Origin of the sequence: Neorhizobium sp. AL 9.2.2 (assembly GCF_013317225.1) — a bacterium.
Taxonomy (GTDB): domain Bacteria; phylum Pseudomonadota; class Alphaproteobacteria; order Rhizobiales; family Rhizobiaceae; genus Neorhizobium; species Neorhizobium soli.
Genome location: NZ_JAALXU010000001.1, coordinates 167,997 through 222,772 on the forward strand (window position 1 = coordinate 167,997; position 54,776 = coordinate 222,772).

The 54,776-nt window shown below is 60.5% G+C and carries 60 protein-coding genes and 1 tRNA gene (2 of these 61 cut by a window edge); 25 read left to right on the forward strand and 36 right to left on the reverse strand.

Features of this window, described 5'->3' with window-relative positions:
* On the forward strand, positions 1-955 hold the 3' portion of the coding sequence (locus G6K99_RS00855) for a type II secretion system F family protein (protein WP_113166919.1). 59 nt of this gene lie to the left of the window's left edge; 955 of the gene's 1,014 nt are visible here — the last part of the coding sequence; its start codon lies off the left edge, out of view; the stop codon is at positions 953-955.
* Positions 956-1,003: 48 nt separating this feature from the next.
* Positions 1,004-1,942 carry a type II secretion system F family protein gene (locus G6K99_RS00860; protein ID WP_062580105.1) on the forward strand — a complete coding sequence of 313 codons (939 nt, stop codon included), beginning with the start codon at positions 1,004-1,006 and terminating at the stop codon, positions 1,940-1,942.
* A gap of 100 nt (positions 1,943-2,042) precedes the next feature.
* On the opposite strand, the gene G6K99_RS00865 is transcribed toward G6K99_RS00860, so the two are convergent.
* Positions 2,043-2,894: a tetratricopeptide repeat protein gene (locus G6K99_RS00865; protein ID WP_162759428.1), complete on the reverse strand. Its 852-nt coding sequence runs from the start codon at positions 2,892-2,894 to the stop codon at positions 2,043-2,045.
* A 155-nt stretch (positions 2,895-3,049) separates the two neighbouring features.
* Here G6K99_RS00865 and G6K99_RS00870 point away from each other — a divergent pair, with 155 nt between their 5' ends.
* From G6K99_RS00870 to G6K99_RS00885, 4 genes are all read left to right on the forward strand, one after another.
* Positions 3,050-4,444, forward strand: coding sequence for a M17 family metallopeptidase (locus G6K99_RS00870; protein ID WP_174195445.1), 1,395 nt, complete (start codon positions 3,050-3,052; stop codon positions 4,442-4,444).
* 86 nt (positions 4,445-4,530) lie between these two features.
* On the forward strand, positions 4,531-4,884 hold the full coding sequence (locus G6K99_RS00875; protein ID WP_062454113.1) for a MarR family transcriptional regulator: 354 nt from the start codon (positions 4,531-4,533) through the stop codon (positions 4,882-4,884).
* Between the two features lie 48 nt (positions 4,885-4,932).
* Positions 4,933-5,781 (forward strand): NlpC/P60 family protein, encoded by an 849-nt coding sequence (locus G6K99_RS00880; RefSeq protein ID WP_174195446.1) that lies wholly within the window; start codon positions 4,933-4,935, stop codon positions 5,779-5,781.
* 103 nt (positions 5,782-5,884) lie between these two features.
* Positions 5,885-6,253 (forward strand): hypothetical protein, encoded by a 369-nt coding sequence (locus G6K99_RS00885; RefSeq protein WP_062454111.1) that lies wholly within the window; start codon positions 5,885-5,887, stop codon positions 6,251-6,253.
* 65 nt (positions 6,254-6,318) lie between these two features.
* Here the strand turns inward: G6K99_RS00885 and G6K99_RS00890 are convergent, their stop codons facing one another.
* The 5 genes from G6K99_RS00890 to G6K99_RS00910 form a co-directional block, all read right to left on the reverse strand.
* Entirely contained in the window at positions 6,319-7,167 is an 849-nt protein-coding gene (locus G6K99_RS00890) for a hypothetical protein (protein WP_162728228.1), read from the reverse strand.
* Positions 7,168-7,219: 52 nt separating this feature from the next.
* Positions 7,220-8,080 carry a hypothetical protein gene (locus G6K99_RS00895; protein ID WP_174195447.1) on the reverse strand — a complete coding sequence of 287 codons (861 nt, stop codon included), beginning with the start codon at positions 8,078-8,080 and terminating at the stop codon, positions 7,220-7,222.
* 405 nt (positions 8,081-8,485) lie between these two features.
* Positions 8,486-8,572, reverse strand: a tRNA-Leu gene (locus tag G6K99_RS00900).
* 91 nt (positions 8,573-8,663) lie between these two features.
* Positions 8,664-8,975, reverse strand: a complete 312-nt coding sequence (locus G6K99_RS00905; RefSeq protein WP_062454110.1) for a SelT/SelW/SelH family protein — start codon at positions 8,973-8,975, stop codon at positions 8,664-8,666.
* A gap of 16 nt (positions 8,976-8,991) precedes the next feature.
* Complete coding sequence (locus tag G6K99_RS00910) at positions 8,992-9,900, reverse strand: NAD(P)-dependent oxidoreductase (protein WP_174195448.1); 909 nt, start codon at positions 9,898-9,900, stop codon at positions 8,992-8,994.
* A gap of 50 nt (positions 9,901-9,950) precedes the next feature.
* Between G6K99_RS00910 and G6K99_RS00915 the strand changes: the two genes are divergently transcribed.
* The 3 genes from G6K99_RS00915 to G6K99_RS00925 all read left to right on the forward strand — a co-directional run bounded on the left by G6K99_RS00915 (position 9,951) and on the right by G6K99_RS00925 (position 10,967).
* Positions 9,951-10,139 (forward strand): YegP family protein, encoded by a 189-nt coding sequence (locus tag G6K99_RS00915; RefSeq protein ID WP_062454108.1) that lies wholly within the window; start codon positions 9,951-9,953, stop codon positions 10,137-10,139.
* 126 nt (positions 10,140-10,265) lie between these two features.
* Positions 10,266-10,559: a hypothetical protein gene (locus tag G6K99_RS00920; RefSeq protein WP_062454107.1), complete on the forward strand. Its 294-nt coding sequence runs from the start codon at positions 10,266-10,268 to the stop codon at positions 10,557-10,559.
* Positions 10,560-10,715: 156 nt separating this feature from the next.
* Positions 10,716-10,967 (forward strand): hypothetical protein, encoded by a 252-nt coding sequence (locus tag G6K99_RS00925; protein ID WP_174195449.1) that lies wholly within the window; start codon positions 10,716-10,718, stop codon positions 10,965-10,967.
* A gap of 52 nt (positions 10,968-11,019) precedes the next feature.
* Here the strand turns inward: G6K99_RS00925 and G6K99_RS00930 are convergent, their stop codons facing one another.
* From G6K99_RS00930 to G6K99_RS00940, 3 genes are all read right to left on the reverse strand, one after another.
* Positions 11,020-13,965, reverse strand: coding sequence for a PAS domain-containing protein (locus tag G6K99_RS00930; RefSeq protein WP_174195450.1), 2,946 nt, complete (start codon positions 13,963-13,965; stop codon positions 11,020-11,022).
* Positions 13,966-14,185: 220 nt separating this feature from the next.
* A complete protein-coding gene (gene lepA / locus G6K99_RS00935; protein ID WP_062454104.1) occupies positions 14,186-16,009 on the reverse strand; it encodes a translation elongation factor 4 in 1,824 nt (607 codons plus the stop codon).
* A 72-nt stretch (positions 16,010-16,081) separates the two neighbouring features.
* Positions 16,082-17,329 carry an MFS transporter gene (locus G6K99_RS00940; RefSeq protein WP_062578711.1) on the reverse strand — a complete coding sequence of 416 codons (1,248 nt, stop codon included), beginning with the start codon at positions 17,327-17,329 and terminating at the stop codon, positions 16,082-16,084.
* Between the two features lie 175 nt (positions 17,330-17,504).
* Between G6K99_RS00940 and G6K99_RS00945 the strand changes: the two genes are divergently transcribed.
* Positions 17,505-18,080 (forward strand): helix-turn-helix transcriptional regulator, encoded by a 576-nt coding sequence (locus G6K99_RS00945; protein ID WP_174195451.1) that lies wholly within the window; start codon positions 17,505-17,507, stop codon positions 18,078-18,080.
* Positions 18,081-18,098: 18 nt separating this feature from the next.
* The gene (locus G6K99_RS00950) at positions 18,099-18,620 is read left to right on the forward strand and encodes a GNAT family N-acetyltransferase (RefSeq protein WP_174195452.1); all 522 of its coding nucleotides are present in this window, start codon (positions 18,099-18,101) and stop codon (positions 18,618-18,620) included.
* A 40-nt stretch (positions 18,621-18,660) separates the two neighbouring features.
* On the opposite strand, the gene G6K99_RS00955 is transcribed toward G6K99_RS00950, so the two are convergent.
* Both G6K99_RS00955 and G6K99_RS00960 read right to left on the reverse strand, forming a co-directional pair.
* On the reverse strand, positions 18,661-19,902 hold the full coding sequence (locus G6K99_RS00955) for an MFS transporter (protein ID WP_174195453.1): 1,242 nt from the start codon (positions 19,900-19,902) through the stop codon (positions 18,661-18,663).
* Positions 19,903-19,949: 47 nt separating this feature from the next.
* Positions 19,950-20,567: a TetR/AcrR family transcriptional regulator gene (locus tag G6K99_RS00960; protein ID WP_174195454.1), complete on the reverse strand. Its 618-nt coding sequence runs from the start codon at positions 20,565-20,567 to the stop codon at positions 19,950-19,952.
* A gap of 143 nt (positions 20,568-20,710) precedes the next feature.
* On the opposite strand from G6K99_RS00960, the gene G6K99_RS00965 reads away from it, so the two are divergent.
* The gene (locus tag G6K99_RS00965) at positions 20,711-20,878 is read left to right on the forward strand and encodes a hypothetical protein (protein ID WP_174195455.1); all 168 of its coding nucleotides are present in this window, start codon (positions 20,711-20,713) and stop codon (positions 20,876-20,878) included.
* A gap of 93 nt (positions 20,879-20,971) precedes the next feature.
* On the opposite strand, the gene G6K99_RS00970 is transcribed toward G6K99_RS00965, so the two are convergent.
* Both G6K99_RS00970 and G6K99_RS00975 read right to left on the reverse strand, forming a co-directional pair.
* Positions 20,972-22,072: a TRAP transporter substrate-binding protein gene (locus tag G6K99_RS00970; RefSeq protein WP_062454098.1), complete on the reverse strand. Its 1,101-nt coding sequence runs from the start codon at positions 22,070-22,072 to the stop codon at positions 20,972-20,974.
* Between the two features lie 161 nt (positions 22,073-22,233).
* Positions 22,234-23,340, reverse strand: a complete 1,107-nt coding sequence (locus G6K99_RS00975) for a TRAP transporter substrate-binding protein (RefSeq protein ID WP_113167007.1) — start codon at positions 23,338-23,340, stop codon at positions 22,234-22,236.
* Positions 23,341-23,594: 254 nt separating this feature from the next.
* On the opposite strand from G6K99_RS00975, the gene mbfA reads away from it, so the two are divergent.
* Complete coding sequence (gene mbfA, locus G6K99_RS00980) at positions 23,595-24,578, forward strand: iron exporter MbfA (RefSeq protein WP_174195456.1); 984 nt, start codon at positions 23,595-23,597, stop codon at positions 24,576-24,578.
* A 125-nt stretch (positions 24,579-24,703) separates the two neighbouring features.
* On the opposite strand, the gene G6K99_RS00985 is transcribed toward mbfA, so the two are convergent.
* Positions 24,704-25,318: a transglutaminase-like cysteine peptidase gene (locus tag G6K99_RS00985; RefSeq protein WP_062454096.1), complete on the reverse strand. Its 615-nt coding sequence runs from the start codon at positions 25,316-25,318 to the stop codon at positions 24,704-24,706.
* 135 nt (positions 25,319-25,453) lie between these two features.
* Positions 25,454-26,254, reverse strand: coding sequence for a carboxylesterase (locus G6K99_RS00990; protein WP_174195457.1), 801 nt, complete (start codon positions 26,252-26,254; stop codon positions 25,454-25,456).
* Positions 26,255-26,473: 219 nt separating this feature from the next.
* Here G6K99_RS00990 and infC point away from each other — a divergent pair, with 219 nt between their 5' ends.
* From infC to pheT, 6 genes are all read left to right on the forward strand, one after another.
* A complete protein-coding gene (gene infC / locus G6K99_RS00995) occupies positions 26,474-27,010 on the forward strand; it encodes a translation initiation factor IF-3 (RefSeq protein WP_062454094.1) in 537 nt (178 codons plus the stop codon).
* A gap of 197 nt (positions 27,011-27,207) precedes the next feature.
* A complete protein-coding gene (gene rpmI, locus G6K99_RS01000; protein WP_046793986.1) occupies positions 27,208-27,411 on the forward strand; it encodes a 50S ribosomal protein L35 in 204 nt (67 codons plus the stop codon).
* A 42-nt stretch (positions 27,412-27,453) separates the two neighbouring features.
* The gene (gene rplT / locus G6K99_RS01005; protein ID WP_062454093.1) at positions 27,454-27,858 is read left to right on the forward strand and encodes a 50S ribosomal protein L20; all 405 of its coding nucleotides are present in this window, start codon (positions 27,454-27,456) and stop codon (positions 27,856-27,858) included.
* 152 nt (positions 27,859-28,010) lie between these two features.
* On the forward strand, positions 28,011-29,093 hold the full coding sequence (gene pheS, locus G6K99_RS01010; protein WP_062454092.1) for a phenylalanine--tRNA ligase subunit alpha: 1,083 nt from the start codon (positions 28,011-28,013) through the stop codon (positions 29,091-29,093).
* Between the two features lie 26 nt (positions 29,094-29,119).
* Entirely contained in the window at positions 29,120-29,563 is a 444-nt protein-coding gene (locus G6K99_RS01015) for a GFA family protein (RefSeq protein ID WP_244631336.1), read from the forward strand.
* Entirely contained in the window at positions 29,560-31,995 is a 2,436-nt protein-coding gene (gene pheT / locus G6K99_RS01020) for a phenylalanine--tRNA ligase subunit beta (RefSeq protein ID WP_174195458.1), read from the forward strand. Before G6K99_RS01015 ends, pheT begins: the two co-directional genes overlap by 4 nt.
* Here pheT and G6K99_RS01025 read toward each other — a convergent pair.
* Positions 31,992-32,195: a hypothetical protein gene (locus G6K99_RS01025; RefSeq protein ID WP_202048824.1), complete on the reverse strand. Its 204-nt coding sequence runs from the start codon at positions 32,193-32,195 to the stop codon at positions 31,992-31,994. The genes pheT and G6K99_RS01025 overlap by 4 nt on opposite strands.
* Before the next feature lie 23 nt (positions 32,196-32,218).
* On the opposite strand from G6K99_RS01025, the gene G6K99_RS01030 reads away from it, so the two are divergent.
* The gene (locus G6K99_RS01030; protein ID WP_174195459.1) at positions 32,219-32,872 is read left to right on the forward strand and encodes a hypothetical protein; all 654 of its coding nucleotides are present in this window, start codon (positions 32,219-32,221) and stop codon (positions 32,870-32,872) included.
* Here G6K99_RS01030 and G6K99_RS01035 read toward each other — a convergent pair.
* From G6K99_RS01035 to G6K99_RS01050, 4 genes are read right to left on the reverse strand one after another with little or no spacing between them, the layout of a single operon-like run.
* Positions 32,844-33,203, reverse strand: a complete 360-nt coding sequence (locus tag G6K99_RS01035) for a nuclear transport factor 2 family protein (RefSeq protein WP_174195460.1) — start codon at positions 33,201-33,203, stop codon at positions 32,844-32,846. The genes G6K99_RS01030 and G6K99_RS01035 overlap by 29 nt on opposite strands.
* Before the next feature lie 53 nt (positions 33,204-33,256).
* On the reverse strand, positions 33,257-33,481 hold the full coding sequence (locus G6K99_RS01040; protein ID WP_174195461.1) for a DUF3072 domain-containing protein: 225 nt from the start codon (positions 33,479-33,481) through the stop codon (positions 33,257-33,259).
* Positions 33,482-33,535: 54 nt separating this feature from the next.
* A complete protein-coding gene (locus G6K99_RS01045; protein ID WP_174195462.1) occupies positions 33,536-34,531 on the reverse strand; it encodes an aldo/keto reductase in 996 nt (331 codons plus the stop codon).
* Between the two features lie 37 nt (positions 34,532-34,568).
* Entirely contained in the window at positions 34,569-35,519 is a 951-nt protein-coding gene (locus G6K99_RS01050) for an aldo/keto reductase (protein ID WP_174195463.1), read from the reverse strand.
* Between the two features lie 191 nt (positions 35,520-35,710).
* Here G6K99_RS01050 and G6K99_RS01055 point away from each other — a divergent pair, with 191 nt between their 5' ends.
* Complete coding sequence (locus G6K99_RS01055) at positions 35,711-36,697, forward strand: Gfo/Idh/MocA family protein (RefSeq protein ID WP_174195464.1); 987 nt, start codon at positions 35,711-35,713, stop codon at positions 36,695-36,697.
* Here the strand turns inward: G6K99_RS01055 and G6K99_RS01060 are convergent.
* The 4 genes from G6K99_RS01060 to G6K99_RS01075 are packed head-to-tail and all read right to left on the reverse strand — an operon-like array spanning position 36,694 to position 39,133.
* Positions 36,694-37,065: a hypothetical protein gene (locus G6K99_RS01060; protein ID WP_174195465.1), complete on the reverse strand. Its 372-nt coding sequence runs from the start codon at positions 37,063-37,065 to the stop codon at positions 36,694-36,696. The two genes, G6K99_RS01055 and G6K99_RS01060, sit on opposite strands and share 4 nt — an antisense overlap.
* An 8-nt stretch (positions 37,066-37,073) precedes the next feature.
* The gene (locus G6K99_RS01065; protein ID WP_174195466.1) at positions 37,074-37,436 is read right to left on the reverse strand and encodes a transporter; all 363 of its coding nucleotides are present in this window, start codon (positions 37,434-37,436) and stop codon (positions 37,074-37,076) included.
* A gap of 12 nt (positions 37,437-37,448) precedes the next feature.
* Positions 37,449-38,147, reverse strand: coding sequence for a class I SAM-dependent methyltransferase (locus tag G6K99_RS01070; protein WP_174195467.1), 699 nt, complete (start codon positions 38,145-38,147; stop codon positions 37,449-37,451).
* Positions 38,144-39,133 carry a glycosyltransferase gene (locus G6K99_RS01075; RefSeq protein ID WP_174195468.1) on the reverse strand — a complete coding sequence of 330 codons (990 nt, stop codon included), beginning with the start codon at positions 39,131-39,133 and terminating at the stop codon, positions 38,144-38,146. The genes G6K99_RS01070 and G6K99_RS01075 overlap by 4 nt, the downstream gene beginning before the upstream one ends.
* Positions 39,134-39,285: 152 nt before the next feature.
* Between G6K99_RS01075 and G6K99_RS01080 the strand changes: the two genes are divergently transcribed.
* The 3 genes from G6K99_RS01080 to G6K99_RS01090 all read left to right on the forward strand — a co-directional run bounded on the left by G6K99_RS01080 (position 39,286) and on the right by G6K99_RS01090 (position 43,235).
* The gene (locus G6K99_RS01080; RefSeq protein WP_174195469.1) at positions 39,286-41,091 is read left to right on the forward strand and encodes a hypothetical protein; all 1,806 of its coding nucleotides are present in this window, start codon (positions 39,286-39,288) and stop codon (positions 41,089-41,091) included.
* 71 nt (positions 41,092-41,162) lie between these two features.
* A complete protein-coding gene (gene xseA / locus G6K99_RS01085; RefSeq protein ID WP_174195470.1) occupies positions 41,163-42,776 on the forward strand; it encodes an exodeoxyribonuclease VII large subunit in 1,614 nt (537 codons plus the stop codon).
* 123 nt (positions 42,777-42,899) lie between these two features.
* On the forward strand, positions 42,900-43,235 hold the full coding sequence (locus G6K99_RS01090) for a hypothetical protein (RefSeq protein WP_174195471.1): 336 nt from the start codon (positions 42,900-42,902) through the stop codon (positions 43,233-43,235).
* 43 nt (positions 43,236-43,278) lie between these two features.
* Here G6K99_RS01090 and G6K99_RS01095 read toward each other — a convergent pair whose 3' ends face one another.
* The 3 genes from G6K99_RS01095 to G6K99_RS01105 form a co-directional block, all read right to left on the reverse strand.
* A complete protein-coding gene (locus G6K99_RS01095) occupies positions 43,279-44,532 on the reverse strand; it encodes an aminopeptidase (RefSeq protein ID WP_174195472.1) in 1,254 nt (417 codons plus the stop codon).
* 92 nt (positions 44,533-44,624) lie between these two features.
* Positions 44,625-45,098, reverse strand: coding sequence for a Cys-tRNA(Pro) deacylase (gene ybaK / locus G6K99_RS01100; RefSeq protein ID WP_174195473.1), 474 nt, complete (start codon positions 45,096-45,098; stop codon positions 44,625-44,627).
* 5 nt (positions 45,099-45,103) lie between these two features.
* Positions 45,104-45,457, reverse strand: a complete 354-nt coding sequence (locus G6K99_RS01105) for an ArsC family reductase (protein WP_174195474.1) — start codon at positions 45,455-45,457, stop codon at positions 45,104-45,106.
* A 170-nt stretch (positions 45,458-45,627) separates the two neighbouring features.
* Here G6K99_RS01105 and G6K99_RS01110 point away from each other — a divergent pair, with 170 nt between their 5' ends.
* A complete protein-coding gene (locus G6K99_RS01110; RefSeq protein ID WP_092663836.1) occupies positions 45,628-45,792 on the forward strand; it encodes a hypothetical protein in 165 nt (54 codons plus the stop codon).
* Positions 45,793-46,035: 243 nt separating this feature from the next.
* Here the strand turns inward: G6K99_RS01110 and G6K99_RS01115 are convergent, their stop codons facing one another.
* From G6K99_RS01115 to G6K99_RS01155, 9 genes are all read right to left on the reverse strand, one after another.
* A complete protein-coding gene (locus G6K99_RS01115) occupies positions 46,036-46,626 on the reverse strand; it encodes a YqaA family protein (protein ID WP_174195475.1) in 591 nt (196 codons plus the stop codon).
* A gap of 65 nt (positions 46,627-46,691) precedes the next feature.
* Complete coding sequence (gene guaA, locus G6K99_RS01120) at positions 46,692-48,281, reverse strand: glutamine-hydrolyzing GMP synthase (protein ID WP_174195476.1); 1,590 nt, start codon at positions 48,279-48,281, stop codon at positions 46,692-46,694.
* 40 nt (positions 48,282-48,321) lie between these two features.
* On the reverse strand, positions 48,322-48,960 hold the full coding sequence (locus G6K99_RS01125) for a 5'-methylthioadenosine/S-adenosylhomocysteine nucleosidase (protein ID WP_174195477.1): 639 nt from the start codon (positions 48,958-48,960) through the stop codon (positions 48,322-48,324).
* Positions 48,957-49,406 carry a PaaI family thioesterase gene (locus tag G6K99_RS01130; protein ID WP_174195478.1) on the reverse strand — a complete coding sequence of 150 codons (450 nt, stop codon included), beginning with the start codon at positions 49,404-49,406 and terminating at the stop codon, positions 48,957-48,959. The genes G6K99_RS01125 and G6K99_RS01130 overlap by 4 nt, the downstream gene beginning before the upstream one ends.
* Positions 49,407-49,476: 70 nt before the next feature.
* Entirely contained in the window at positions 49,477-49,929 is a 453-nt protein-coding gene (locus G6K99_RS01135) for a TspO/MBR family protein (RefSeq protein WP_174195479.1), read from the reverse strand.
* A 37-nt stretch (positions 49,930-49,966) separates the two neighbouring features.
* Positions 49,967-51,052: a DUF1513 domain-containing protein gene (locus G6K99_RS01140; protein WP_174195480.1), complete on the reverse strand. Its 1,086-nt coding sequence runs from the start codon at positions 51,050-51,052 to the stop codon at positions 49,967-49,969.
* A 3-nt stretch (positions 51,053-51,055) separates the two neighbouring features.
* Positions 51,056-52,162: an imelysin family protein gene (locus tag G6K99_RS01145; RefSeq protein ID WP_174195481.1), complete on the reverse strand. Its 1,107-nt coding sequence runs from the start codon at positions 52,160-52,162 to the stop codon at positions 51,056-51,058.
* Positions 52,162-53,649 carry a di-heme oxidoredictase family protein gene (locus G6K99_RS01150; protein WP_244631368.1) on the reverse strand — a complete coding sequence of 496 codons (1,488 nt, stop codon included), beginning with the start codon at positions 53,647-53,649 and terminating at the stop codon, positions 52,162-52,164. Before G6K99_RS01150 ends, G6K99_RS01145 begins: the two co-directional genes overlap by 1 nt.
* A gap of 199 nt (positions 53,650-53,848) precedes the next feature.
* Positions 53,849-54,776, reverse strand: partial view of an imelysin family protein gene (locus G6K99_RS01155; protein WP_174195483.1) — the 3' portion only. Its footprint extends 344 nt past the window's final position; the window shows 928 of its 1,272 coding nt (coding positions 345-1,272); the start codon falls outside the window, past its right edge; its stop codon occupies positions 53,849-53,851.

Here is a 54,776-nt window from a genome sequence, read left to right on the forward strand (position 1 = left end):
TGCGGTCTGCTATGCGCTGCTGTTTTCCCGCATCGAGGTCGAGAAAAAGACCGATGCGCGGTTGAGCCGGGTCAAGAGTGCGGAAACCGACCTGACCCGCATGAAGGCATCGCGGGATCGGGTCCAGGAGCTTTCCAAGCGCCGCAAGTCGGTCCAGGACAGTCTCAAGGACCTCGAAAAGCAGCAGCAGGAAAAAAACAAGAAGATGGGCGACCGCAGCCTGAAGGCGCGGCTGCCGCAGACCGGTCTGTCTCTCACCGTCCCACGCTTCTACGTCTACAGCGCCGTGTTCGGACTTTTCGTCTTTCTGGTGACGTTGATCGCCGGCTTGCCGCTGCTTGGCGCCACCGGTGCCGCGTTTGCGGCGAGCCTTGGGTTTCCGCGCTGGGTCGTCGGTTTCCTGATCAAACGCCGTCAGGCCAAGTTCCTGGACGAGTTCGCCAATTCGCTGGATGTCATGGTTCGCTCGATCAAGTCGGGACTGCCTCTCAATGATGCCATCCGGCTGATCGCGTCGGATGGTCAGGAGCCGGTCAAGACCGAGTTCCGGCGCGTGGTGGACTCCCAGCAGATCGGCCTCAGCATCCCCGAAGCCTGCGCACGCATGCTGCAGACGATGCCGCTTTCGGAAGTCAACTTTTTCGCCATCGTCATCGCCATCCAGAGCCAGGCTGGCGGCAATCTTTCCGAAGCGATCGGCAATCTTTCGCGCGTCCTGCGCGAGCGCAAGAAGATGAAGGCCAAGGTGAAGGCGCTGTCGATGGAAGCCAAGGCTTCCGCGTGGATCATCGGCTCATTGCCCTTCGTCGTGTCGACGCTCGTCTATCTGACCTCGCCGGACTACATATCGATCCTTTTTACAGACCCACGCGGCCATATCATCATGCTCTTCTCCGCAGTCTGGATGGGCATCGGAATTTTCGTGATGCGCAACATGATCAACTTCGAGATCTGAGGAGAACCGCACGTGAAGGATCTCGCCGCCACTTTAACCGATCCGGCCATGTTGTTTGCGCTTCTGGTCGCCGTCGCAGTGTTTGCGACCTGCTACACGCTGGCGATCCCCTTCATGGAAAAGGGAACGCTCGACAAGCGCATGAAAGCAGTCTCGACCGAGCGTGATGCGATCCGTGCCCGCGAGCGCGCAAGAATGAACGATCTGTCGAAGGCATCGCTGCGCACCCAGAACAACCGCTCTGCAAGTCACATCGTCGACCGGTTCAATCTGCGCGAAGCGCTTGTCGATGCCAATACGGTGAACAAGCTGCGCGCCGCAGGTCTGCGCACCCAGAACGCCCTCAACTTGTTCCTGGCGGCGCGTTTCATCCTGCCGTTCTGCTTCCTCGCAGCAGCCGCGGTGTGGATCTTCGTGCTTGGCAATCTGGAATCCAAACCGATTGCCATCCGCATGCTGGCGGCCATCGGGTTCGGCTATCTGGGCTTCTACGCTCCCAACATCTATATTTCCAACCGTATGAAAAAGCGGCAGCATTCGATCAAGAGAGCCTGGCCCGATTCGCTCGACCTGATGCTGATCTGCGTCGAGTCAGGGATCTCGATCGAAGCCTCCATGCGCCGGGCGGCCGAGGAGATCGGCACCCAATCGCCTGAACTGGCGGAAGAACTGGTGTTGACCACGGCGGAGCTGTCCTTCCTTCAGGATCGGCGCACGGCTCTCGAAAACCTCGGCATCCGCACTCAGCTTGATATCGTCAAGGCGGTGGCGCAGGCGCTGATCCAGGCCGAACGATATGGTACGCCGATCGCCCAGGCTCTGCGCGTTCTGGCTCAGGAAGGCCGTGACGAACGCATGAACGATGCAGAAAAGAAGGCGGCGGCTCTTCCGCCGAAGCTGACCGTCCCGATGATCCTGTTCTTCCTGCCGGTCCTCATCGCCGTTATCCTCGGCCCGGCCGGCATCCAGGTCTCGGACCGGTTCTGACCGGCAGCCTGAGAACCGCCCTCATTGGCTCAAAAGCAAAAACCGCCATCCCGATGGAAATGGCGGTTCTGTTTCGCTGGAATTGTCGAAACCGGCTGGATCAGTTGACCGCCGTCGTGCCCTTGTCGCTGTCGGCGAGTTTGCGCCAGGAGTTCTGCTGGGAGAGTATGGAGCGCAGGTAGGTCACGTTGGCATCGGCCTGCTGCTGGGAAAGTTCCCGGCGGGCAATGCCCTCTGCCTCTGCGAAGCGGCCCTGCAGACCGACGACAAGCGCCAGGTTCTGGCGAACGCGGCTGTCGGCACCCGGCTGCTGCGAGGCGTTCTTCATGTAGCTTTCGGCAGTCTTCAGATCGCCGGAGAGAACGTAGGACATGCCGAGGTTGGACATGACCGTCGGCTCGTTCGGCCGTGTGTTCAGGGCCTGGCGATATTTCGCGCGAGCTTCCTGCGAGCGGCCGAGCTGATCGAGAACGGCACCTTCCGCCGAATAGAGGCGCCAGTCGGGATGGTCAGGCGTCTGCGCGCGGTTGATCGTTGTCAGTGCCTGTTCGAGCTGGCCGGCACCTGCCTGTGCCTTGCCATAGGCGGAAAGGACATCGCGGTCTGCAGGATGCGCAATCGCCACCTGCTGCATCACGGCGAGTGCCTGGGTGTTCTTGCCGGTCATGCCGAGAACGTTGGCGTAGCGCAGGCCGATATCCTTGTTGCTCGGGTTCTTGACATAAGCAGCGCCGATGGAGCGTTCCGCTTCAGCGAGTTCGCTTGCGTTCATGCCATCCAGCGGCGCAGCGGAGATCCTCTGGGGAATCGAGCCCGTCGTCAGCGTGTCGCGCTTGCTCGTGGTACACCCCGTCACAGACAGTGCCAGAAGAACGATCGCGGTTGCCTGCGCAAGCGGCGCGAGCGCGAACAGCCGGGACGAGCGAGACGGGGTGGCGACAGATGCAGTCATCGATGGCGATCTCGTTGGGGGCGTCGTTCAATCGTCGTCCGCTCTCGCAGCCGATTGTCGTCGGCGCTTTGCGAACACATTTGAAAGACAGGAATAAACTGTTAACCCTAACAGACCGTTAAAATGAACGTTTCCAGATCCTTGCGAAGGTTGCCATGACCCCATACCAGTATACCGTCCGTCCAGCATTGTTCAGCCAGAAGGGCGCTACGACCCGGCCCGTCCACGCCGTCACGCCCGCGGATCTGGAGAACGGTCGTCTCGACGCGGCGGTCACCGACTGGGCGAAGGCTGCAGGCTTCAAGGCCGAAGCCGGCGCATTCACCTTGCTGCCGGGCAAGGACGGCGGCGTCGCCGGCGCGGTGTTCGGACTGGGCAAGAACCCGTCGGAGCAACCCTTCATCGCGGGGAAGCTGTCAAAGCTGCTTCCGCCAGGTGATTGGCATCTGGAAGGCGAGGGCGTATCGCCCGAGCAGTTCGCGCTCGGTTTTGGTCTCGGCAGCTATTGCTTCAGCCGTTACAAGACTGAAAAGTCGAAGGATGTCCGCCTCGCCATTGGAGCTTCTGCGGATGCGGCAGATCTCGAGCGCCAGCTTGCCGGTGTGTTCCTCGCCCGCGATCTCGTCAACATCCCCACCAACGAGATGGGACCGGACGAACTGGACGCAGCCTTCCGGGCGCTCGGCGCGCACTACGGCGCAACCGTCACCACGATCGTCGGTGATGACCTGCTGACACAGAACTTCCCGCTCATCCACACGGTCGGTCGCGCCAGCGCCTCGCAGCCGCGTCTCCTCGAGATGCGCTGGGGCAAGAAGGGCGATCCGCGGGTCACGCTGGTCGGCAAGGGCGTATGCTTCGATACCGGCGGTCTCGACATCAAGGGCGCCGCCAACATGGCGCTGATGAAGAAGGATATGGGTGGTGCTGCCAATGTCATGGGCCTTGCGCTGATGATCATGGATGCAGGCCTTGCGATCGATCTTCAGGTTCTGGTCCCCGCGGTTGAAAACTCGATCTCGGCCAACGCCTTCCGTCCCGGTGATATCTACAAGAGCCGCAAGGGCATCACGGTGCAGATCGACAATACCGATGCGGAGGGCCGGCTCGTGCTCGCCGACGCGCTCGCCTATGCGGATGAGAACCCGCCGGACCTGCTGATCGACATGGCGACGCTGACGGGTGCCGCACGCGTCGCGCTCGGCACCGAACTCGCCCCCTATTTCACCGACGACGAGGATCTTTCCACCAGACTTACGGCAGCAGCAGGATCGCAGGCGGATCCGATGTGGCGACTGCCTTTGTGGATGGGCTACGACAAGGACATCCGGTCTCGCGCCGCCGACATCACGAACGCGCCTTCCGGTGGCATGGCCGGTGCGATTACCGCGGCGCTGTTTCTCAAACGCTTCGTCACGGCCGCAAAGAGCTGGGTGCATTTCGATATCTATGCCTGGGTTGCAGCGGACAAGCCGCATGCCTCCGTCGGCGGCGAAGCATTCGCGATCCGGGCGCTCTACAAGGTCATCAAGGACATGGCGGCGAGGTAAGGTCGCGGGCGCGGAAGATGCGGTGCCAAACGAAGCGGTAAGATCTCGCACCTAAGATGCTCGACACAAGCAATCTTGGAGGCGGGATGTCCGCAGACCTAACCGCAACGCAGGCACTCGGCCTCTGGCATCGCGTTTCGCTGGAACAGGTGAAGCGCGACGAGCGGGATCTTACCCTGCGCCAGTTGTCGATCCTCCTGCATATCTATCTCGTGCCGCCGCCCCACACGGTGCGTGGCTTGGCCGCCACCCTCGACGTCACCAAGCCGGTGATCACCCGCGCACTCGATACGATGGGTGCGCTCGGTCTGGTCGATCGGGTGAGGGACGAGCGCGATCGCCGCAATGTCGTGATAAAGCGGACCGTGGCCGGCGCCCTCTACCTCGAAAATCTCGGCGACCTCATCATCCGTGAAAGCCGCCGCACGGCTGCCGCATAGTGCGACGAACCTGCTGATAACTCCGATCTGACCCTGGAACACAAAAAGATGACCGATCTCGACAGACGCCTCCATGCCTTCCGTGCCGACCTTGCCGATGCGGCGCTCGAAGGTCGCGTCGATGCCCCCCGCTTCGTGCAGGGCGTCGCAGCCCAAATCGCCGTCCCCGTTGCCCCGCTTCGACCTTCACCGGATCTGGAAAGCGGGATCGATACGCAACTTCTGTTCGGTGAAACCGTGCGCGTCTTCGACCGCAAGGACGGCTTCGTCTGGGTCCAGGCCGATCAGGATGGCTATGTCGGTTACCTCCCGGACGTGATGCTCGACGTCGTCGAACAGGCGACGCACCGTATCGCCACGCAGCGCACCTTCGTCTATCCGGGCCCGGAATTGCGCAAGCCGCCGCTTCGCGCACTGTCGATGGGCAGCCGCGTGACGATCGTCGGCAAAAGCGAAACCCGCGGCACCCACTATTTCACGCTGGCCGGCGGCGGCGCCGTAATTGCCGACCACTGCCTGCCGATCTCGGAAGTTGCCGGCGACGACTATGTCGCGGTCGCTCTCCGGTTCCTGGAAACGCCCTATCTCTGGGGCGGGCGCACGGGCTTCGGCATCGACTGCTCCGGCCTCGTCCAGCTGTCGATGGCGATGATCGGCAAACCGGTACCGCGTGACAGCGACATGCAGGCAGCCTTTGGTGGGAGAATCGATGCCGAGGATCTCCGCCGCGGCGATCTCGTCTTTTGGAAGGGCCATGTCGGAATCATGGAAGACCCGGAAACCCTGCTCCACGCCAACGGCCACACGATGACTGTGGCGCGCGAAAATTTCAAAGCCGCTGTGGAGCGGATAGGCTGGCTCTACGGACAGCCGACCGATTACCGCCGCTTTCCATGATCCGGGCGCAACGATCACGCAAATGTGGGATCGCATCCGCTGGCACCGTGGCGTTGCACCTCTTATTTCGTGAAGGTGATAGAGTGCCGACAGGGACAGAAAAATGCTGAAGGGTGCATGGATTTTACCAGCCGCGATGCTGATGGGGGTCGTCGTAACGGCCCTTGTTCCTGATGACACGATGGCTGCGGAAGGCGACGTGTTCACCCAGTCGCCCCAGACCTTCTTCAAGAACCTGCCCGGCGTGAAACCGACGGAAAGCCTCGTCAAGTCGGATCCCGATTCCTATTCGTGCACCAGTGATATCGGCTACGTCTCGGAATTGAGGTCAGGGCCGGGCGCCCGCTTCTGGGATGACGTGCCGCGGCGGCTGTATCACTGCGAAACGAACAACGGCATTCGCTATACGGGCACGCAGATGCCGAATACGCACTGGGTCCCAGGCATCAACCCGCGGCATCTTCCGAAGTAGAGCGGAGGTGTTTACGAGGCTTCACACGTCTCTCTCGGATTGGGGTTGACGCCGAGAGGCAGTCGCTAGGTCATCAGCCCCCGGATATACTGGCGCAATTCGCATTCCTCGCGAGGGACGCGTTTGACGCTGAATATCCCGTCGAAGGTTGATACACCGATATGTGGAGAGCGCATCGACCGGGGTACGCGCTGAGCGTAGACCGCGCCGTTGCCTGATCTAATCTGGTCGATCAACTCCGGCGTAATTTTGATGGCCGTGCAGTAATCGCAGAAGGTAATCGGGTGAGCGTAGTTTACGCCCGCCATTGAAAGGCTCGCTGCGACGGTAGGAGGGATGACCTCTTCGCTATTGAACCCGCACGGAGCCATAGGAAAATTCTCGACGAATAGGCGCGCAATCCGAGCGAATATGCGATTGCTGTAGAACTGGCCTTCCGCCTGCCCAGCGAAGTACGACGTTAGCCCGAGACTGGCGACGAAGTTGCGGACGGACATATCGCTCGCGACGTCGGTGCGGAAACCTCCCCAATCGGCAGCAAGGTCGTAGATCTGGACATGAGACCCCATTGCATACCTGGACACATAATCACTAAGCCCTGGCTTCACGAGAAGTTCGTTGGATGAAATCAGAACGACGCGATCGAAGTCGGCGCCCCGCTCAAGCGCGTAGAGATAGTTGCTGACATGCGTATGGAGGAGGCCCGCGTTCCATCTGGTCTCGTATGAACTAGGATTGATCAGGACATTCGGGAGGTCGCACTCCCGACGAAACTCGTCCTGCAGAGCGGCGGCTCCCGCTGATATGTGGATGGCAATTGTTGAGCCGGGGCAGAAGTAATTAATGTTTGCGATTTGATCTCGCACGATGGCGGGCATTTCATGGACCGGCAGGGAAAAGAGGATTTTGGTCATCAACGGGCCTGGCTCAGAAAAATTGACGATGGCGTTAGAACACTGCGGCGACTTAACCATCTTCCGATTGTGACATCACGTTCTCCCAGGCTTCGTATCGATCAGCCGGCAAACTGACCGCATAGACGTTTTTCAACACGCACGCTCCGAGATGAACCGGCCGCAGGGCCCTTGGTTTAGCGCGCGCGTGGAGAGCTCCGTCGCCCGTCTTGAGTTGGTGAAGAACAGCTTCCGATATGTCCATCTGAGCGTTGGCAGCCGTGAACGTGATGGGCAGTGAGACGTTCGTGCCGGTAAAACCCAGCCACATGTTAAGCGTTGGAGGTAGGATCTGCTCCGTCGGAAACCCGCACGGATCCATCGGAAACGATTCCATGTACATGCGCTCCAGATGGGCGAAGACACGTCGGCTGAAGAACTGACCTTCCGCCTGCCCGCCAGCGAAGAGCGGAAGCCCAAGCAGGGACAGGAAGTGTTTCATACCGGCCGATTCTAAAACCTCAGGCCGAAACACAGACCAGTTGTTCGCGGTCTCTATGCTTTCGTAAAGCTCGGTCTGAGCGCCCGTTGTGAACCGCTTCGTATACTCGCCTAATCCGGATTTGATGAGCAGGTCCTCCGCTGAGAAAAGGACGATCTTGTCAAAATCTAGAGACTGCGCAACGGCATGTTGGAAGTTGCTGACATGGGCATGTAAAACGCCCTCCTGCGGCCTGATCTCATAGGAATTTGGATTGATGAAGACGTTGCAGGAGCCGCTGCTTTGAGGGACATCGCCTCCTCGAAATGTCGAGCCCCGCGCATGATGAACGCAGATAAACGACCCAGGCGAGAAACGATCGATTGCCGAAATCTGACGCTCGAGAACTTCCGGGCTACCATTGGCAGTGATCGAGAAAAGCAATTTTTCCATAGGGACACCTGGTCGTTAAATGGCGATTGCGTTGCATTCGACGACTGAGGACCGAGCATCGTTGCTGCTGCATGCGTTACGTGCATAGGCTGTCCTGAGGCTTATCTGGATCTCGGAGGATGGGAGCTGATCCGAGATTGTATCTCAGTCCGTGTTGCGACGTGGAGCATCGATCCAATGATCACTGGAGGCGCATTGGTGAGGCCCTCGACAGAGCAGAGGGCAAGGACCAAACCTCACTGGCAGATCAATAACCTTGAACAGTCTTTCCAAGACCTCATCCGCACCATCCATACCCTGGGGGCAATGGTTACGCATTGCGCGTGTCATGCGCCGCGGAGACGCAGACAGAACAAGACCTGCACAATCAGTGGCTTATAACTAAAGCCAATAGTAAAATGGGAATGGTGCCCAGAAGAGGACTCGAACCTCCACACCCTTTCGGGTACCAGCACCTGAAGCTGGCGCGTCTACCAATTCCGCCATCTGGGCGACGGAGAGCGATGTACGAGGGACACCGGGTCAAGTCAACAGGGTTTTTGAAGTTTTCATGTCAGGCCCCGAAAAACTTTCGAAAACCGTCCTAACCCGCGGTGTCGACTTCGGTTTTGGCTTGGTGTCGGTCGATATGGCCAAGGTCCCGGTCGGGGTCGAGGATATCGCGAACCCGCTGCTTCAATTCCTTGGGACCAGGAAAACCGCCATCGCGTTTGCGCTCCCAGATCAACGCGCCGTCGATGCGGATTTCGAATGCTCCGCCGGTGCCTGGGATAAGCCCGACCTCGCCCAGCGAATCACCGAATGTCTGCAGCAGTTCCTGCGCCATCCAGCCCGCCCGTAGCAGCCAGTTGCACTGGGTGCAGTATAAAATCGTGATATGCGGTTTGTCGGGCATGCAACTGAACTCCTGTTTAATCCGCGTCGGCAACCAGTTTGACCATGGTCGCAAGGTCTGCGGCGCCATAGCCTGCGGCGAGCGCCGCCTCGAAGCTTGCAAGCGACGCCGAGATCGCAGGGATGGAGATCCCGAGCTCCTCTGCAAAATCGCGCACCAGCCGCGCATCCTTCACCGCACCCGACACAGGAAACCCGACCGTGTCCGTCTCACCTGAAATGACAGGAAGCCTGCTCTTCATCGCCGGGCTCGCAGCCGGGCTTCCCGCGAGGATTTCGAGGATCTTCGCCGAAGAGAGGCCGGCGCTCTTGCCGAGCAGCAGTGCCTCCTTGAGATTCTGCCACAGTCCCATCAGCATCATGTTGTTGACGAGCTTGGCCGATGCGCCATCTCCGAGTTTTCCCACATGCAGCGCACGGTCGGAAAGCGTTTCCGCAACGGGCCGGAAGCGCTCGTGATCCTCAGTCGCGCCGCCAATATAGAGCCCGACCTTTCCCTGAAGCAGCATCTCCGGACCGCCGGCGATCGGCGCGTCGAGGAGGGCGGCGCCCGATCGACCGATGGCCTCCCGGTGGCTCCGCAGAGTCATCGGGCTGACCGTGCTGGTATCGACGATCAGCTTGCCCGTAAGGTCCGTAGCCGCGAGTGTGTTAAGCACATCATGCACCGCCTGATCGTCGATCAGGGCAAGAATGATGACGTCGGAACGCTCTGCTAGGGAGGAAAGGTCTTCAACGGCATCAATGCCGAGAGCCCTCTGCCGCGCACCAAAAGCGTCGCTTCGGCTCCAGCCGATGACGGCGAAGCCCTGTTGTGCGAGGCGCGTCGCCATGGCGCTTCCCATTCGTCCAAGACCGACGATACCCACCCGTTCTTTGTTCAAATCCGTTTCCTTCATGGCAGGCGCATATCCCTCTTGTTCCATCCCTTATCCAGTGGCATCTTCTTGTTTAGGGTCAGCTGAGGGAGGCTAAATTGTACAAGTTTCAGGTCTACAAGGACAAGACTGGCGAGTTCCGTTTCCGCTTCAAAGCGTCGAACGGCGAAACGATGTTTATCTCTGAAGGATACAAGCAGAAGGCGTCGGCAATCAACGCGATCGAATCGATCAAGAAGAATGCGCCTGGTGCCACAACCGAAGACGGTACAACCGCCACCGTTTGACGGTTTGAACGTTCGTCTGCCGCATTCCAACGTAAGGTTTTAGCGCAGACACAATGTCCGATCCGCAGATCTTTGGAACAAATTCCCTGTGGTCGCATTGTCTCTGCTGAAACGGAGGAAACAAACATGGCTTACGATCCAAACTCGAATAACACCCGCCCTGACCTTCGCACCACCCCGGAGACGCGCAAAAGCTCTTCCTGGATGGGCTGGGTAGCCATTCTGGCAGTTATCGTCGTCGGCGCGTTTGTCTGGTCGCAGATGGGTGGCTCGACCACCGATCCTGCCACGACATCCTCGACCGCAACGCCGCCTGCTGTCACGGAACCGGCAGCACCTGCTCCGGCAACGCCAGCAGCACCTGCTCCGGCCGCACCGGCTCCTGCTGCACCGGCAACGGGCGGTACGACCCAGCCGTAACAGGCAGGGAAAGACCATCGATCGAACCGCTCGTCCGCAAGGACGGGCGGTTTTTCGTTTGCGGGGGACGCCCCCCGCGTCGTTAACCTTTTGTTAACCAAATTTGCCGACCCTTCGATGACGCCTCAACCCCATCCGTCAGTCGAAGGAGAGAGCATGAAGCTCGTTACCATCGAAAACAAAATCGTCGAGAACAGCCATCATACGTTAATCGTGATGCGGGATGGCCCCACCTGCCAGGCGGTCCAGTTCCCCAACGATGACGGAATCGGCAGCGTGCGATCAAAGCTCTCCCTGATTGAGACGATCGCCAGCCGCAAACTGGACCATGGGGAAGTGGCATTCGACGGCTGCGTCTGGATCACACCGGCGGACCTTCCGCATCCCTTCCTCCCGGCGAAACATTGAAGGCGCCGGGGCGTGATGCAGGCAACAGGCCCCGGCCATGCGGGGATCCGGACTACGAACCCGCGTTGACGCCTGCCAGAACCGCCGCAAGGTCCATCTCGTTATAAGGCTTCTGCAGAAGGCGGGAGCCGGGTGGCGCGTTGTCCGGCTTGTGGCTCTCTCCCGTTGCGAACACGACGGTCAGGTCGGGCTTTTCCGCCACGGCACGCACCGCCAGATCACCGCCGACTGTATCCGGCAGGCCGATATCGGTGATCAGGACATCGATCGAATTGCTTTCGAGCTCGACCAGCGCTTCTTTTCCTGTCCCAGCCTCGATTACCTGATGGCCGAGTTCGGCAAGCATCTCGGCCGTGTTTCCCCGGATCAGAAAGTCGTCTTCGACCAGCAGGATCGTCAGCGTTTTCGGCGTCGCGGCGGCAACTTCGGCAACGGGCTTGACTGTTTCCGCCCTGGGGGCGGTCGCCTGGTCCACCTGCTTCTGGTTGGCGATGACATGGCGAATACGGCGCGCCAAAGCCTCGCGGGTATAGGGTTTTGACAAGAGCTCGACACCGGCATCCAGAATGCCGCCGTGCACGATGGAATTTTCAGTGTAGCCGGAGGTGAATAGCACCGCGAGGTGCGGCAGGCGCTCCTTTGCGCGACGCGCCATTTCGCGGCTCTTCAGCGGGCCCGGCATCACGACGTCGGTAAAGATGACGTCGATTGGAATGCCGCTCTCGACCACGTTGAGGCCGGCCTGTGCATCCTTTGCCGTCAGGACGCGGTAGCCGAGATCGGTCAGCGTCTCGAAAACGGTGTTGCGCACCGCCTCGTCGTCTTCCACGACCAGCACGGTTTCCGAGCCGCCGACGACCGGGCCGGCCTGGACGACCACTTCGCGGTCCTCATCGGCGACGGACCGCGGCAGGTAGACCTTCACGGTCGTGCCCTCGTTCACCTCGCTGTAAATCTTCACATGCCCGCCGGACTGCTTGACGAAGCCGTAGACCATGGACAGTCCCAATCCGGTTCCCTTGCCCTCTGGCTTGGTGGAAAAGAACGGCTCGAACACTTTATCGAGAATATCTGGCGCCATGCCGGCGCCCGTGTCCGTCACGGCCAGCATCACGTATTGACCGGGCGTGACTTCCACGTGGGTGCGGGCGTAATCCTGGTCGAGAAAGGCGTTACCCACCTCAATCGTCAATTTGCCGGACCCCTCCATCGCATCACGTGCGTTGATTGCGAGGTTCAGAAGCGCGTTTTCGACCTGTGTCGGGTCGGCATAGGTGTTCCAGAGCCCGCCGCTGGCAATTACCTCGACCTCAACCGCCTCACCGAGCGAACGGCGCAGCAGATCGTCCATTCCGGCAATAAAGCGGCTGATGTTGATGACGCGTGGCTCCAGCGCCTGCCGGCGGCCGAAAGCCAGCAACTGGCTGGCAAGCTTTGCACCGCGGCTGACGCCGGCAAGCGCATTGCCGACACGCCGTTCCGCCTGTGCATTGCCGACAATGTCCTTGGCCAGGAGCTGAAGATTGCCGGCAACGACCTGCAACAGGTTGTTGAAGTCATGCGCAACGCCCCCGGTCAGCTGACCGATCGATTCCATCTTCTGCGCCTGCTGCAATGCCCGTTCGGCCTGGCGCCTCTCCGCGATCTCCGATTCGACGCGCGCTTCCAGGCTTTCGTTCAGCTGTCTTAGCTGTTCCTCTGCCCGCAGGCGGTGGCGGACCTGCCGTTCTAGGTTGCTGGCATGGTCCTGCAGGTTCGATTCGGCTTCCCGCTGCTCGGTGATATCGGTATGGACACCGACCCATTCCTCGATGTCGCCCGAGGAACCGATGATCGGCACGCCGCGGATGGCAAAGGTACGATAGAGGCCGTCATGGCGGCGGACGCGATGTTCCCAGACATAGGTGGATTTGGACGCGACGGCTGCCTGCCAGCTGGCGACCGAACCTTCCCGATCGTCGGGATGCACGGCATCTGCCCAGCCGTAGTCCTGGTATTCCTCGAAACGCTGGCCGGTCAGCGTGGCCCAGGCCGTCTGTTCGCCCAGCATCCGGCCGTCGGCGGTGTTGGTCCACAGCACGCCATGGATGGCCGCGACCGCGGCCCGGAACCGTTCATTGCTGCGACGAAGTGCGTTCTCGAATTGTTTGCGGTCCTCGATATCGATGATCAGCACATAGATGCCGTCGATCTCACCCTTGGAGGTGAAGCGCGGAACGTAGCGGATTTCGGCTGTCCGTTCTTCTCCGTCAGGACGTTTGATCACCGTGTCCGTGATCACCCGTTCGCCGGAGAGCGCTTTTTGAAGCAATGGTATGCGGGCGGCGTAATAGGCGTTGCCGATCACCTCCGCGGCATGCTTGCCAATCACGTCGCTGGCGGCAAGTCCGAACCACTCCTGATAACCGTCATTGGCGAAGCGATAGACATGGTCGCGGTCGAGGAACCCGACGAGGATGGGGAGCGCGTTGGTAAGGCGGCTGAGCTCTTCCTGGCTCTGAGCCAAGGCGTTCAGCGCGTGTACTTTCTCGGTGTTTTCAAGCACCGTGCACAGGACACCCTCTACCTTGCCTGTTTCGTCGTAGATCGGCGTGTAGAACAGGTCGAAGACGACATCCTCAGGCGATCCATGACGGTTCAGCACCATGACCTGGTCGCGGAAGGACTGGACCTCTCCACGAAAGCCGGCTTCAAGGATTGTCTTGTTCCAATCCCAGATTTCCGGCCAGACGGCGGAAACCTTGTCGCCGAGCGCGCGTGGATGATAATCCCCGGCAATCTCCTTGTAGCCGTCATTGTAGATCATCACATGGTCGTCGCCCCACATCAAAACCTGCGGGATCGGCGAATTGACCATCGAGTTGACCTTGATCCGAAGATGCGAAGGCCAGTCTTTGATCAGCCCGAGAGACGTCTTCGTCCAGTCGAACTGGCGTATGAGCTCGCCGGTCTCGCCTCCGCCAATAGGCCAATGCGCGGATACGACCTGATAGTTCATGACGTCACCAAATGCGTGTGATGGAATAGGCGCCGGTAATATGCCGTCAATCGGCGGTTTTCAAAGCAATTTTTGCAGATTATCAAACTTTGGACGGCGCGATATGTTCGTTTATCGCGGTCCGGCCCAGATCTTTTGATTCCTGTCCCGAAATGATCCGGCTGACCGAGCATTCGGCGAGTAAAAAGGGCCGGTTCTTTCGAACCAGCCCCTGTGCAAATCAATCGTCTTTCATCTTCAGCGCTGCAATGAATGCTTCCTGCGGAATGTCGACTTTGCCGAACTGCCGCATGCGCTTCTTGCCTTCCTTCTGCTTGTCGAGCAGCTTGCGCTTGCGGGTGGCGTCGCCGCCGTAGCACTTCGCCGTCACGTCCTTGCGCATCGCAGAAATCGTCTCGCGGGCAATCACGTTGCCGCCGATGGCTGCCTGGATCGGGATCTTGAACATGTGCCTGGGGATCAGGTCCTTCAGCTTTTCGCACATGTCGCGGCCGCGCTTTTCGGCAGCAGTCCGGTGCACCAGCATCGACAGCGCATCGACAGGCTCGCCATTCACCATGATCGACATCTTCACGAGGTTGCCCTCCTGATAGCCGTGCAGGTGGTAGTCGAACGAGGCATAGCCCTTGGAGATCGACTTCAGGCGGTCGTAGAAATCGAACACCACTTCGTTGAGCGGCAGTTCGTAGGTCAGCATGGCGCGCTTGCCCACATAGGTAAGCTCGGTCTGGATGCCGCGCCGGTCCTGGCAAAGCTTCAGGATGCCGCCGAGATAGTCGTCCGGGGTCAGGATCGTCGCCTTGATCCACGGTTCGCGGATTTCCGAGATCTTGACGACATCAGGCATGTCGGCCGGGTTGTGCAGCTCGCGCTCGGACCCGTCGGTCATGGTCAGCTGATAGACCACCGAAGGCGCGGTCGCGATCAGGTCGAGGTTGAACTCGCGTTCCAGACGCTCCTGGATGATTTCGAGATGCAGCAGCCCGAGGAAGCCGCAACGGAAACCGAAGCCGAGAGCCGCAGACGATTCCATCTCGAACGAGAACGAAGCGTCGTTGAGGCGCAGCTTGCCCATCGCGGCACGCAGGTCTTCGAAGTCGGCTGCATCGACAGGGAACAGGCCGCAGAACACGACCGGCTGCGCAGGCTTGAAGCCCGGAAGCGCCTTGGCGGTCGGCTTCTTGTCTTCGGTAATGGTATCGCCGACGCGCGTGTCGGCCACTTCCTTGATCGAGCCGGTGAAGAAACCGATCTCGCCCGGGCCGAGACTATCGACGGCCAGCATCTTCGGGGTCAGAACGCCGACGCGCTCGACCTGATACTTGGCGTCGGTGCCCATCATGCGGATGGTCTGGCCCTTGGTCAGCACGCCATCGAGAATGCGCACCAGAACCATGACGCCGAGATAGGTGTCGTACCAGCTGTCGACCAGCAGCGCCTTCAGCGGACCCTTGTCGCCCATCTCGCTCTTCGGCGGCGGCAGCTGGTGGACGATGGCTTCCAGAACGTCGGGAATGCCGAGACCGGTCTTTGCCGAGATCAGCACGGCCTGGCTGGCGTCGATGCCGATCACTTCCTCGATCTGGTCGCGGATGCGGTCGGGTTCGGCGGCCGGCAGGTCGATCTTGTTGAGGACCGTGACGATCTCGTGATTGTTGTCGATCGCCTGATAGACGTTGGCAAGCGTCTGCGCTTCGACGCCCTGTGACGCATCGACGACCAGCAGCGAACCTTCGCAGGCCGACAGCGAACGCGACACTTCGTAGGCGAAGTCGACGTGGCCGGGCGTGTCGATCAGGTTGAGAACGTAGGTCTCGCCGTTATTCGCCTTGTAGTGCAGGCGCACGGTCTGTGCCTTGATGGTGATGCCGCGCTCGCGCTCGATATCCATCGAATCGAGAACCTGCTCGGACATGTCGCGTTCGGCAAGGCCGCCGGTCGTCTGGATTAGACGATCGGCGAGCGTCGATTTGCCGTGGTCGATATGCGCCACGATCGAGAAATTGCGGATATGGTCAAGCGGCGTGCGGGAATTGGTGCTCATGGCTCGCGCATATAGCAGCGCCCGTGTCTGCCGCAAAGAGGGAAGATAACCTTTCGTTGAGGATGAAAGGCGTTAATTTCCGGGATTTACAGCCCCGGGTTCGGTCAGCGCCGCTGCATTCGGAAGCTGGGCGCTGCGCACTTCATGGCTCTCACGCTCCGCCTCGGGTGCTGGACCGCGTTCTTTCAGGCGCTGCAGCACGAACAGGCCATAGACGACAGCCACCGCCATCGCCGCGACGATGAAGGTTTTTCCGCCGAGAATAGGTGTCAGCATCGTGACCGCGAGCGGCACGATCGTCGCGGCCGTCGACCATGCAACGAGAAGGGTCGAGGAGAGCGGCACGAAATCGCCGGGGTCGGCGCGGTCGTTGGCGTGGGCGTTTGCCACCGAATACACCGTCTCGACAGAACCCCCGAAGATCAGGAACATGATCATCAGGAGATAGAGATGCGAGAAGGAGGAGAAAAACGCTCCGAAACCGGCAAACACGATGAGCACGCAGGTGATTAGAAGCACATAGCGTCGGTCCATCCGGTCCGACAGGATGCCGAGCGGATACTGCACGAACAAAAGCCCGGTCTGCATCACGAACATCAGCATCGCGACATCGGTCTGCGACACGTTGTTGGTCGAGGCATAGATCGGCAGGAAGCCCTGCACCACCATCGAAAGACCGCCCGAGGCAAGCACGCCGACCAGCCCGACCGGCGAGATCTTCCAGGCCATCTTGATATCGACATTGACGCGCGCCGGGGCCGGCGGGTTCGGCAGGCGGGTCAGCCCGATTGGCAGGATCGCAAGCGCGGTAAAGAAAACCACCGCCAACGGCGCAAGATTGCCGTCGGTCGGGATCTGGCCGAAGATCCAGTTGCCGCAGCCGAGGCCCAGAACATAGGCCATGTAGAAGAACGACATCGCCTTACCGCGCCACTCGTTGGAGGCAGCGTGATTGAGCCAGCTCTGGGCGATGATGAAGTTGACGTTGGCAGCGGCGCCATAAATGCCGCGTGCAAAAATCCAGATATAGGCCGGAAGGTCGGCGGCAATCAGCACGGCCGCAATGATGACCATTGCCATCGAGCAGGCAAACAGCCGCGCATGTCCAACGCGCTTGATCAGCGGTCCGCCGAGCACGCAACCGACGAGCCCGCCGAATGCGACGGCCGTCACCGCAGCACCTGCCGCCCAGGGCGTTTCCGACCTTGTCAGCATGAACGGCACATAGGCGAACATGATGCCGCTTCCGATCGCGGCAATCGTCATCGAGACGACGATGCTGGCGATTGAAAAGGGCGAGACAGCCGCTTGTCCGTTCATGTCGAAAATCCTGATTTTAATGGACCCTCGGCGCTTCCGTCGCGGCTGCCTTGGTCGACGATCCATAGCGTATCGAATAGGACATTCGCTATCGCGGAAACGCCATCACCTGTAAAATTCATCCAGCCTTCGCAATTCGCTTGATTCCATCAAAAGAGAATTTATATCTCTCATAATGGAAAATTCAGACGGCGAAATCGAACTGGCGATTGGCGAAAGGCTGAAGGCGTTGCGTTCCTTCGCAGGTCTGACGCTGGACGAACTGTCGCTGCGGTCCGGTGTCAGCCGGGCAATGATCTCGCGCATCGAACGCGCCGAGGCGAGCCCGACCGCGGCGCTGCTGGCAAGGCTCTGCGAAGGATTGGGACAAAGCCTCTCCACCTTCTTCGCGCCCGACGAGCCTTCATCATCACCTCTATCGCGGAAGGCCGAGCAAAGGCTGTGGCGCGATCCGACGACGGGATATCTGCGCCGCTCCGTCTCGCCGCCGGGCATGCCGACGCCCGTCGATATCGTCGAGGTGGAGTTTCCGGCCGGTGCACGCGTCAGTTTCCCGCCGCGAGAGGAAAGCCGGATCATGACCCAGCATGTCTGGCTGTTCGAGGGGGAACTGAACATGGTGCTTCCCGACGTAACCCATCGTCTCATGCCCGGCGACTGCCTGTTCATGGATATCGGCGACGCCTTCGAATTTCACAATCCGAGTGATCGCCCCGCCCGCTACGCGGTGATCCTCAACCGCGGCCGCTGACCGCCACAGGAGCAAACAATGACCCCGACCATCCGTATTCTCGATGCCGACGCCACCCGCGAGGCGATCCCCGATCTCAGTGACATCCTGTCCGACTGCATCAATGGCGGCGCATCGCTGGGCTTCATGCTGCCATTCGCGCCTGAGGATGCCACCGGATACTGGAATGGTATCGCAGACGAGGTGGAAAAGGGTGCCATCATTCTGGCTGTCGCAGAGGTCGAGGGGCGGGCGGTCGGCACCGTCCAGATCGGTCTTGCGTCGAAACCGAACCAGCCGCATCGGGGAGACCTGATGAAACTCCTTGTCCACCACGATGCCCGCGGCCTTGGCCTGTCGCGCAAGCTGATGGAGGCCGTCGAAGCGGAAGCCGCAGGGCAGGGACGCACGCTTCTGGTTCTGGACACTGCAACCGGCAGCGACGCGGAACGCATCTATCCCCGGTTCGGCTGGGAACGCGTCGGCGTCATTCCCGACTACGCGCTCTGGCCGCAAGGTGGCCTCTGCGGCACGACGCTGTTTTACAAGCGGATCGGGTAAGCGCCTTGAGTGGCCCGCAAAACAAGCGGGCCATTTCTAGTCATCGTTTTTCCGTGAGGAAGTAAACAAAGGCTGCGGCCGGCAGGGCGAGGCCGATCGCCGATGCGGCGAGCCAGCCGCCTTGGGCAAAGGCCCAGGCGCCGATTGCCGAACCCAGTGCTCCGCCGATAAAGAAGGTGGCCATGAAGAGGCCGTTCAGGCGGCTGCGCAGCTCAGCATCAAGGCCGTAGATCGACCGCTGGCCGATCACCAGCGTCATCGACACGCCGAAATCGAGCGCGATGGCGGCCAAACCCAGCATCACCAGCGCAAAGGTCGAACCTTCAGGCGCGACATGGGTGATCAGGAAGGCGGCAACGACAGCGAGGATGCCGAATGCGGTTGCCGGCTTGCCGAGGCCGCGGTCGGCCAACCGCCCGGCGATCGGAGAAGCAACCGCACCGGCGACACCGACAAGCGCGAAGATTGCGATGGCGCCCTGGCCCAGCTGGAAGGCCGGCCCTGCCAAGAGAAGCGGCGTCACAGTCCAGAACAGGCTGAACGCGAAGAACTGGGCGAACTGGTAGAAGGACCGCCGGCGCAGGAGCGGTTGCGTCGTGTAGATCCTTCCCATGGAAGCGATCAGGCCGGGATAGCTAAGCGTCGTCTTCGGCATGCGCCTGGGCAGGCGGAAGGACAGCACCAGACCGACGGCAACCATCACCGCAGCCGACAGGAAGAACACGGTATGCCACGACGATAATCCTGCAATGAAGCTCGCGACGGGTCGCGCCATCATGATGCCGATCATCAGCCCGCTCATGACATTTCCAACGACCCGGCCGCGGCTCTCCTCCGGTGCAAGGTTTGCCGCAAACGGCACGATCATCTGCACCGCAGTGGAGGTGATGCCGATCGCCAGCGATGCCGCGAGAAACGGAAGCGGTGTCGTCGAAAGCCCGGCCGCGATCAGGGCAACGCTCGTGGCGGCAATCATCAGGATGATCAGCCGGCGGTTCTCGACGAGATCGCCGAGTGGCACCATGAACAGCAGGCCGAGCCCATAGCCGATCTGCGTCAGCGTCACGATCAGGCCGGTGGCGCTTTCGGAAAGGCCGATCGATGCGGCAATCGGGCCCGCAAGCGGCTGCGCATAATAAAGGTTGGCGGCGATCAGACCGGCCGCGGCGGCCATGGTGAAGGCCATTACCGGGGAGAGGGTGGGCGCTGCACTTGGCGATGTGGCCGCCGTTTCGGCGTCCGGCGAAACCCGACGAGCGGGGGAAGGAACTGGGGATGTCATGGTGGGCTCTTGGGAGGAGAAAAGGGAGGGAGAAAAGAGACGTGCTGTCAGTCGAGAATTTTGAGCGCGGTTTCCACGGTGGCGATGGCCCGTTCCTGGCCCTGTCCGGCCTTCCCCGCGATCCGCATTCCTTGGATCACGGCGTAGAAGAACTGTGCCGTCAGTTCAGGATCGGTCCGATCCGAAATCGATCCGTCCGTCTGGCCCTCCCGAACCAGGTTTTCGAACAGACCTTCAATCCGTGCTTGCGATAGTTTCACGCGCTGATCCGTTTCGAGATCGAAAAGCGCAAGTTCGACGGCAGCGCCGACCACAAGGCATCCGCGCCGTCCAAGTTCGCCATGCGCCGAGTTGGCATAGTGATGCAGCGCAAGGCGCATGCGGTCGCGGCCGTTGCCTCCCACCGAAATCGCCTCCGCAAGGGCTGCGTTGCGAACCTGCTTGTAGCGATCGAAGGCGGCGAGGAAGATCGCCTTCTTGTCCTTGAACGCCTTGTAGAGGCTTCCGGCCGTCAGCCCCATCGCGTCCTTGAGGTCCGCAATCGACGTCGCGTGATAACCCTGCTCGGAAAACACGACGATCGCCTTGTCCAGCGCCGCCTCGATTTCGAACTCGCGCGGGCGGCCTGCCATTCGCGCTGTATCGGTGAGGGTTTCGGTCGTCATAGCGGATTGCCTAATTAGGAAATGATCGTTTCCAAATAGGATCGGATTATGGTGTCGTCAAGCGAGATGTCGGTTTTTCAGGAACAGATATTTTAAAGTTGAGTTGGAAACACCGTCACCAACCCCAAAAGCTGGAGGACATGATGAGCAAGAGTGACGTAGAACAGACCGTAAAGCGCGCAGAACGCCAGGTGGAAAACAGCAGTTCCGGCGGCCACCTTGGTGGTACCTATTACGGCCAGACCGCCGACGGGAAGACCGCGTCGACAAATATCAATGTCGGCAGCAATCGCCCCAACACCGGTAGCTAAGGTCATACAGGCCCATCTGAAGAGATAGGCCGGAGCTCTTACAAGTTTTGAAAGCCCCGTCGCGTGCGGGGCTTTCGTCGTTTTATTCGATGCTCAGAGCGTGCCTGCACGTTGCTGCATCATCATGAACGTGTCGTAGCTGTATTCTGCCACCTGTGCCCAGAGATAGGAGTCCTTCTTGAACGCCTGCTGGTGATCGTAGATCTTCTTGAAGGCCGGGCTTTTCTGGGAAAGCTCCGCATAGGTTTCCATCGCGGCCTTGAAGCACACATCCAGAATGTCGCGGTTGAACGCCTTCAAGACGGCGCCTTCGCCGACCAGCTTCTTCAGAGCGACAGCGTTATGGGCGTCGTAATTGGCAAGCATGCTCATGTTGGCTGCCGCGCAGGCATCGGTCAGGATCTGCTGGTAGCTCTTCGGCAGGCTGTTGAACTTTTCCAGGTTGAAGAAGGCATGCATGGCCGGGCCGCCTTCCCACCATGCCGGGTAGTAGTAGTATTTGGCGACCTTGACGAAGCCGAGCTTCTGATCGTCATACGGACCGACGAATTCGGTCGCATCGATCGTACCCTTTTCGAGCGCCGCATAGACATCGCCGCCGGCGATCTGCTGGGGCGTCACGCCGACCTTCTGCATCACCTGGCCGGCCAGGCCGGCAATGCGCATCTTCAGACCCTTCAGGTCGTCGATCGTGTTAATCTCCTTGCGGAACCAGCCGCCCATCTGCGTGCCGCTATTGCCGGCCGGCAGCGCATAAAGGCCGCGGGGCGCCAGGAACTCGTTGATCAGGTCGTTGCCGCCGTTCAGGAACCAGGCATTCGTCATGCGGGCATTGAGGCCGAACGGAATGGCGGTACCGAGCGCAAAGGCTGGATCCTGGCCGATGTAATAATAGGAGCATGTATGCGCCATCTCGACCGTGCCGTTGGCAACCGCATCGGCGGCCTGCAGAGCCGGCACCAGTTCACCGGCGCCATAGGTCTGGATGGTGAAATTGCCGTCCGTTGAATTCTTGACGCTGTTGGCAATCTGGGTCGCCGCATCGAAGATGATGTTCAGGCTCTTTGGAAAGGACGAGGTCAGCCGCCAGGTGATCTTCGGACGCTCCTGGGCGATTGCCGGCGTGGCCAACGCGGCAGCCGCGGCGCCGATGCCGGCAGTGGTAGCATTGTGCAGGAAACGTCTGCGATCCATGAAATATCCTCCTGAGATGTCTGAAAAATCTCGTTCAAGCCGTCTTGGTCTTAAAGCTCTTTTCCCGGCTCCGACAAGAGGAATCGACAGTGTTTGCCTTGCCGCAAAAGGAAAACCCCGGGCTGGGCCGGGGTTCTCGATTGAGCAGGTGCGCTTGATGATCAAAGCTTGCCGTTGCGCTGCTGGATCATCATGAACGTGTCGTAGGTGTAATCGGCGATCTGCGCCCAGAGATAGGCATCCTTCTTGAAGGCCTGCTGGCTGTCGTAGATCTTCTTGAAGGCAGCGTTCTTGGCCGTGAGTTCCGCATAGGTTTCCTGCGCCGCAGCGAAGCTGGCATCTAGGATCTGCTGGTTGAAGGCCTTCAGCACGGCACCTTCCGACACAAGCTGGCGCAGCGCCTTGGCGTTGCTGGCATCGTAGCGAGCCAGCATGTTCATGTTGGCGTTGGCGCAGGCATCTTTCAGAATGCGCTGGTAGCTCTTCGGCAGATTGTTGAACTTGTCGCGGTTGAAGAAGGCGTGGACGGCCGGGCCACCTTCCCACCATGCGGGATAGTAGTAGTATTTCGCGACCTTCACGAAGCCGAGCTTCTGATCGTCATACGGACCGACGAATTCGGTCGCATCGATCGTGCCCTTTTCCAGGGCCGCATAAACGTCGCCGCCGGCGATCTGCTGCGGCGTGACGCCAAGCTTCGTCATCACCTGGCCGGCAAGACCTGCGATGCGCATCTTCAGACCCTTCAGGTCATCGATCGTGTTGATCTCCTTGCGGAACCAGCCACCCATCTGGGCACCCGTATTGCCGGCCGGCAGCGCATAGAGATTGTAGGTGCCGAGGAATTCGTTGAGCAGGTCGTTGCCGCCGCCGATCGAGAACCAGGAGTTCGTCTGGCGGGCATTAAGACCGAAGGGCACCGACGTCCCGAGCGCGAATGTCGGATCCTTGCCAATGTAATAGTAGGAGCAGGTATGCGCCATTTCGACGGTTCCGTTGGAAACAGCGTCTGCCGCCTGAAGGCCGGGCACAATTTCGCCGGCCGCGAATGTGTGAATGGTGAAGTTGCCGTCCGTCGCTTCCTTGACGCTTTGCGCGATATCGGTGGATGCGGCCCAGAGGATGTCGGTGTTCTTGGTAAAGGAGGATGTCATTCTCCAGGTGAGCTTGGGGCTTTCCTGCGCGATCGCGGGAGCGGCCAGAGCCCCGGCTGCAACTGCGCCGATTCCGGCGGTCCCTGCCTGCCGAAAGAAATGTCTGCGGTTCATACGGGTCATGCCTTTCTGACTGGCCCTTGACGGCCGGTAACTTCATTTCACCGGTCCTCACCGGCGTCTGCTCTTAATCCGATCATTTCGTCACCGGCAAGTAAAAAGTGCAGGAAGTTGCGCTGCGCTGCAGCATTGGTTTGCGAATATTGCGCGCGAATTTTTTTCTCAAACGGATCGAAGGGCACGGTTTGGAGTGACTTGAACTTTCACACAAAAAAGTTAGGTTAGAATTATTCTAATAAGGAGCTTCGATGTTCACTCGTTTGGTGCCCGGGTCCCGCCGGGCGTTTTTGTCGCTGAGCGAAGAGGAAATCCTCGCTCTTGCCATCTCGTCGGAAGAGGAGGATGCGCGCATCTATCTCTCCTACGCGAAGAACCTGAAAGAGGCATATCCGAGCTCCGCAAAGGTGTTCGAGGACATGGCCGAGGTCGAGCAGACGCACAAGAACATGCTGATCCAGATGTTTCGCTCCCGCTTCGGCGAGAACATTCCGCTGATCCGCAGAGAGCATGTGCAGGGATTTTACGCCCGCAAGCCAGACTGGCTCATGCGCAATCTGCCGCTCGACAAGATCCGCGAACAGACGGAAGCGATGGAGCGCCAGGCGGCACGGTTCTATCGCGAGGCCGCCAAAAGGGTATCGGATGCCTCGACGCGGCAGCTCCTGGGCGATCTGGCCTTGGCGGAGGACGGGCATGAAGACATCGCCCGGATGCTCAGCGAAAAGCACGTAACCGAGGAAACGCGTTCGGAAGAAGACCTGTCTGCCCGGCGTCAGTTTATCCTGACCTATGTCCAGCCAGGGCTTGCCGGCCTTATGGACGGTTCGGTTTCGACACTGGCGCCGATCTTTGCGGCAGCATTCGCCACGGGCGATACCTGGTCGACCTTCCTGATAGGTCTGTCCGCATCGGTCGGTGCGGGTATCTCGATGGGCTTTACCGAAGCGGCACACGACGATGGCAAGATTTCCGGTCGCGGCTCCCCCATCAAGCGCGGATTTGCCTCAGGCATCATGACCGCGATCGGCGGCCTCGGCCATACACTACCCTATCTCATTCCGCATTTCTGGACGGCCACCATCGTTGCGGCGATCATCGTCTTCTTCGAACTCTGGGCGATTGCCTTCATCCAGAACCGTTACATGGAGACACCGTTCTTCAAGGCTGTCTTCCAGGTCGTGTTCGGCGGCTCGCTGGTCCTGGCTGCCGGTATCCTGATCGGCAACGGATAAGGCGCAGGTTATCGGTTCGCCGCAGCCGGCGCATCGACAGCAAAAAAGAAGACCCGCCGCTGCAAAGCAGGGCGGGTCTTGTCATTTCGGCTAGATGATGCGGACCGTCGTCTGAACGGATGGCTTTACCGGAGAGCGCCGACGAGAAGGTCGCGGCCATTTTCGATGGTGACCCAACGCCCTGCGTTGAACGAAGCCTGGCGCTTCAGGAACGTGTAATGCGTGGCTGTCCAAGGCAGGACATCGTTATCAAGATTGTCGAGAATGAAATCTCCATCCGCAGTGCGAAGCGTCAGAACGGCGTGACCTTCTCCATCCGGCTTGCGCACGACCGTCATCAGAAGGTCGGAATAACTGAAGCCTGCTTCGGCCAGTTCCTTGCGCTTCTGCAACGCGAAATCCTCGCAGTCGGCGAAGATGGTCGGATAGGTCCAGAACTCTTCCCGACCGTAAGCATCCATGTCGGTCTTGGCGATATAGCGCTCGTTGACTTCCAGGTTGATACGGCGAACCGTTTGCCAGCTGTCTTCGTTGAGTTTGGGAGCGGGCGCCGACCGGCTCTTCAGAGAACATTCCGCGGGGAGGCGCTGGCAGAACTCGAAATGGCCGATCGGTTGCGACGTCACGTCACCGGTCACCATCGATGCAATCGACCGCGGAGCCGGCATTGCGGCGCCCGCAGGCACCAGCGCGCACAAAAGGATCACCGCAAAGCGCCGTACCAGCAAGGCTTTCATCATGACCCGTCCCTTAAAGTCCTAACGAAAAGTTAAGGGCCGAATGGGGGTCAAGTCAATCGTTCAGGTTTTGTTAATCTTCATTAAAACTGCTTTATGGTTAACAATGCTGCATTCTCGCATCAGCCCAAAATTTACTCATTTATTTATTAGGCCCATGATTGCACCCCTCATTTTTTCGATATCCTGAGGTCTGGAAAGGCGGTGATCACCGTCACGTACAAGCGTCAGCGTCACGTCGTCGGCAGGCAGGAATTCCATGAGTTTCAGCGCGTGTTCATAAGGCACGTCGCGGTCGTTCATTCCCTGAAGGATATGCACGGGGCAACCGGTTTCGATAATGCCGGTCAGTACTCGGTTGCGTGCTCCATCCTCAAGCAGGTCGCGGGTGTAGATATCAGGTTCGCTGCTATATTCGGAGGGTTCCTCGGCATAGCCGTTGACTGCAAGCGACTTCCGCTGCTCATCCGTCAGGTGCGGCTCGATCAGCTCCCCCGTAAAATCGGGGGCGGGGGCAATCAGCACCATACCCTCGACTTGGGGCGACGCGCCACGCTTCTTAAGCTCTTGGGCCACACGAAGCGCGATCCAGCCGCCCATCGACGAGCCGACCAGCACTACGCTCTTGGGTTTCGTGTGGTCGAGCACGGCAAGAGCCTCCTCCAGCCAGCGGGAAATCGTGCCGTCGCGAAACGCGCCGCCGGAGACGCCGTGGCCGGAATAGTCGAAGCGGATGCACTCGGTGCCGAGCGTCTCGGCCAGCGCGTCGAGTTCGACGGCTTTGGTGCCCGTCATGTCCGATCGGTAGCCGCCGAGCCAGACGAAAGCCGCGTTGTCGTTGGAAGCGGATGCCGGCCTGACGAGAATTGCGATCTCGCGCATTGTCTCTGCGGTGCCAACCGGAATGCGGATAAGGTCTGATGGGGCGGTCGCTGACATGTGGGTCTCCTTGACGTCGCAGCCTCCGATTGCGTCAAACAGAGGCATCCTGAAAGGCGGGCATCTATAAATCACATTGTCAGACGATTGCAGCAGGTGATTTTTCCCCGCGTATATGGTATTGACATCTATCCAGTGATGACGACATTCCGCTTTCGGCTGCAGCCAAGCGAGGAATTGTCGTTGCTGCGTGCTGAAATTATCTAGGAGAACACGACCATTCGCAGACCATTCAAAGCCGATGCCCCCGTCAAGGAAGGCCCGCGCTCAAACCGGGAAATCCGCGTTCCCAAGGTCCAGCTTATCGATGCCGAAGGCTTGAATCTCGGTGCGATACCGACCGACCAGGCCCTCAAGATGGCTGAGGACGCCGGACTCGATCTCGTCGAGATCTCGCCGAACAACGATCCGCCGGTATGCAAGATCCTCGATCTTGGTAAGCTGAAATACGCGAACCAGAAGAAGGCGTCCGAAGCGCGCAAGAAGCAGAAGATCGTCGAAATCAAAGAAATCAAGATGCGCCCGAACATCGACACCCATGACTATGAGGTGAAGATGAAGGCGATGAACCGGTTCTTTGAGGAAGGCGACAAGGTAAAGGTGACGCTGAAGTTCCGTGGCCGCGAAATGGCCCACCAGGAACTCGGCATGAAGCTTCTGCTGCAGGTCAAAGAAGACACTGTTGAAATTGCCAAGGTGGAAGCCGAGCCCAAGCTCGAAGGCCGCCAGATGATGATGGTGCTGGCGCCGAAGTAAGCGCCACGCCAATCGCCCCGGACCTGAAAGAGGTCAGGGCATCGGCGTTGTCACGCCATTCTTCTTATCCCATTGCGCTTTTAATCCTCTGCGGTTATAAGCGCGCGTCCGAACGGTCCGGCAGGGCATGCCGTGGCAGTTCAAAATGCTTGGAAATCGCATCGTCTGCGGTTCCGATACAATTATGGAGTAGCAAAATGCCCAAGATGAAGACGAAATCGGCTGCCAAGAAGCGATTCAAGGTAACCGCGACCGGTAAGGTCGTTGCCGCCGCTGCTGGCAAGCGCCACGGCATGATCAAGCGTTCCAACAAGTTCATCCGCGATGCACGCGGCACGATGATCCTCGCTGAGCCTGACGGCAAGAAGGTTATCAAGAACTACCTGCCGAACGGTCTCTAAGACTCATTCGACGATTTGGAACAGTTTTAAGGAGATCATGACATGGCACGCGTAAAACGTGGCGTAACTTCCCGCGCCAAGCACACCAAGACACTCAAGGCAGCCAAGGGCTTCTACGGCCGCCGCAAGAATACCATCCGCGCCGCAAAGGCAGCAGTCGATCGTTCGCGTCAGTTCGCAACGCGCGACCGTCGCGTCAAGAAGCGCAACTTCCGCGCTCTCTGGATCCAGCGTATCAACGCCGCTGTGCGCGAATCCGGCCTGACCTACGGCCGCTTCATCGACGGCCTCAACAAGGCTGGCATCGAAGTCGACCGCAAGGTCCTGTCTGACCTGGCAATCCATGAACCTGCAGCATTCGGCGCTCTCGTCGAAGCTTCCAAGACGGCTCTGGCCTACCTCAAGGACGCCGGCACGAAGAACGAGTTTGAAAGCGCGGTCAAGTAACCAGCGCTTCCCAAGCTTGTAGCTGATAGATTTTGGGGAACCCGCGCTGGCAGTGAGCTGGCGCGGGTTTTTCTTTTGTCGGCTTTCATGTTTTGTCCGCCAGCAGTCGCATTCGAATCCGCTTCATTGTCCGAGCATCAACGGAACACATCATGTCCGATCTGGAAAATCTGAAAACCTCGCTTCTGGCTGAAATCGAAGGTGCCAGCGATGAGGCATCGATCGAAGCCGTGCGCGTCAATGCGCTTGGCAAGAAAGGCTCCGTCTCCGAGCTCCTGAAGACACTCGGTGGCATGTCGGCGGAAGAACGCCAGACTCGCGGCGCGGCGATCAACGCGCTGAAGACTGAGGTCACCGAGGCGATCACGAGCCGCAAGACGATGCTGAAGGACGCAGCGATCGACGCGCGTCTGAAGGCCGAGACGCTCGATGTGTCGCTGCCGGTGCGCTCTTCTCCTGCCGAGCGCGGCCGTATCCATCCCATCAGCCAGATCACCGACGAAATCACCGCGATCTTTGCAGACATGGGCTTCTCGATCGCCGAGGGCTCTGATGTCGAGACCGACTACTATAACTTCACCGCGCTGAATTTCCCCGAAGGCCATCCCGCCCGCGAAATGCACGACACGTTCTTCTTCCAGCCGGATGAAAAGGGTGAGCGCAAGGTGCTGCGCACCCATACTTCGCCGGTCCAGGTTCGCACCATGGAGGCGCAGGACCCGCCGATCCGCATCATCATTCCCGGCAAGACCTACCGCCAGGATTCCGACGCGACCCATTCGCCGATGTTCCACCAGGTCGAAGGCCTCGTGGTCGACAAGAAGGCTCATGTGGGCAATCTGCGTTATGTGCTGGAGGAGTTCTGCAAGACCTTCTTCGAAGTGCCGTCGGTGACGATGCGCTTCCGTCCGTCCTTCTTCCCGTTCACCGAACCGTCGTTCGAAGTCGATATCCAGTGCGACCGCTCAGGACCGATCGTGAAGTTCGGCGAAGGCACCGACTGGATGGAAATCCTCGGCTGCGGCATGGTGCATCCAAACGTGCTGCGCGCCGGCGGGCTCGATCCGGACGAGTATCAGGGCTTTGCCTGGGGCATGGGCCTCGATCGTATCGCCATGCTGAAATACGGCATGCCGGACCTTCGCGATTTCTTCAATGCCGACGTCCGCTGGATGAACCACTACGGTTTCCGCCCGCTCGACATGCCGACTTTGTTTGGTGGGTTGAGCCAGTAACCGGAACCATTGCGGACGGAATTGCCATGAGTGAGATGGTCACGCGACAAGAGAGGGTGCATCGTGGCGGCTGCCGCTGCAGCGCGATCCGCTTTGAGGTCATCGCTGACCCGATCTACGCCAGTTACTGCCACTGCACCGACTGCCGGAAAGCAACCGGTGCGCCTGTCGCGGCATTTGTCGGGTTCGAAACCGACGACGTGACTTTCGCAGGCGAGACCGGATCGAGCTACGGCATAGCACCCGTCAAACGCAGCTTCTGCGCGACCTGCGGCGCACCGATTGCCTATACCGATGAGCGGCTCGCCGACCGGATCTACTTTATGCTCGGCGCCATGGATGCGCCGGAAAACTATCCGCCCAGCGTGCACGGTTACGTGCGCGAAGAGCTTCCTTTCTTCCATGTCGATGACGGCCTGCCACGGATGGAAACCATGACCGTGCAGAGACCTTCAGGAGAAAACCGATGAAATTCACGCTTTCCTGGCTCAAGGATCACCTTGAAACCGATGCCAATCTCGAGCAGATCTGCGAGCGCCTGACGGCGATCGGGTTGGAAGTCGAGGATGTCGATGACAAGGCAGCCTACAAGCCTTTCGTCATCGCAAAAGTCCTGTCGGCGGAAAAACATCCGGAGGCGGACCGCCTGAAGGTTCTGTCCGTTGATGCCGGTCCAGATGTCAACGGCGGCAAGCCGCTGCAGATCGTCTGCGGCGCGCCGAATGCCCGCGCCGGTCTGGTCGGCGCGCTTGCGCGTCCGGGCGACTATGTTCCGGGTATCGATGTGACGCTTGCCATCGGCAAGATCCGCGGCGTCGAAAGCCATGGCATGATGTGCTCCGAAAAGGAGCTGAACATGTCGGAAGACCATAACGGGATCATCGATCTTCCCGAAGATGCCCCGGTCGGCACCTCGTTCGCCGCCTATGCCGGCCTCGACGATCCGATGATCGAGATCAACCTGACGCCGAACCGTCCCGATTGCACCTCGATCTATGGCATCGCCCGTGATCTGGCCGCATCCGGCCTCGGCACGCTGAAGCAGCACTCGGAACCTCAGCTCAAGCTCGAGGGCGAAACCTCTGTCGGCCTGTCGATCGATCTCGATGATGAAAACCTGTGCCCCGGTTTCGGCCTGCGCCTCGTGCGCGGCGTCAAGAACGGCGCAAGCCCGGCCTGGATGCAGACGCGCCTGAAGGCGATCGGCCTGCGTCCGATCAATGCTCTGGTCGACATCACCAACTACATGACCTTCGACCAGGGCCGGCCGATGCATGTCTTCGATGCCGCCAAGGTGAAGGGCGATCTGGTCGTTCGCCGCGCCAGCGAAGGCGAAACGATCCTCGCGCTCGATACCCGCGAGTACAAGCTTACACCCAATAACGTCGTCATCGCCGATGACAACGGCGTGGAATCGATCGGCGGCATCATGGGCGGCGAACATTCCGGCTGCGACGAGAACACCGTCGATGTCCTGATCGAATCGGCATTGTGGGACCCGATCAACATCGCGAAATCCGGCCGCGCGCTCGGCATCATCACCGACGCCCGCTACCGGTTCGAACGCGGCGTCGATCCGAACTATATGCTGCCCGGCCTCGACCGCACCACGCAATTAGTGCTGGAACTCTGCGGCGGCACGGCTGCCGAAGCAAAGGTCGTCGGCTACAAGGCATATGAGCCGAAGGTCGTCGATTTCCCCTTCGCTGAAGTCAAGCGCCTGACCGGCCTTGAGATCTCGTCCGACGAAAGCCGCCAGATCCTCGATCGCCTCGGCTTCATGGTCGAAGGTTCAGGCGAACGAGTGTCGGTCAAGGTCCCGTCCTGGCGTCCGGATGTCGATGGCAAGGCCGATCTCGTCGAAGAGGTCATGCGCATCCACGGCGTCGATCACATCAAGCCGGAGCCGCTCGAAAGCATCGGCAGCGTCAACGGCAAGATCCTGACCACGTTGCAGATTCGCACTCGCACGGCAAAGCGTGCACTCGCTGCCCGCGGCATGCTGGAAGCGGTCACCTGGTCGTTCATTCCGGAGGCGCAGGCAAAGCTGTTCGGTGGCGGCGCGCCGTCGCTGAAGCTCGCAAACCCGATCGCCGCCGATATGTCGGACATGCGTCCCTCGCTGCTGCCGGGTCTGCTGACCGCTGCCCAGCGCAATGCCGACAAGGGTTTGGGCGATGTGGCGATCTTCGAAGTCTCCGGCACCTACGAGAACGACACGCCGGAAGGCCAGCGTCGCGTTGCCGGCGGTATCCGCCGCGGCACGGCCTCGATCAATGGCGCGGGGCGCCTCTGGTCGAACGGTGCCAAGGGCGGCGGCAAGCCGGTGGATGTCTATGACGCCAAGGCCGATGCGCTGGCCGTGATCGAAGCCTGCGGCTTGTCCATGTCGAACGTGCAGGTCGAACAGGGTGGTCCCGCCTGGTATCATCCGGGCCGCTGCGGCACGATCAAGATGGGTCCTAAGATCGTGCTCGGCACGTTCGGCGAATTCCATCCGAAGACGCTGTCCGCGCTCGATGTGTCAGGCGCACTGTGCGGCTTCGAGGTCTATCTCGACGCCATGGCCGAGCCGAAGAAGAAGGCGACCCGTACCAAGCCGCCGCTGGAGCTATCGCCCTTCCAGGCCGTCAAGCGCGACTTCGCCTTCGTGGTGGAATCGACTGTCGAAGCCGGCGCGATCGTCAAGGCCGCAACCAGTGCCGACCGCAAGCTGATCTCGGGCGTCAACGTGTTCGACGTCTTCGAAGGCGCGTCGGTCGGCGAGGGCAAGAAGTCGGTTGCAATCGAGATCCTGATCCAGCCGGTCGACAAGACACTGACGGACGAGGATTTCGAGGCACTCACCGCCAAGATCGTCGCCAACGTCGTCAAGGTCACCGGCGGCGTGCTGCGCGCCTAACTGGCGCGCTGGTAACGCCATTCCTTTGTCCTGCCGCCATATCCATAGGATGCGGCGCGGACGTCCTGAACATAGATGTAGCTCTCCTCATGCAGATCGCCGAGGAGAGCCGCAAATCCCGCAAAGGCCGCCTGAATAAAGGCGGCCTTTTCGCGTTTGGTATTGGTTTCTTGGGTTTGAAACGGGCGTGGTAACTTCACACGAACCGTTGGGGGAACTTCCGATGCGCAAACCGAATTCCATGAAGGGGCTGGAGGAGCTTGGCAGGGTCAGGCTGTCGGAAAACTTCTTCTTCCGCGATTTCCTGTTTTCCGAAATTGCCGCAGTCTATGGCATGGCCAATGTCCCTGACGATCCGGATCTGGCGATCGAGGCGGGGCGGCGCCTTTGTGAAGAGCTGCTGGAACCGCTACAGGCGACATTTGGCCGGCTGCATGTGCGCTCCGGCTACCGCGCAGCTGAAGTCAACGCCTTCGGCAATGCCCAGCGATTGAACTGCGCCACCAATGCCGCCTCGTCTGCGGATCATATCTGGGATCTTCGCGATGCCGATGGCTGCATGGGGGCAACGGCCTGCGTCGTCGTCCCCTGGCTAATCGACAATGTCAGCGAGGAGGGCGACTGGCGAAAGCTCGCCTGGTGGATCCACGATCACCTGCCCTACGCCTCGCTCTGCTTTTTCCCGAAACTCTGGGCCTTCAATATCCAGTGGCACGAACGGCCGGTGCGCCGGATCACGAGCTATGCCCAGCCCCGCGGGCTCCTGACAAAGGCCGGATTGGAAAACCACGAAGGCGACCATTCGGAATGGTACCAGGGCTTTCCGAATGTGGCGATAGCCAGCGGTGTCAGGAATGCAGGTGGTAGAGCTTGCTGACAATGACCCAGCGACCATTCACCTTCAAAAGAGAAAGGTAGTCGGTGAACCGGAGGCCGGCAAATTCGTCGATGAGTTTGACGCTGGCCGCATCGCCGGCGATATCCAGAGCAAGGATCTCGATCAGAGGCTGCGTGCCCGCCGGCGCTGGCCCTTCTGAGGCGACCGCTGCGACAAATTCGGCCACCGATAGCCATTCGACCGCATTGTCGTAGTTACCGATGATCGAAGCTTTTGGATGAAACGCTTTGCAGAGCGCGCCTTCGTGCGCAAACGTCATCCCGTCCACGTAAAGATGCACGACCGACTGCACTGCCTGCTCTTCAGACATGACGCGGCCCTCCCCAGGCTCTACGATAGCAGAACCCGGGGAAGGCTCAACACTCACATCTTCAGCTTCTCGCGGAGCGCATCGATGCGCTTGGAGGCTTCGGCCTTGGACAGATCTTCGGCAAATGCCTCGGGCTCCTTCGCCTGCTCGCTGAGGGTCTTGAGATAGGAGCCCTGGGCGCCGGTCATCGGCTCGTCACCGGTGACCCAGTCATCCGGGTCCTTCTCGGTGTTCGATGCGGGATCCGGGTCAGTCTTCGGGTTATGTATGTCGCTCATAGTTTCCTCACCGTTTGGATGTTCCTTAAACGTTCTCGGTGAAACGAAGTTCCATCAGCGGCGCGGTGTCCATGCCGCCTGTCCGCCGTAACGGGCACCGGCGATCTTGTCGGGAGACAGCATGTCGTCGAGGCGCTTCACGTCGTCGGCGGTCAGCACGACGTCGGCCGCTGCGGCATTCTGCTCCAGATTGGGGATTTTGCGGGCACCGGGAATAGGCACGATGAAGTCACCCTTGGCGAGTACCCAGGCAAGAGCAAGCTGCGCCGCCGTGATGCCCTTTTCCGACGCCATCTGTTCGACAAGCCGGACCAGCGCGAGGTTCGCCTCCATATTCTCAGCCTCGAAGCGCGGCATGGTGCGGCGCAGATCACCCTCGCCAAATTCCGACGTGTTCTGGATCTTGCCGGTCAGGAAGCCGCGGCCGAGCGGGCTGAACGGCACGAAGCCGATCCCCAGCTCACGGCAGGTATCCAGCACATCGCCCTCGGGATCGCGGGTCCAGAGAGAGTATTCGCTTTGCAGCGCCGCAATGGGATGCACGGCATGGGCCCGCCGGATGATATCAGGGCTTGCCTCCGACAGGCCAAGCGCGCGCACCTTGCCTGCCTTCACCAGCTCCGCCATCGCTCCGACCGTCTCCTCGATCGGCACATCAGGATCAACGCGGTGCTGGTAGAAGAGGTCGATGACGTCGATGCCGAGGCGTTTCAGCGAGGCTTCGGCAACCGCGCGCACCTGCTCTGGCCGGCTGTCGAGACCGGACATCGCGCTCGAGTCCTTTTTGGTGGGATCGATCTTGAATCCGAATTTGGTGGCGATCACCACTTTTTCGCGGAACGGCTTCAAAGCCTTGCCGACAAGCTCCTCATTCACGTAGGGGCCATAGACTTCGGCAGTGTCGAAGAAGTTGACCCCGATCTCGACGGCGCGGTGCAATGTCTTGATCGATGTCGCCTCATCCTGCCCCCCATAGGCATGGCTCATGCCCATGCAGCCAAGGCCAATCGCCGAGACCGTTAGTTCAGTTCCAAGCTTGCGTGTCTGCACAGGAATTCTCCAGAGTTGGGCTTTACGGAGGGATAGATCAGGCGCCGGCCTCGTTGAGCAGCGCCATCTGCGCGTCGGTGAGATTGAGTTTGCCGGCCGTAATGATCGCCTCAAGCTGCTTCAGGCTGGTGGCGCTGGCGATCGGCGCAGTAATGCCCGGCCGTGCGGCAACCCAGGCAATCGAAATTGCAGCCAGGCTTTCGCCGGTTTCCGCGGCCACCTGGTCGAGTGCTGCGAGGATCTTCAGGCCGCGGTCGTTGATGTAGTCGGGCATGCGGTTGCCACGCGTCTTGCCTTCTGCATCTTCGGGTTTGCGATACTTGCCCGTCAGGAAGCCAGCTGCCAGCGCGTAGTAGCTGATGACGCCGATGTCTTCGGCGATGCAAAGGTCCGCAAGCGGGCCCTCGAACTTGTTGCGGGTGTAGAGATTGTATTCCGGCTGCAGCACGTCGTAACGGGGTAGGCCGTTTCTGTCCGCAGCGTCGAGCGAGGCCTGCAACTGTTCCGCACTGAAGTTCGAACAGCCGATCGAGCGCACCTTGCCGGCATCCTTCAGCTTCGCAAGCGCGCCAAGCGTCTCCTCGTGCGGCGTATCGTCATCGGGAAAATGCGAGAGGTAGAGGTCGATATAGTCAGTCTGCAACCGCTGCAGGGATTTTTCGACGGCTTCCACCACCCACTTCGCCTTCAGCTTCTTGTCGTCGCCCATGGTGGGGTAACCGAATTTCGTGACGATGACCGCCTTGTCGCGGGCCACCGTGCCGCGCTTCAGCCAGTTGCCGATCACGGTCTCGCTTTCACCACCCTGATGGCCGGGCGCCCATGCGGAATAGACATCGGCCGTGTCGATCGTGTTGAAGCCGGCCTCGAAGAACGCGTCCAGCATCTCGAAAGAAGTCTTTTCGTCCGCGGTCCAGCCGAACACGTTGCCGCCGAAAACGACGGGCGAGATGGAAAGTCCGGTACGGCCGAGCAAGCGCATGTCCATGATGGTCTCCAGATAGATGACGTGGGGAAGCGATGAGTGCTGAAGGATGAAACTAGGCTGATTGGATCGACTGTCAAACCGACAAGCGGGCACAAGGTTTCAGCACTGCCGACAACGACAGTTGCCCGCCCGACCAAGCGGCCCTAGGTTAGCCTCCCAATGACTGTCTGTGAATGTGTGGAGGCACTGCTATGTTGCGTTTTGGAATCCTGTCGACGGCGAAAATCGGACGGGACGCTGTCGTTCCCGCACTGCTCGACGCCGAAAACTGCGTGGTCAGCGCCGTTGCCAGCCGTGACATTGCCAAGGCGCGCGCATTTGCGGACCGGTTCGGCGTGCCGCATGCGTTCGGTTCCTACGACGAGATGCTGGCGTCGGACACGATCGATGCCGTCTATATCCCACTGCCGACCAGCCAGCATGTGGAATGGTCGATCAAGGCGGCCGAGGCCGGCAAGCATGTTCTCTGCGAAAAGCCGATCGCGCTGAAGGCGAGCGAGATCGAGCGACTGATCGCGGCAAGGGATGACAACAGCGTCCTGATTTCCGAAGCCTTCATGGTCACCTATGCGCCCGTCTGGCACAAGGTGCGCGACCTTCTGAAGGAGGGCGCGATCGGCGACCTCAAGCATGTCCAGGGCGCCTTCAGCTATTTCAACCGCGATCCTGACAACATGCGCAACATCCCGGAACTCGGCGGCGGCGCGCTGCCGGATATCGGCGTCTATCCGACGATCGCGACCCGCTTTGTCACCGGTAAAGAACCGGTTCGAGTCCAGGCCAAGGTGGAGCGCGACCCGGATTTCGGCACGGATATCTATGCAAGTGTAAAGGCAGCCTTCGAGACATTCGAAATGAGCTTCTACATCTCGACCCAGATGGCGAGCCGCCAGCTCATGGTGTTCCACGGCACAGAGGGCACGATCGAGGTCAAGTCTCCCTTCAATGCCGACCGCTGGGGCGCCGAAGAGATCGAACTCACCAACCAGAAGCACAATGTCTCGCAGATCTTCCGCTTCCCCGACAGCCGCCAGTATCGCCGCCAGGCAGAAGCCTTTGCGAAGGCAGCCATGGGCGAGGCGGCGGACATCGTGACGCTCGAGAACTCGCTTCTCAACCAGCGCTTCATCGATGCGATCTACCGCGCCGGAGAGACCGACGGCTGGGAGACGGTCTAGTATTCGTCCCGCCACCGGCGAATGCGCCAAAGTCCGACGATGAGGAACGCCACAGCTCCCAGCCAGGACGCGCCAAAATGCGCCAGCGGTTGGACCTGTTGCGCTCGGATCGTCAACGCTGCGAAGATCCCGTAGCTGAGCAGAGCGACGACGGCCAACAAAGATCGAAGGCCAGGCCGCTGTGCAAGAGCAACCGGCGCCGGAAGGAGCCGGTTCAAAAAGATCGTCCCGGCAATCCCTAGCCCGAGCGAGAGAAGGCGTGCCGCAAACGCTCCCATGTCGACTGCCCTTGTCAAGGCCAGCAGCAGCGCTCCATCGGCAAGGATCAGCACCAGCAGCAGGAGGGTGAGGCGGATTCCGGTGCGCATGCCCGGCCTCAGCCGTTGATCGCCAGGAGGCCGGCAAAGATCAGGCCGGCTCCCAGCCCGTAACGCAGGGTCAGCGGTTCGCCGAAGACGACATGCGCCAGCAGCGGCACGAAGCAGAAGGTCAGCCCCATGAAGGAATAGGCGATCGTCAGAGGCACGGATTTGAGGACGTAGATCCAGACGATCGTGCCGAAGCCGTAAAGCGCCAGCGCCGCGATCAGGATCGGGTTGGCGGCAAGCGCCGTAAGTCCGCGCAACGAAAAATCTCCGGCCGTATTGCTGGTCATCTTGAACAGAACCTGGCCCATGGCGATCAGCAGTGGCGTGCCGAGAAGGCCTATCCAGGTGACGGGGGTGAGCGACGCGAACATGAGACGAATTCCTCAGCCTAACCGGTCTTCGCTGTAGAAGATGTCGCGGCCGATATCCTCGCACACATAGACCGTCGGCACCGGATGGACGGCGCGCAGGAAAGCGTAGGTATAGGGGAAGAAGTTGAAATGCGGGTTGAACGTGTAGCGGTATTCCCGCTCGCGCGGGACGACGATGATCAACCGCTTTTTCGCGATGCGTCGCAGTTCGGCAATCGCCTGCTTGTAGTCGAGGACATGCTCGATCACGTGCGTGCAGACGACCGTGTCGAACTCGCCGTCGGCGAAAGGCAGGCTCTCGATCTTCGCGGCAACATACTCGACACCCTTGATGTCGGCCGCATCGTCGACGACGAAATCGACGCCAACCAGGCGGCGCAGATCCGGATGGGCGGCGCGCATATGGGTGAGCAGCGATCCCGTGCCGCAACCCACATCGCAAACGCTTGTGCCCTCGACCATGGCGTTGATCCGTCGGATGCAGGCGGCGGAATTGTCGGTTCCCGCATGCACGCGGGGATGGTTGCGGTAAAGCTCGGCATATTCCTCGGCGGTCAGGAACGGCGCGCGTTCCCGGAACCGGGCGAGATGGGACATATGCTCGCCCCAGACGCGCTTGGCGAGCCAGAGAAAAAGCGTCGAGTCGCGCAGGATTGGCGGCAGCAGGTCCTCGATGACGAAGCGGATGCGGTTGGTAGTTTCCCTGTTCATGCAGCACGGCTCCGGCGGCGCTTCGGTTGTTCGGCAGGCGCCTTGGCGATCAGTTCGGCCGGCATGCTCATATAGTGGATGCGCAACTGCTCGGAGCGTGCCCGCGATACGGAATCGAGGATGAGCCCGGCCGTGAACACCAGGAACGAGATCAGCATCAGCACCAGCGAGAACACCCAGGTCGGCATCCGCTCGACCAGGCCGGTCTCGAAATACTCGACCAGCACCGGTGCCATGAAGGCGAGGCTGGTTGCCATGATGGCAGAGCTGATCACGCCGAAGAAGGCGAAGGGCCGGGTTTCCTTCATCAGCATCGCAAACATCCAGAGGATCTTCGCGCCATCGCGGAAGGTCGAAAGCTTGGAATGCGATCCTTCCGGACGCCGTCCGTAATCCAGCTCGATCTCGCAGATCGGCAGTTTCAGACGCGACGCATGCACCGACATTTCCGTCTCGATCTCGAACCCGCCGGAGACGGCCGGAAAGCTTTTGACGAAGCGACGCGAGAAGGCGCGGTAACCGGAAAAGATATCGGTAAAGTCGCGTCCGAAGATCGTCCGGTAGAGAATGTTGAACAGCCGATTGCCGGTCGCATGGCCCTGACGCCCGGCATCCGCATGAACGCCGCGGCGGGTGCCGACAACCATGTCGGCGCGCTCGGTCAGGAGCGTGCGGATCAGCTCTTCCGCGTCTTTCGGAGAATAGGTGCCGTCGCCATCCGCCATCAGATAGATATCGGCGTCGATATCGGCAAACATCCGGCGCACCACATGGCCTTTGCCCTGGCGCCGTTCGCGCATCACCTCGGCGCCGGCGAGCATTGCCTTCAGCGCCGTGCCGTCGGTCGAATTGTTGTCGTAGACGTAGATGCGCGCGTCGGGCAGTGCCTGGCGAAAGCCGTTCACCACCGCTTCGATCGTCGATGCTTCGTTGTAGCAGGGCAGAAGAACGGCGATCTTCAGATCACCCGTCAGGGCATCGGTCATGGTTTTCACTCGATACAAAGAAGACCGCAGACGGCACATGCCGCTTCACCGCTTTACTATTTCTTGGGAAGGTTAAGGCTAGGTTTCGGGCTGGAATATTTCGGGGCGAAAATACGAAAGCCCCGGAAATCATGGTCGGAGGCGGGGAAGACATGCAGGTCGTTAGCGGGCGCGGTGCGATATCGTCGAGGCTTGCGCCCGTGGTGATGATCTACTGGCTTGCAATCTCGATCATGGCCCTGGTCATCAAGCTGCCCACCGCGACCGATCTGATCGGTGCCGACAACGACGACATCATGCGGCTGGTCGAAGTCCGCGATCTCCTCGGCGGTCAGGGCTGGTTCGACATGATGCAGTACCGGCTCGGCCTTGCCGATGGCACGCTCATGCACTGGTCGCGACTGGTCGATCTGCCGATTGCAGCAACGATCAAATTCCTCTCGCTGTTCATGGCGATGCCGCTGGCCGAAGGTGTCGCGGCAACAGTCTGGCCGATTTTCGTCTCCTTCCTGCTGCTTCTGCCGCTCGGCCTTGCCGGCCGCCGGATCGGCGGCGTGGTCACCCTGCATCTGGCGCTCGGCATCGGCGCGATCTTCGTCTTCACCAACATCAAGTTTCAGCCGGGCGCGCTCGATCACCATAACGTCCAGTTGGCGCTTGCCATGTGGGTCACAGCTATGCTGGTCGATCCGCAACATCGCCGGTCAAGCTATGCCGTGGCCGGCATTGCAGCGGCGCTGGCAATCGCCGTCGGTGCCGAAACCGTCCCTTTCGTCGCGGCCGCCTGCATCTGCGTCGTGCTGCAATGGGCTTGGCACGGCAGGACGTTCGCTGGTGCCGCCAAGGCCTTCGGCCTCTGCCTCACGCTTGCGATCTCCGCCGCTTTTTTCGCGACCGTGCCACCCTATCGCTATGCGGTCGTCACCTGCGACAATCTTTCTTTTGGCTTCTACTCGCTGACGGCGATCGGTGGCGCCGGCCTGTTCATTATGGCAAGCCTGCCCTTGCCCGATAAACGGTTGCTGCGTTTCGGCATGCTGGCGGTCGCCGGCGTCGCCCTTCTTGCCGCAGCCCGCGCAATTGCGCCGGAATGCCTCGGCAATCCGCTGGCAAACCTTGATCCGCTGCTTGTCGAACTCTGGCTGAACGGCGTAACCGAGGCACGCTCGATCGTGGCTGAGATGCGCGACACGCCCGAGCTCGTCGGCGGCTTTTATGCGGTGGGCCTTTTCGCCATCCTCGTCTGCCTTGCCCGCATCGCGTGCCGCAGCAAGGTCGAAACCCACGTCGTGCTTCTCGTTCTGCTCCTGGTTTCCTTCGCCGTTGCTGCCATTCAGGTTCGCGGAACGATCTTCTCCAACCTTCTCAGCATCCTGCCGCTGTCCCTGCTGATTGCCGATATCCGCGTCCGTGCCAATGCGGACCGCAACAATCCATCCCTTGCTGCAGCCTATATCGTCACGGTGCTTGCGTCCGTCCCGGTCGTCTGGGGCGTGGCCGGCATTCTCATCAAAGAGGGCGTCGGCTCCGTCGACCTCAATATCCTCTCCACCGATAACGCAGGTGAAGAAGGCGAATGCGGCGGGCCGCAGACATGGTCCGCGCTGAATGCCCTTCCGGTCGGCGTTATCGCTTCTCCCTCCAACAGCGGCGCGGAGATCATTCGCTTCACGCGACATCGTGCATTGTCGGCGCCCTATCACCGCAATCAGGGCGGCATGCTGACCGAACTGCATATCGGCTTGGCGCAACCTGATGAAGCCAAGGCCTTTATCGATGGTGCCGGAGTGACTGCTCTCACCTTCTGCAAGAGCGATCCGCAGACCGAGCGGCTGATCGCGATGAAACCTGACGGCCTCTATGCCGCGCTCGCCCGGAGTGACGTCCCGCCATACCTGCAGCCTGTGGCCACCGGTCCGCTGGATGGGTTCATGATCTACCGGGTCGTGAGAGACTAGGGCGAGATTAAGCGTCGGATGATCCGGAAAGACGGATGAAATCGGCGCAGCCTTCGGTTAGAACAAAGGGTATGACGAGCCCTATCGCCCAAGAATCGCCGACGAACCTTACCGAATTTTCCGTGTCGGAGCTTTCCGGCTCGATCAAGCGCACGATGGAAAATGCGTTCGATCATGTGCGGGTGCGGGGAGAAATTTCCGGCTATCGCGGCCCGCATTCCTCCGGCCATGCCTATTTTTCGCTGAAGGACGACCGATCGCGCATCGATGCGGTCATCTGGAAGGGCACGTTTTCGCGCCTGCGGTTCCGGCCGGAAGAAGGCATGGAAGTGATCGCCACCGGCAAGATCACCACATTCCCGGGCTCGTCGAAATATCAGATCGTCATCGAAAACCTCGAGCCGGCAGGCGCTGGCGCGCTGATGGCGCTGCTTGAGGAGCGCCGCCGTAAGCTCGGTGCCGAAGGCCTGTTCGATCAGGACCGCAAGCAGGCGCTGCCTTACCTGCCGCGCGTCATCGGCGTAGTGACCTCGCCGACCGGCGCCGTCATCCGCGATATCCTTCACCGCATCTCCGATCGCTTTCCCGTCCATGTCGTCCTCTGGCCCGTCAAGGTTCAGGGCGAGGGATCGGGCGAGGAAGTCGCGGCGGCCATCCGCGGGTTCAATGCGCTCGGGCCAGGTGATGCGATCCGAAGGCCCGATGTGCTGATCGTCGGGCGCGGCGGTGGCAGTCTGGAAGATCTCTGGAGCTTCAACGACGAGATCGTCGTGCGCGCTGCAGCCGAAAGCCGGATCCCGCTGATTTCGGCTGTTGGCCACGAGACCGACTGGACGCTTCTTGATCACGCCGCCGACGTTCGCGCACCGACGCCGACCGGCGCCGCCGAAATGGCCGTTCCGGTGAAGGCGGATCTCGATGCGCAGCTCGCCAGCCTGTCCGCCCGGCTGCGGGGCTGTGCAGCGCGACAGATGGACCATCGCAAACAGTCGCTGCGGGCCCTCGTTCGCGCGCTTCCGTCGCTCGACCAGTTGCTGGCGCTTCCGCGCCGACGGTTCGACGAAGCCGCTGCTGGCCTCGGCCGCGGGCTGGAGCGCACGACGGTGGTCAAGCGCCGCGCGTTCGAGCGTGTCTCATCCGGTCTGCGCCTCGATCTGCTGACGGGCAGGCTCACGCAACAACGCCAGGCTTTGAACGACCGGCTGCTACGTGCCGACCGCTGCCTGGAGCGTCGAACCTTGAGCGAACGCGGGCGTCTGTCGCGGTTCGAAGCGTCGCTGAAATCTCTGCCCGCGCGGCTTCTCGGCCAGATCCAGCGCGAGCGTCAGCATCTCGGTGCCTTCGGGCGCCATGCCGATACCGCCATGTCGCACACGCTTGCGCGCAGCCGTTCGGCCATCTCGGCGCAGGATCGCGTCCTGCAGTCGCTCTCCTACAAGAACGTCCTGCAACGCGGTTTTGCGGTCATTCGAGATGAGAACAACCACCCCCTGACACGGGCCGCTGGCATCGGCGAGGGCCGGGCGATTTCCGTGGAATTCGCTGACGGTCGTATCTCGGCCGTCACGGGCGGCGAGGCACCCGTTGACGATCCGTCACCCTCCGCACGGCCATCTCAGCCGAAAAAGAAGCTGCCGAAACCGGAAGGTGCCGACCAGCCTGCCAAGCAGGGCACGCTGTTCTAACCCTTGGGCGGCAGCCCATTCAAATCCCCGCCAAGACTTCCTATCTTCTCCACGAAGAGACCTCTCTGGAACACGGCGTTGCAAGCCGCGTTTCCTCGGCAGTTGCAAACGGAGACCATGGCCATGAAAAAAGCATTCGCGACCTCGTTGCTGATCCTCTCGGCGGCAGCTTTCGGCACTCCGGCACTGGCCGGACAGACGAGGGCATCGGAGATCATCTTCGGCAAGGCTTATGACGATAACGTCATCGCGATCCAGTCCGGCTCGCTCACCAGCCGCAAGGACGGATATTCCGAGTGGTCGGGTTCCGGCAACGAACTGATCATGCGCCGTGCCCAGGCGGAAGTCAGTGCCGACGGCAGCCTGATGCGCTCGCTCGAAGCCCGCGGCATTGCAGTCCACAACGTCCTGTCGGTGGAAACCGCTGCCAACGGCGGCAAGGTCGTCTATTACCGCTGATGGCGGCAAGGGCCCGGTCCAGCCGGGCCCTGTTTTTTGTGCGTCAGGCCCACTCGCCGGCGCGCATCACAGGCACTTTGGAACCGTCGGCCCTGATGCCGTCGATATCCACCTTGTCGGATCCGATCATCCAGTCGATGTGGATGAGGCTCGAATTGCCGCCCTGCGTCCTGATCTGCTCCGGCGTCAGCGACGCTCCGTCGAGGAAGCATTTCGAATAGCACTGGCCAAGCGCGATGTGGCAGGACGCGTTTTCGTCAAACAGCGTGTTGTAGAACAGGATGCCGCTTGCCGAAATCGGCGAGGAATGCGGCACTAGCGCCACTTCGCCCAGCCGGCGGGCACCAGCATCCGTATCGAGAACCCGGCTCAGCACTTCTCCGCCCTTGGCAGCGTTTGCCTCAACGATCCGGCCGCCTTCGAACTTCACTCTGATGTCGTCGATCAACGTGCCCTGATGCGACAGCGGCTTGGTGCTGGAAACATAGCCTTCCACCTTCAGCGCGTGCGGAGTCGTGAACACTTCCTCGGTCGGAATGTTCGGATTGCAGGTGATGCCGTTTTTCGCGACGGACGCACCGCCATGCCATTCATGGCCATCAGCCAGGCCAACCGTCAGGTCCGTGCCGGGGCCGGTGAAGTGAAGCGCCGAAAAGCGTTCGCCGTTCAGCCAGGTGGAGCGCTTCTTGAGGTTTGCGTTGTGCGATGCCCAGGCAGCGACGGGGTCGTCGAGATCGACGCGGGAGGCGGCAAAGATCGCGTCGGCCAGCTTGCGCACCGCCACGTCTTCCGGCACGTCCGGAAACACCTGCCGTGCCCATGCCGGGTTGGGGTAGGAAATGATGTTCCAGTTGATGTCGAAATTGGCGATCTTTTCGAGCGCCGGCTTGTAGGCCATCGAGTTGGCCTTGTTCGCCCGTGCCACCTTGGTGGGATCCTGGTCGGCCAGCATCATCGGGTTGTCGCCGGAGATCGCCAGCCGCGCAGCACCATTGGCATAGGCCTTCGCCATGCCCTCGTAGAGCCAGTCCGAGGCCTTGTCGAAGCTCGCGTCGGGTGCGAACTCGTAGCGCGCAAGCGTCGCCTCCTCGTCGGAATAGAACGTGGTGACGAGACCGGCACCGGCCTTGTAGGCGTGGCGGGTCAGGAACCGCACCAGCGGCAAGGCCGCAATCGGCGCTGTGATGACGAGATCCTGGTTCTTCGCGAGCCCAAGGCCAACTTTGACCGCCACTTCGGCAAGCTTTTCGAGTTTTTGCGGATCGATGGCGGTCTGGAAATTCGGCACGATTGTCATAATGGCCTCTGTTCTTGGAATATCTGCTGACACGACTTAGGGTGACTGAGCTGAATTTGAAGTCGATCGGTCACGATCATAGTCCCCTCGCTTCACGCAACAAGGGCCGCCGCTATCGCTTTCAATGCCGATTGTGCGTCTTTTGGGGCAAGACGAACCTGAAGTCCTCGCTGGCCACCATTGATGAAAACATGGACCTCTTCGAGAGCAGTCGCTTCGATGGCCGTCGGGACGAGCTTCCTCTGTCCGAACGGGCTGATGCCGCCGACACGATAACCGGTTATCCGTTCCGCGTCGGCCGGTTTCATCATGGCCGCAGACTTGCCGCCGAAGGCCGCGGCAAGCTTCTTCATCGAGACTTCTCTATCGGATGGGATGACAACACAGACCGCCTTGCCGTCCACCTCCGCCATCAACGTCTTCAGGACACGGCAAGGCTCTTCGCCGATCGCCTCGGCTGCCTGAAGGCCGATGCGTTCGGCGTTTGGATCATAGTCGTAGGTGACCGTCGTGAAGCTCACGTCAGCCTTCTCGAGGACTTCGGTTGCGCGGGTCGCCTTGGACATGAAATTCAGGTCTCGGTGAATGTCGCGGCGTAGGTTTCCGGTTTGAAGCCGACAACCAGCTCGCCATCCGCTTCCAGTATCGGCCGCTTGATCATCGATGGCTGAGCCGTCATCAGCGCAATCGCCTTTTCCCGGTCGAGATCCAGCTTGTCGGTCTCGGGCAGCTTCTTGAACGTGGTGCCTGCACGGTTCAGCACCTGTTCCCACCCGGCGCGCCCCGTCCAGTCGTTAAGATGGTCGGGGTCGATACCGAGCGCCTTGTAGTCGTGGAAGACATAGGCAACGCCCTTCTCATCCAGCCAGGCGCGGGCCTTCTTCATGGTGTCGCAGTTCTTGATGCCATATATGATGATCGCCATGAAAACCTCTTCCGTTGATGACGATCGATAGCAACCGCACCTCGGTTTAGGCAAGACATGGATGCGGTGAGGTCCGTGCCATGTGATTGGCGCATGCCTCCTCTGTGAGCTTGTCGATTGTATAGGCACAATGTGCAGCCTATTTTAGGAACATCACAAGGAGAGATCAAATGTCTGCATCTATCAAGAACCGCGTTGGCGCATTCGGTCGTGCATTTGCACTGTTCGGCGCTGCCGTCTCCGCATCCGCTGCTGTCGAAAACAATCGTCGTCCGCACGCCCGTGACCTCGAGATCCTCGGCATCGATCCTCAGGCTTTCCGCAAGGTTCGCTAATCATACTTCCAAAGACCGCCCGGCGGGAAAGCTCCTGCCGGACATGTGTGGCGGTATCCTTCGCCACACGATAAGCACTGATGATATGACCCGGCGGAGCCCTTTAGCCAGAGCAGGTCACCATCCCGCTTAATGCATGGCTTGTTTCGCAAGCCGATAGGCGATCAAGCCAAAAACTTCCCCGCGGAAATAATTGTAGTAGGCCAGGCCTGATCGCATAGCCGTAGCTGGCGTCGCGCCAACTCAGCTCATCAGCATCTTGTAGGCGCAATAGACGGCGATCAGCACGACGGCGCCTATCAGCGCCAGCTTCCCGAGCCGCTTCTCGATGAAATGCCGGATGCTCTCGCCATGGCGACGCAGGAGCCATGCCAGGAGAAAGAAGCGGGCTCCGCGGGTCACCACGGCCGCCGCGATGAACAGCCAGATGTTGACATGCACGGCACCGGACAGGATCGTGACCACCTTGATCGGTGGCAGATGCGCAAAGCCTGAGGTCACCAGCATCAGCAGGATCGTCTCGTAGGTGATGCCGGATTTCAGCTCGTTGAACGTATCGAGCTTGCCCCAGAATTCGAGGATCGGCACGGCGATCGCATCGAACGCGAAATACCCGATCCACCAGCCGGCAATGCCACCCAGCACCGAAAATGTCGTGGCGATCAGGGCGTAGCGCCAGGCGCGCTCGGGCCTTGCGAGCGCCATGGGCAGAAACAGCACATCCGCCGGCACCAGAAAGACGGAGCTTTCGACGAAAGCGATGACCGCAAGCCAAACGCTTGCGGACTTGCGGGCGCTGAGCGCCATCGTCCAGTCATAGAGGCTGCGGAGCATAGGGATATCCGGGAAGGGATTGGGAGGTGACAGGCCGCTGAGTGATGCGGCCGGTCACTAAAGGCCTATTCCCACTCGATCGTGCCGGGCGGCTTGCTGGTTACGTCGTAGACGACGCGGTTGATGCCGCGCACTTCGTTGATGATGCGGGTTGCCGCACGGCCAAGGAAGTTCATGTCGTAGGGATAGAAGTCCGCTGTCATGCCATCGACGGAGGTCACGGCGCGGAGTGCACAGACGAAGTCATAGGTGCGGTAGTCGCCCATCACGCCGACGGTCTGGACCGGCAGCAGCACCGCGAATGCCTGCCAGATCGTGTCGTAGAGACCGGCCTTGCGGATTTCGTCGAGATAGATCGCATCCGCCTTGCGCAGGATATCGAGCTTTTCGCGGGTAATCCCACCCGGGCAGCGGATGGCAAGGCCTGGGCCCGGGAACGGGTGGCGGCCGATAAAGCTTTCCGGCAGGCCGAGTTCACGACCCAGAGCGCGGACTTCGTCCTTGAACAGTTCGCGCAGCGGCTCCACCAGCTGCATGTTCATGCGCTCTGGAAGGCCGCCAACATTGTGGTGGCTCTTGATGGTGACCGACGGGCCGCCGGAGAACGAAACGCTCTCGATGACGTCAGGATAGAGCGTGCCCTGTGCGAGGAAGCGCGGAGCGCCCTTGCCGTCGGACGCGATCTTGGCGGCTTCCGATTCGAAAACCTCGATGAACAGGCGGCCGATCGTCTTGCGCTTGACCTCAGGGTCGGAAACGCCGGCCAGCTGCGTCAGGAACAGGTCGGATGCATCCACGGCCACGAGCGGGATGTTATAGGCATCGCGGAACATGCCGACGACCTGTTCGGTCTCGCCCTGGCGCATCAGGCCGTGGTCGACATAGATGCAGGTCAGCTGGTCGCCGATCGCTTCGTGGATCAGGATAGCGGCAACGGATGAATCAACGCCGCCGGACAGGCCGCAGATGACGCGCTCGGTGCCAACCTGTTCCTGGATCTTGCGGATCATTTCGGCCTTGTAGGCAGCCATGGTCCAGTCGGACTTCAGGCCGACGATCTTGTGCACGAAATTGGAGAGCAGCTTGGCGCCATCAGGCGTGTGCACCACTTCCGGATGGAACATCGTCGTGTAATAGCGACGGCTCTCGTCGGCAGCGATCGCGAACGGCGCGTTTTCGGATGTGGCGATCACTTCGAAGCCATCAGGCAACTGCGTGACGCGGTCGCCGTGGCTCATCCACACGGGATAGCGGCCGCCCTGTTCCCAGAAACCATCAAACAGCGGGCTGGATTTCTTGATCTCGACGTCGGCGCGGCCGAATTCCGCGGCATGGCCACCCTCGACGACGCCGCCGAGCTGGGTTGCCAGCGTCTGCTGGCCGTAGCAGATGCCGAGGATTGGAACGCCGCTGTCGAACACAGCCTGCGGTGCGCGCGGGCTTCCCTCTGTCGTGACCGATGCCGGGCCGCCGGAAAAGATCACGCCCTTCGGCGCAAGCTTGTCGAAGGCGTCCGCTGCACTTTGAAACGGGTGGATCTCGCAATACACACCCGCTTCGCGCACGCGGCGCGCAATCAGCTGCGTCACCTGGCTGCCGAAATCGATGATGAGTATGCTGTCGGGATGAGCTACCAAGGGCGTTGTCTGGGTCATGGCGAGCCTTTAGAGAAAAACTGGCTTTTGTGCAACTGCGTCAGAGCGCCAAATCGCCGCTTCCAAGGGCGTTTTCAAGCCGGTCGATGGCCTCTGCAAGCTTCTCGTCGATGACATGGAGATATTCCGTCCAGTTGTCGACATGCTTCAGCTCCGCCTTGCCGTCGGAAATGCCCCGCAGACCGATCAGTGGAAGACCGAAAACCTGGCAGCATCGCAGCACGGCAAAGGTCTCCATGTCCACCATGTCGGCGGCCACGAGATCATAAGCTGATCCCGAAACGATATTGCCGCCCGTCGAAAGCGACGCTTCCGCAATGCCGGGGATGCGAAGCGGCATCGGAACGATCGCCGGGTGATCGAGAAACGGTGTGCGTCCCTTTTCGAAACCGAGCGGGGAGGCGTCCATGTCGCGATAGGCAACGGAGGATACCTGGTAGACCTCTGTCTGCTCGAGACTGCGCGAGCCGGCGGACCCGAGCGACACGACCAGATCCGGCAATAGGCTTTCCGCCTCCAGCCGTGTTAGCGCACGCGACAGGACGGCCGCCGCCTCCACCGGGCCGACGCCGGTCATCAGCGGTTTGATCCGGGTTTTGAGATGCGGACCATATTCGGCATCGACGGCCATGACGAACATGACCTTTTTGCCCGCGACCGATTTGAGTTCGAAATTCATCCGACGATATCCTGCCTGCCGCGGATGACCATCATCGATGCGGTCATGGACGCAATGAGTTTTGCCGGCCCGTCACTGATCGCATAACCGCGCCCATCGGCGACGATGATCGTCGACCCGGGCTTGGTGATTTCGCCGCGAAACAGAAAGCGCTCTCCACGTCCCGGCGACAACAGGTTCACCTTGAACTCGATCGTCAGGATCGAGACATCAGGCGCGATCGTCGTGTAGGCGGCATAGGTGCAGGCCGTGTCGAGGGCCGCGGAAATCACGCCGGCATGCAGGAAACCGTGCTGTTGGGTGAGCTTTTCGCTATAGGGCAGCTCGATCTCGATCATCGCCTGCTCGACCCGGGTCAGCTCCGCATCAAGCATTGCCATCGCGCCCTGCCGGCCAAAACTCTGGCGAATACGCTCGCGAAAATCGCCTGTTTCGAGAATGCTCATGCCTGCCCCTTTGATCGAGGCAAGGTGCCATGCCGGGCCGGCATCGGCAAGCCGCTTTGGTCTCAGCTCGTCAGTTGAGCATCACGATCGAGAGGTTGAGCATCGTCGCAAACGCGACCCACAGCGCATAGGGCACGAACAGCAGCGCGGCCGTGCGGTTTGGCCGCCAGCTCATCGCAATGAACAGCAGGATGAAGACCAGCATCGGTACGATGATGGTGAGGCCGAGAACCGGGTTCTGCATTCCGAAAAAGGCCGGAGACCAGAGCAGGTTCAGGACGGCCTGCACCGCAAACACGACCAGCCTTCGAGTGTTGTTCTGGTCGTACCAGGTAGAGGCAAGCGCTGCGCCGATCATGCCGTAAAGAACCGTCCAGACCGGTCCGAAGATCCAGTTCGGCGGATTGAAGAACGGCTTGTTCAGCTGTTGGTACCATTCGCCGGGAATGTTGCTGACGCCGCTGATCACGCCGACGGCGACCGACGCGATGATGAAGAGACCGTAGACAATAGGTTTGCGCATGTACCCTCAGATAGAGCGGTTTGAGCGGCCGGAAAGATCATCCGATGCGAACGATGTGCTGGTCCCAGGCTATCCGGCTTTTGGTCTCGTTGAAACGCCCGTCATAGGTCGAGACCGCGATGCCGTGCGCAGCCGGTGCCACGCCCGCAGCCTCCCGCACCCTCTCTTCCCTCATCACCTTGCCGGTCCTTGCATCCAGCGTCACCGCCGCACCGCCAACCGGCGATGTCAGGCCGACCAACCCATCGCGACGATTGACGGCGATCGCGCCCACATAGTTGCCAAGCCGGACCGTGGTCTGTTCGGGCAGGTCGAGGAATGCGATGTCTTCGCCCTTCGAAAACCGGCCGGCAAGCGGCGGCAATGCGTTGCGCGCACCTTCCCACTGGCAGGCGAACCAGATTTGGCCGTTGTCGGCAATGTCCAGATGCCGTGTGGAAAGCTGCGATAGCGCCGGCGGCATCATGTGCCTCTGGATCAGCGCGCCGGATCGTGCATCTAAAAGCACCAGCGATGGCTCCATGCGATCGAGATTGAGCTTGGTGCGGCCGAAATCCGGATGCGTCTCGATACCGCCATTGGCGATAACCAGCATCGACCCGTCGTCGGAGACGGTCATATCGTGGGTACCGACACCATGGGCATCGAATTCGCCGATGCGGCGGAAGCCGTCGCTTCCATCATAGACGCCGATCAAGCCGCGATTGCCGTCGAAATCGTTCTCGCTCGCGTAGAGCCTGGTACCATCAGGCGAGAAATGCCCGTGCCCGTAGAAATGTCGCCCCTCCGGTGCCGTGATCATGACTGGCTCTGCCCGGCGTGCCGCATCGAACACCATGGCGAAGGTCCCAGGCCGTCGGGCAAAGGCAACCGTTCGACCGGTCGCAGCACTGAAAGCCATGCCATGCGCCCGCGCGGGAAGCGCCACACGGTCGATGATCTCGCCGCGCTCCGAGACGGTCGCAATGCCGAACGAACCGTCTGGCGCGCGAAAACCCGAGGCATAAACCGCGTCCGCCCGTTCCAGCGCCATCAGCGAGCCCGGTTGAAGGGCCGCGGTAAAGGCAACGCCTGCCGCCTTCAGGAAACCGCGTCGATCGATCGTTTCGCCGCGCCAGTTCATGGCCTAGTCGCCGTCTGCAAACGAGAAGCCGGAGGAAAGCCCGATCGCGCCGCCATAACCGTCGTTCAGCTTGGCGATCACGTCCTTGCCGCCGTCGAGAAGCGATTGAAGCTTCGCCTGTTCGCTGGGGTTTTCGACCGCCACTTCGATATTGGGCATGACGGTGCGGGCCGTGGCGATCATGGCCTGCAATCTCGCCTGCGTTGCCGCGACGACCGGCTGGTCCTTTTCCTGCAACAGCTCGACCATGCCCGACGTGGCAAGTAGCTTTGACAATCCTTCGAGATTGCCGTGCAGGCTGTCCCAAGTGTTTTGCGAACGCCAGAACAGCGCCTGTTTCGGAAACGTCGCCTTGCCGGAACCCTTGTAGAATGTCTCGATCCGCTGGTCGCGCACGGCTTCCGCGCCATGGACCAGAATGCCCAGCAACGCGGTTATCGCCTCGCCGCCGGTGCGAAAGGCCGGGTTGTCGGGTCCCGGTTGCTCCCAGGTCTTGGCGATGCCATCCGGCGCATCCCATATGCCGGCGACTTCCTTGGCGACATTAGCGACGTTCTGGGCTGCCGCGGCTGCATAACGGCAGCGAAACGCATTCTCTGCCTGCAGCAGATCGCGATCGGCGTTGGTGCCGTAAAGCAGATATTCCAGTGCCCCGAGCCCCTGCGTTGCAACGCTTTTGGAGGCAAGCGTCGCAGGGTCCGTCGCCGTCTCGTCTTTCTTGGCAAGCACAGCCTGCAGCTGCTTCAGCCCGGTGCTCTTGCGGTCGGGATAAAACAGAACCCGCTCGAACCGGTTCTGCTCGATGATCGGTCCGGTGCGGACGATCTCGATCGAACCCCAGCTCACGACGAGCGCGCGGAATGCGGTCTTGACGACGTTAAGGTTGGCAACCGAAGGCGCCTTGCAGAGCGCAGCACTCTTGTCGGCCACATCCTGCGCAGACGTCTCGAACGCGTCATAGCCCGGCCGGATAAAGCCGTTGACGGCCGCGGTCATCACCTTCGTGACGGCTGCAGGGGGAAGCTCGACTGCCGGCACGCTGTCGGCATCCTGTGCCTGCGCCGTTGTGGATAGCAGAAGAGCCAGGCCGGCCGCGAAGATCATGCGCATCAGAGTGACTCCAGGAAGGTGAGAAGAGAAGCGCGATCATTCTTGGAAAGCGATGCAAAGGCATCGCGTGCCGTCTGCGCCTCGCCGCCATGCCAGAGAATTGCTTCGGTCAGGTTTCGCGCCCGCCCGTCATGCAGGAAGAACGTGTGCCCATTGACGGTCTGCGTCAAGCCGATGCCCCAGAGCGGCTGGGTGCGCCATTCCTGCCCGTTCGCCACGCCCACCTGCTGGCCATCGGCAAGACCTTCGCCCATGTCGTGCAGCAGGAAGTCGGAATAGGGCCAGATCAGCTGGAACGCATGCGCCTTGTTTCCCGCATCGCGGCTCGTCACGAATTTCGGCATATGGCATGAAGCACAGCCCGCCTGATAAAACAGCTGCTTGCCCTTCAGTACACCGGCATCGCCGATATCGCGTCGCGCGGGCACGGCGAGATTTTCCGAGTAGAACGTGACGAGCGGCAGCACCGGATCAGGCGCTTCTACGGGCCCGAGCCGCGGCTGCACACCGGTCGGCAGGGCCAGACAGTCGATTTGCGCCTTCCGGCAGTCGCCGTGATCGAACGGATCGTCCGGCGTCGAGATGCCGATATCGCCGGCGAAAGCCGATGAGCTCTGGTCGCGGATGGAGGCGTTCTGCGCCTTGAAGCCGAAACGGCCGATCTTCAGCTCGCCGCTCTTGTGGTCGCGCACCAGCGCGGCCTTGCCCGAAATACCGTCACCGTCCTGATCGTCGGGATCGGCGTTATCTAGCAGGTCGGCTTCGTGGATCGCCTGGATGAGACCCATGCCGATCATCGGCGGGGCCACGCGCGGCGAAAGTGTGACGTCGCCCTCCATCGGGCCAAACCCCAGGTCGCTCACCGAATAGCTGGGCTTGCGCAGAGTGACCACCTCGCCATCAGCAAGTGTCACCGGCAGGTCCTGATAGGCAATCTGCAGTCGGCCTTCGGCCTGAAGGCCGGGGACTGCCAGATCCTGCAACTGCTCGCCATAGACCGCATCCGGAAAGTTGAGCTTGCGATAATCGGCGATTGCCGCGCGTTCGTCGTCGGTCCGGGCCGGGCGGGCCAGCCGCAGGAACATCGATGTCGCGTCTGCGGCACCTTCTGGCGGATGCCCGCGACCGTCCTTCAGGTGGCAGCTCTGGCAGGCGCGTGCGTTAAACAGCGGCCCCAACCCGTCGGAAGCCTGGGTCGACGAGGGAGATGACACCCACAGCTTGGTGAACAGCGCATTGCCGAGCTTGAACTCCTGCTCTTCCTCGAACGTGATGTTGGCGGAAAAGTGCGAGAAGGCATTGCCGTTGACGCTTGCCTTGGTCGTCGCGCCGCCGCCGGCCATCAGCTCGAACTGCTCCGGCTTGGAGAAATCCGTCGTGGCACGCGTCACGCTTGCCACCCGCTTTTGGTCTTTCGGGTTGAGATCGGTGCGCGACGTCGGAAAAATGCTGTCGCCACCGGTGGCGATCAGCGGGATCAGAAACAGAGCGCCGGAAACGACTGGCAAAACCAGCCGAAACAAATATCCGCTTCTTCTCCCGGGAGGAGGAACGCAGCCGGAAGCGGCCTGGTCGTCCAGCGGGTGCTGGCGACAAGCCGGTGTGTGGTTATGCCCCTTCCGCTTTCGGGAAGGGGTGGGGATGAGAACGTGTTTCATCGCAATCGCTTGGCAACCGCTTCAGCGGCTACTGGAACACCGCATCGGGATTGTCCAGGCTGTCGGAGCCCTCGAGCTCGACCTTGCCCAGATCGAGCGACGCAACGACGCGCTCGATCGTCTTGGTCTGGTCGATCAGACCATCGATCGCCTTCTGCACCACGGCGTTACCGTCGGCATTGTTCTCGCCGATCATCTGGTCATAGGCCTCGACCTTCTGGGCACGGTCGGCCATGGCGTTCATGGCTGCAAGCGTCGCATCCAGCTTGCCCTTCATCTCGTCGTCCAGCGCCTTGTCCTTGGCCAAGACGAGGTCTGAAAGCGAGGCGCCGGTCATTTTGGTGCCGTCGATACGGGTATATTCTCCCGTATAGGCCGATTTGATGCCGATCGCGTCGTTGAGGTGCGAGGCATAGGTGTTGTCGGAGAAGCAGTCATGCTCTTCTTCCGGATCATGCAGCAGCAGGCCGAGCTTCATCCGTTCGCCTGCAAGCTCGCCATAGGAGAGCGAGCCCATGCCGGTCAGGATAGCGCTCAGACCCTTCTTGCCATTGGCCTCGACAGTCCTGGCCGCCTTGCCCTTGGGGCCCCAAGCCACAACCATGTCCTTCAGATCGGCAACGAGCAACGCGGTTGCCGCTTTCAGGTAGGCGGCCCGACGGTCACAATTTCCGTTGGTGCATTCGGTCTTGCTGTAATCCGTGTAGGGACGCGTACCGGCGCCAGGCCCGGTGCCATTGGTATCCTGGCCCCAAAGCAGAAACTCGATCGCGTGATACCCGGTCGCCACATTCGCCTCGATCTCGCCGGCCTCATGCAGGCTGCGCAAGGTCTTCGTGGTGATCTTGGTCGTGTCCAGCGTCTTGCCGTTCACCTTGATCTTGGGGTTGGCAATGATGTTGGCCGTATAGAGAGCGTTCTCGTCGCTTTCCGTGCCGTAGGAGGGGTCGACGTAA

Excerpts from the sequence above, each read along its gene's own strand:
- G6K99_RS01050 (WP_174195463.1), bottom strand. The coding sequence starts at position 35,519 with ATGGACATGCGCTTGCTCGGCCGTACCGGACTTTCCATCTCGCCCGTC.
- G6K99_RS00865 (WP_162759428.1), bottom strand. The coding sequence starts at position 2,894 with ATGACTGCATCTGTCGCCACCCCGTCTCGCTCGTCCCGGCTGTTCGCG.
- lepA (WP_062454104.1), bottom strand. The coding sequence starts at position 16,009 with ATGAGCACCAATTCCCGCACGCCGCTTGACCATATCCGCAATTTCTCG.
- G6K99_RS00940 (WP_062578711.1), bottom strand. The coding sequence starts at position 17,329 with ATGAACGGACAAGCGGCTGTCTCGCCCTTTTCAATCGCCAGCATCGTC.
- G6K99_RS01140 (WP_174195480.1), bottom strand. The coding sequence starts at position 51,052 with ATGAACTGGCGCGGCGAAACGATCGATCGACGCGGTTTCCTGAAGGCG.
- G6K99_RS01115 (WP_174195475.1), bottom strand. The coding sequence starts at position 46,626 with ATGCTCCGCAGCCTCTATGACTGGACGATGGCGCTCAGCGCCCGCAAG.
- G6K99_RS00930 (WP_174195450.1), bottom strand. The coding sequence starts at position 13,965 with ATGAACTATCAGGTCGTATCCGCGCATTGGCCTATTGGCGGAGGCGAG.
- rplT (WP_062454093.1), top strand. The coding sequence starts at position 27,454 with ATGGCACGCGTAAAACGTGGCGTAACTTCCCGCGCCAAGCACACCAAG.
- G6K99_RS01080 (WP_174195469.1), top strand. The coding sequence starts at position 39,286 with ATGCAGGTCGTTAGCGGGCGCGGTGCGATATCGTCGAGGCTTGCGCCC.
- G6K99_RS00970 (WP_062454098.1), bottom strand. The coding sequence starts at position 22,072 with ATGGATCGCAGACGTTTCCTGCACAATGCTACCACTGCCGGCATCGGC.
- G6K99_RS01015 (WP_244631336.1), top strand. The coding sequence starts at position 29,120 with ATGAGTGAGATGGTCACGCGACAAGAGAGGGTGCATCGTGGCGGCTGC.
- G6K99_RS00985 (WP_062454096.1), bottom strand. The coding sequence starts at position 25,318 with ATGATGAAAGCCTTGCTGGTACGGCGCTTTGCGGTGATCCTTTTGTGC.
- ybaK (WP_174195473.1), bottom strand. The coding sequence starts at position 45,098 with ATGTCCAAGGCGACCCGCGCAACCGAAGTCCTCGAGAAGGCTGACGTG.
- G6K99_RS00975 (WP_113167007.1), bottom strand. The coding sequence starts at position 23,340 with ATGAACCGCAGACATTTCTTTCGGCAGGCAGGGACCGCCGGAATCGGC.
- G6K99_RS00965 (WP_174195455.1), top strand. The coding sequence starts at position 20,711 with ATGAGCAAGAGTGACGTAGAACAGACCGTAAAGCGCGCAGAACGCCAG.
- G6K99_RS01135 (WP_174195479.1), bottom strand. The coding sequence starts at position 49,929 with ATGCGCAAACCTATTGTCTACGGTCTCTTCATCATCGCGTCGGTCGCC.
- G6K99_RS01075 (WP_174195468.1), bottom strand. The coding sequence starts at position 39,133 with ATGACCGATGCCCTGACGGGTGATCTGAAGATCGCCGTTCTTCTGCCC.
- G6K99_RS01040 (WP_174195461.1), bottom strand. The coding sequence starts at position 33,481 with ATGAGCGACATACATAACCCGAAGACTGACCCGGATCCCGCATCGAAC.
- G6K99_RS00925 (WP_174195449.1), top strand. The coding sequence starts at position 10,716 with ATGAAGCTCGTTACCATCGAAAACAAAATCGTCGAGAACAGCCATCAT.
- pheT (WP_174195458.1), top strand. The coding sequence starts at position 29,560 with ATGAAATTCACGCTTTCCTGGCTCAAGGATCACCTTGAAACCGATGCC.
- G6K99_RS01055 (WP_174195464.1), top strand. The coding sequence starts at position 35,711 with ATGTTGCGTTTTGGAATCCTGTCGACGGCGAAAATCGGACGGGACGCT.
- G6K99_RS00870 (WP_174195445.1), top strand. The coding sequence starts at position 3,050 with ATGACCCCATACCAGTATACCGTCCGTCCAGCATTGTTCAGCCAGAAG.
- G6K99_RS01105 (WP_174195474.1), bottom strand. The coding sequence starts at position 45,457 with ATGGCGATCATCATATATGGCATCAAGAACTGCGACACCATGAAGAAG.
- G6K99_RS00955 (WP_174195453.1), bottom strand. The coding sequence starts at position 19,902 with ATGACATCCCCAGTTCCTTCCCCCGCTCGTCGGGTTTCGCCGGACGCC.
- G6K99_RS01095 (WP_174195472.1), bottom strand. The coding sequence starts at position 44,532 with ATGACAATCGTGCCGAATTTCCAGACCGCCATCGATCCGCAAAAACTC.
- G6K99_RS00920 (WP_062454107.1), top strand. The coding sequence starts at position 10,266 with ATGGCTTACGATCCAAACTCGAATAACACCCGCCCTGACCTTCGCACC.
- G6K99_RS00960 (WP_174195454.1), bottom strand. The coding sequence starts at position 20,567 with ATGACGACCGAAACCCTCACCGATACAGCGCGAATGGCAGGCCGCCCG.
- xseA (WP_174195470.1), top strand. The coding sequence starts at position 41,163 with ATGACGAGCCCTATCGCCCAAGAATCGCCGACGAACCTTACCGAATTT.
- G6K99_RS01110 (WP_092663836.1), top strand. The coding sequence starts at position 45,628 with ATGTCTGCATCTATCAAGAACCGCGTTGGCGCATTCGGTCGTGCATTT.
- G6K99_RS01030 (WP_174195459.1), top strand. The coding sequence starts at position 32,219 with ATGCGCAAACCGAATTCCATGAAGGGGCTGGAGGAGCTTGGCAGGGTC.
- guaA (WP_174195476.1), bottom strand. The coding sequence starts at position 48,281 with ATGACCCAGACAACGCCCTTGGTAGCTCATCCCGACAGCATACTCATC.
- G6K99_RS01145 (WP_174195481.1), bottom strand. The coding sequence starts at position 52,162 with ATGCGCATGATCTTCGCGGCCGGCCTGGCTCTTCTGCTATCCACAACG.
- G6K99_RS01070 (WP_174195467.1), bottom strand. The coding sequence starts at position 38,147 with ATGAACAGGGAAACTACCAACCGCATCCGCTTCGTCATCGAGGACCTG.
- G6K99_RS00905 (WP_062454110.1), bottom strand. The coding sequence starts at position 8,975 with ATGCCCGACAAACCGCATATCACGATTTTATACTGCACCCAGTGCAAC.
- mbfA (WP_174195456.1), top strand. The coding sequence starts at position 23,595 with ATGTTCACTCGTTTGGTGCCCGGGTCCCGCCGGGCGTTTTTGTCGCTG.
- G6K99_RS00895 (WP_174195447.1), bottom strand. The coding sequence starts at position 8,080 with ATGGAAAAATTGCTTTTCTCGATCACTGCCAATGGTAGCCCGGAAGTT.
- G6K99_RS00990 (WP_174195457.1), bottom strand. The coding sequence starts at position 26,254 with ATGTCAGCGACCGCCCCATCAGACCTTATCCGCATTCCGGTTGGCACC.
- G6K99_RS01065 (WP_174195466.1), bottom strand. The coding sequence starts at position 37,436 with ATGTTCGCGTCGCTCACCCCCGTCACCTGGATAGGCCTTCTCGGCACG.
- G6K99_RS00875 (WP_062454113.1), top strand. The coding sequence starts at position 4,531 with ATGTCCGCAGACCTAACCGCAACGCAGGCACTCGGCCTCTGGCATCGC.
- G6K99_RS00945 (WP_174195451.1), top strand. The coding sequence starts at position 17,505 with ATGGAAAATTCAGACGGCGAAATCGAACTGGCGATTGGCGAAAGGCTG.
- G6K99_RS00890 (WP_162728228.1), bottom strand. The coding sequence starts at position 7,167 with ATGACCAAAATCCTCTTTTCCCTGCCGGTCCATGAAATGCCCGCCATC.
- rpmI (WP_046793986.1), top strand. The coding sequence starts at position 27,208 with ATGCCCAAGATGAAGACGAAATCGGCTGCCAAGAAGCGATTCAAGGTA.
- G6K99_RS00880 (WP_174195446.1), top strand. The coding sequence starts at position 4,933 with ATGACCGATCTCGACAGACGCCTCCATGCCTTCCGTGCCGACCTTGCC.
- G6K99_RS01130 (WP_174195478.1), bottom strand. The coding sequence starts at position 49,406 with ATGAGCATTCTCGAAACAGGCGATTTTCGCGAGCGTATTCGCCAGAGT.
- G6K99_RS01060 (WP_174195465.1), bottom strand. The coding sequence starts at position 37,065 with ATGCGCACCGGAATCCGCCTCACCCTCCTGCTGCTGGTGCTGATCCTT.
- G6K99_RS00885 (WP_062454111.1), top strand. The coding sequence starts at position 5,885 with ATGCTGAAGGGTGCATGGATTTTACCAGCCGCGATGCTGATGGGGGTC.
- G6K99_RS01090 (WP_174195471.1), top strand. The coding sequence starts at position 42,900 with ATGAAAAAAGCATTCGCGACCTCGTTGCTGATCCTCTCGGCGGCAGCT.
- G6K99_RS00860 (WP_062580105.1), top strand. The coding sequence starts at position 1,004 with ATGTTGTTTGCGCTTCTGGTCGCCGTCGCAGTGTTTGCGACCTGCTAC.
- G6K99_RS00910 (WP_174195448.1), bottom strand. The coding sequence starts at position 9,900 with ATGGAACAAGAGGGATATGCGCCTGCCATGAAGGAAACGGATTTGAAC.
- pheS (WP_062454092.1), top strand. The coding sequence starts at position 28,011 with ATGTCCGATCTGGAAAATCTGAAAACCTCGCTTCTGGCTGAAATCGAA.
- G6K99_RS01125 (WP_174195477.1), bottom strand. The coding sequence starts at position 48,960 with ATGAATTTCGAACTCAAATCGGTCGCGGGCAAAAAGGTCATGTTCGTC.
- G6K99_RS01035 (WP_174195460.1), bottom strand. The coding sequence starts at position 33,203 with ATGTCTGAAGAGCAGGCAGTGCAGTCGGTCGTGCATCTTTACGTGGAC.
- G6K99_RS00950 (WP_174195452.1), top strand. The coding sequence starts at position 18,099 with ATGACCCCGACCATCCGTATTCTCGATGCCGACGCCACCCGCGAGGCG.